The 54,825-nt window shown below is 69.1% G+C and carries 59 protein-coding genes and 1 riboswitch (2 of these 60 only partly in view); of the genes, 30 read left to right on the forward strand and 29 right to left on the reverse strand.

The features are described from left to right. A protein-coding gene (locus KZ810_RS05850) for an A24 family peptidase (protein ID WP_219768054.1) crosses the window boundary here: on the reverse strand, nt 1–337 show its 5' portion. It extends 137 nt beyond the left edge of the window; 337 of the gene's 474 nt are visible here — the first part of the coding sequence; it begins with the start codon at nt 335–337; its stop codon lies beyond the left edge, outside the window. 50 nt (nt 338–387) lie between these two features. On the opposite strand from KZ810_RS05850, the gene KZ810_RS05855 reads away from it, so the two are divergent. Both KZ810_RS05855 and KZ810_RS05860 read left to right on the forward strand, forming a co-directional pair. Further along, nucleotides 388–1,326, forward strand: coding sequence for an alpha/beta fold hydrolase (locus KZ810_RS05855; RefSeq protein WP_219768055.1), 939 nt, complete (start codon nt 388–390; stop codon nt 1,324–1,326). Then, on the forward strand, nt 1,323–2,405 hold the full coding sequence (locus KZ810_RS05860; protein WP_219768056.1) for an NAD(P)/FAD-dependent oxidoreductase: 1,083 nt from the start codon (nt 1,323–1,325) through the stop codon (nt 2,403–2,405). The genes KZ810_RS05855 and KZ810_RS05860 overlap by 4 nt, the downstream gene beginning before the upstream one ends. Here KZ810_RS05860 and KZ810_RS05865 read toward each other — a convergent pair. The 4 genes from KZ810_RS05865 to ispH all read right to left on the reverse strand — a co-directional run bounded on the left by KZ810_RS05865 (nt 2,402) and on the right by ispH (nt 5,852). Continuing rightward, the gene (locus KZ810_RS05865) at nt 2,402–3,289 is read right to left on the reverse strand and encodes a DMT family transporter (RefSeq protein WP_219768057.1); all 888 of its coding nucleotides are present in this window, start codon (nt 3,287–3,289) and stop codon (nt 2,402–2,404) included. The genes KZ810_RS05860 and KZ810_RS05865 overlap by 4 nt on opposite strands. Before the next feature lie 13 nt (nt 3,290–3,302). Next, complete coding sequence (gene rnhA / locus KZ810_RS05870) at nt 3,303–3,785, reverse strand: ribonuclease HI (protein ID WP_219768058.1); 483 nt, start codon at nt 3,783–3,785, stop codon at nt 3,303–3,305. Further along, entirely contained in the window at nt 3,782–4,753 is a 972-nt protein-coding gene (gene thrB, locus KZ810_RS05875) for a homoserine kinase (RefSeq protein ID WP_219768059.1), read from the reverse strand. The genes rnhA and thrB overlap by 4 nt, the downstream gene beginning before the upstream one ends. A 124-nt stretch (nt 4,754–4,877) precedes the next feature. Beyond that, nucleotides 4,878–5,852: a 4-hydroxy-3-methylbut-2-enyl diphosphate reductase gene (ispH, locus tag KZ810_RS05880; protein WP_219768060.1), complete on the reverse strand. Its 975-nt coding sequence runs from the start codon at nt 5,850–5,852 to the stop codon at nt 4,878–4,880. A gap of 131 nt (nt 5,853–5,983) precedes the next feature. Here ispH and KZ810_RS05885 point away from each other — a divergent pair, with 131 nt between their 5' ends. The 6 genes from KZ810_RS05885 (at nt 5,984) to gcvPB (ending at nt 11,972) form a co-directional block, all read left to right on the forward strand. Continuing rightward, on the forward strand, nt 5,984–6,646 hold the full coding sequence (locus KZ810_RS05885) for a hypothetical protein (RefSeq protein ID WP_219768061.1): 663 nt from the start codon (nt 5,984–5,986) through the stop codon (nt 6,644–6,646). A gap of 49 nt (nt 6,647–6,695) precedes the next feature. Continuing rightward, nucleotides 6,696–7,127, forward strand: coding sequence for a hypothetical protein (locus KZ810_RS05890; protein WP_258044486.1), 432 nt, complete (start codon nt 6,696–6,698; stop codon nt 7,125–7,127). Between the two features lie 77 nt (nt 7,128–7,204). Next, nucleotides 7,205–7,306: riboswitch (glycine riboswitch) on the forward strand. 160 nt (nt 7,307–7,466) lie between these two features. After that, a complete protein-coding gene (gcvT, locus tag KZ810_RS05895; RefSeq protein ID WP_219768063.1) occupies nt 7,467–8,621 on the forward strand; it encodes a glycine cleavage system aminomethyltransferase GcvT in 1,155 nt (384 codons plus the stop codon). Between the two features lie 4 nt (nt 8,622–8,625). After that, entirely contained in the window at nt 8,626–8,997 is a 372-nt protein-coding gene (gcvH, locus tag KZ810_RS05900; protein ID WP_219768064.1) for a glycine cleavage system protein GcvH, read from the forward strand. A gap of 45 nt (nt 8,998–9,042) precedes the next feature. Continuing rightward, nucleotides 9,043–10,401, forward strand: coding sequence for an aminomethyl-transferring glycine dehydrogenase subunit GcvPA (gene gcvPA / locus KZ810_RS05905; protein ID WP_219768065.1), 1,359 nt, complete (start codon nt 9,043–9,045; stop codon nt 10,399–10,401). Then, a complete protein-coding gene (gene gcvPB, locus KZ810_RS05910) occupies nt 10,398–11,972 on the forward strand; it encodes an aminomethyl-transferring glycine dehydrogenase subunit GcvPB (protein WP_219768066.1) in 1,575 nt (524 codons plus the stop codon). The genes gcvPA and gcvPB overlap by 4 nt, the downstream gene beginning before the upstream one ends. A gap of 259 nt (nt 11,973–12,231) precedes the next feature. Here gcvPB and KZ810_RS05915 read toward each other — a convergent pair whose 3' ends face one another. Then, nucleotides 12,232–12,492 carry a SemiSWEET family transporter gene (locus KZ810_RS05915; RefSeq protein ID WP_219768067.1) on the reverse strand — a complete coding sequence of 87 codons (261 nt, stop codon included), beginning with the start codon at nt 12,490–12,492 and terminating at the stop codon, nt 12,232–12,234. Between the two features lie 61 nt (nt 12,493–12,553). Here KZ810_RS05915 and KZ810_RS05920 point away from each other — a divergent pair, with 61 nt between their 5' ends. Then, on the forward strand, nt 12,554–13,054 hold the full coding sequence (locus tag KZ810_RS05920; protein ID WP_219768068.1) for a CcdC protein domain-containing protein: 501 nt from the start codon (nt 12,554–12,556) through the stop codon (nt 13,052–13,054). Here KZ810_RS05920 and KZ810_RS05925 read toward each other — a convergent pair. Continuing rightward, a complete protein-coding gene (locus KZ810_RS05925) occupies nt 13,051–13,977 on the reverse strand; it encodes a DMT family transporter (RefSeq protein WP_308461500.1) in 927 nt (308 codons plus the stop codon). The genes KZ810_RS05920 and KZ810_RS05925 overlap by 4 nt on opposite strands. Before the next feature lie 194 nt (nt 13,978–14,171). Next, entirely contained in the window at nt 14,172–15,860 is a 1,689-nt protein-coding gene (locus KZ810_RS05930; RefSeq protein WP_219768070.1) for an alkaline phosphatase family protein, read from the reverse strand. 49 nt (nt 15,861–15,909) lie between these two features. Between KZ810_RS05930 and KZ810_RS05935 the strand changes: the two genes are divergently transcribed. The 4 genes from KZ810_RS05935 (at nt 15,910) to KZ810_RS05950 (ending at nt 21,297) form a co-directional block, all read left to right on the forward strand. Next, the gene (locus KZ810_RS05935; RefSeq protein ID WP_219768384.1) at nt 15,910–17,952 is read left to right on the forward strand and encodes a protein-disulfide reductase DsbD family protein; all 2,043 of its coding nucleotides are present in this window, start codon (nt 15,910–15,912) and stop codon (nt 17,950–17,952) included. Between the two features lie 72 nt (nt 17,953–18,024). Next, complete coding sequence (locus tag KZ810_RS05940) at nt 18,025–19,557, forward strand: circularly permuted type 2 ATP-grasp protein (RefSeq protein WP_219768071.1); 1,533 nt, start codon at nt 18,025–18,027, stop codon at nt 19,555–19,557. Beyond that, nucleotides 19,557–20,492, forward strand: coding sequence for an alpha-E domain-containing protein (locus tag KZ810_RS05945; RefSeq protein WP_219768072.1), 936 nt, complete (start codon nt 19,557–19,559; stop codon nt 20,490–20,492). Before KZ810_RS05940 ends, KZ810_RS05945 begins: the two co-directional genes overlap by 1 nt. A 1-nt stretch (nt 20,493) precedes the next feature. After that, entirely contained in the window at nt 20,494–21,297 is an 804-nt protein-coding gene (locus KZ810_RS05950; protein WP_219768073.1) for a transglutaminase family protein, read from the forward strand. Nucleotides 21,298–21,315: 18 nt separating this feature from the next. Here the strand turns inward: KZ810_RS05950 and KZ810_RS05955 are convergent, their stop codons facing one another. From KZ810_RS05955 to KZ810_RS05970, 4 genes are all read right to left on the reverse strand, one after another. Continuing rightward, nucleotides 21,316–22,092: an arginyltransferase gene (locus KZ810_RS05955; protein WP_219768074.1), complete on the reverse strand. Its 777-nt coding sequence runs from the start codon at nt 22,090–22,092 to the stop codon at nt 21,316–21,318. A 114-nt stretch (nt 22,093–22,206) separates the two neighbouring features. Continuing rightward, nucleotides 22,207–23,463, reverse strand: a complete 1,257-nt coding sequence (locus tag KZ810_RS05960; protein WP_219768075.1) for a threonine ammonia-lyase — start codon at nt 23,461–23,463, stop codon at nt 22,207–22,209. 120 nt (nt 23,464–23,583) lie between these two features. After that, entirely contained in the window at nt 23,584–23,907 is a 324-nt protein-coding gene (locus KZ810_RS05965; RefSeq protein ID WP_219768076.1) for a hypothetical protein, read from the reverse strand. A 13-nt stretch (nt 23,908–23,920) separates the two neighbouring features. Continuing rightward, nucleotides 23,921–24,640, reverse strand: coding sequence for a DUF4163 domain-containing protein (locus KZ810_RS05970; RefSeq protein WP_219768077.1), 720 nt, complete (start codon nt 24,638–24,640; stop codon nt 23,921–23,923). A gap of 45 nt (nt 24,641–24,685) precedes the next feature. Between KZ810_RS05970 and KZ810_RS05975 the strand changes: the two genes are divergently transcribed. Together KZ810_RS05975 and KZ810_RS05980 are read left to right on the forward strand one after the other, a co-directional pair. Continuing rightward, nucleotides 24,686–26,380 carry an amidohydrolase gene (locus tag KZ810_RS05975; RefSeq protein ID WP_219768078.1) on the forward strand — a complete coding sequence of 565 codons (1,695 nt, stop codon included), beginning with the start codon at nt 24,686–24,688 and terminating at the stop codon, nt 26,378–26,380. Nucleotides 26,381–26,434: 54 nt separating this feature from the next. Further along, on the forward strand, nt 26,435–27,565 hold the full coding sequence (locus KZ810_RS05980) for a zinc-binding dehydrogenase (RefSeq protein WP_219768079.1): 1,131 nt from the start codon (nt 26,435–26,437) through the stop codon (nt 27,563–27,565). A 64-nt stretch (nt 27,566–27,629) separates the two neighbouring features. On the opposite strand, the gene KZ810_RS05985 is transcribed toward KZ810_RS05980, so the two are convergent. Genes KZ810_RS05985 through KZ810_RS06000 form a run of 4 tightly spaced genes read right to left on the reverse strand, consistent with a single transcriptional unit; the run spans nt 27,630 to nt 30,210 of the window. Next, entirely contained in the window at nt 27,630–27,809 is a 180-nt protein-coding gene (locus KZ810_RS05985) for a hypothetical protein (RefSeq protein ID WP_219768080.1), read from the reverse strand. 36 nt (nt 27,810–27,845) lie between these two features. Beyond that, complete coding sequence (locus KZ810_RS05990; RefSeq protein WP_373369142.1) at nt 27,846–29,015, reverse strand: MBL fold metallo-hydrolase; 1,170 nt, start codon at nt 29,013–29,015, stop codon at nt 27,846–27,848. 57 nt (nt 29,016–29,072) lie between these two features. Then, nucleotides 29,073–29,525 carry a DUF2721 domain-containing protein gene (locus KZ810_RS05995; protein ID WP_219768081.1) on the reverse strand — a complete coding sequence of 151 codons (453 nt, stop codon included), beginning with the start codon at nt 29,523–29,525 and terminating at the stop codon, nt 29,073–29,075. 4 nt (nt 29,526–29,529) lie between these two features. Then, nucleotides 29,530–30,210 carry a TetR/AcrR family transcriptional regulator gene (locus KZ810_RS06000; RefSeq protein ID WP_219768082.1) on the reverse strand — a complete coding sequence of 227 codons (681 nt, stop codon included), beginning with the start codon at nt 30,208–30,210 and terminating at the stop codon, nt 29,530–29,532. A gap of 98 nt (nt 30,211–30,308) precedes the next feature. On the opposite strand from KZ810_RS06000, the gene KZ810_RS06005 reads away from it, so the two are divergent. Then, nucleotides 30,309–30,623 (forward strand): hypothetical protein, encoded by a 315-nt coding sequence (locus KZ810_RS06005; protein WP_219768083.1) that lies wholly within the window; start codon nt 30,309–30,311, stop codon nt 30,621–30,623. On the opposite strand, the gene KZ810_RS06010 is transcribed toward KZ810_RS06005, so the two are convergent. The 4 genes from KZ810_RS06010 to KZ810_RS06025 form a co-directional block, all read right to left on the reverse strand. Further along, nucleotides 30,620–31,897: a M20/M25/M40 family metallo-hydrolase gene (locus tag KZ810_RS06010; RefSeq protein ID WP_219768084.1), complete on the reverse strand. Its 1,278-nt coding sequence runs from the start codon at nt 31,895–31,897 to the stop codon at nt 30,620–30,622. The genes KZ810_RS06005 and KZ810_RS06010 overlap by 4 nt on opposite strands. A gap of 88 nt (nt 31,898–31,985) precedes the next feature. Then, on the reverse strand, nt 31,986–32,771 hold the full coding sequence (locus tag KZ810_RS06015; protein ID WP_219768085.1) for an SDR family NAD(P)-dependent oxidoreductase: 786 nt from the start codon (nt 32,769–32,771) through the stop codon (nt 31,986–31,988). A gap of 14 nt (nt 32,772–32,785) precedes the next feature. Continuing rightward, entirely contained in the window at nt 32,786–33,967 is a 1,182-nt protein-coding gene (locus KZ810_RS06020; protein WP_219768086.1) for a zinc-dependent alcohol dehydrogenase, read from the reverse strand. Continuing rightward, the gene (locus KZ810_RS06025; protein WP_219768087.1) at nt 33,964–34,536 is read right to left on the reverse strand and encodes an SRPBCC family protein; all 573 of its coding nucleotides are present in this window, start codon (nt 34,534–34,536) and stop codon (nt 33,964–33,966) included. Before KZ810_RS06025 ends, KZ810_RS06020 begins: the two co-directional genes overlap by 4 nt. Nucleotides 34,537–34,768: 232 nt before the next feature. Between KZ810_RS06025 and KZ810_RS06030 the strand changes: the two genes are divergently transcribed. Both KZ810_RS06030 and KZ810_RS06035 read left to right on the forward strand, forming a co-directional pair. After that, complete coding sequence (locus KZ810_RS06030; protein WP_219768088.1) at nt 34,769–35,191, forward strand: hypothetical protein; 423 nt, start codon at nt 34,769–34,771, stop codon at nt 35,189–35,191. Between the two features lie 3 nt (nt 35,192–35,194). After that, complete coding sequence (locus KZ810_RS06035; RefSeq protein WP_219768089.1) at nt 35,195–35,932, forward strand: TorF family putative porin; 738 nt, start codon at nt 35,195–35,197, stop codon at nt 35,930–35,932. A gap of 206 nt (nt 35,933–36,138) precedes the next feature. Here KZ810_RS06035 and glnA read toward each other — a convergent pair whose 3' ends face one another. The 3 genes from glnA to map form a co-directional block, all read right to left on the reverse strand. Beyond that, the gene (gene glnA / locus KZ810_RS06040) at nt 36,139–37,551 is read right to left on the reverse strand and encodes a type I glutamate--ammonia ligase (RefSeq protein WP_219768090.1); all 1,413 of its coding nucleotides are present in this window, start codon (nt 37,549–37,551) and stop codon (nt 36,139–36,141) included. 115 nt (nt 37,552–37,666) lie between these two features. Further along, the gene (locus KZ810_RS06045) at nt 37,667–38,005 is read right to left on the reverse strand and encodes a P-II family nitrogen regulator (protein ID WP_219768091.1); all 339 of its coding nucleotides are present in this window, start codon (nt 38,003–38,005) and stop codon (nt 37,667–37,669) included. Nucleotides 38,006–38,176: 171 nt separating this feature from the next. After that, on the reverse strand, nt 38,177–39,004 hold the full coding sequence (gene map, locus KZ810_RS06050) for a type I methionyl aminopeptidase (protein ID WP_219768092.1): 828 nt from the start codon (nt 39,002–39,004) through the stop codon (nt 38,177–38,179). A 65-nt stretch (nt 39,005–39,069) separates the two neighbouring features. On the opposite strand from map, the gene KZ810_RS06055 reads away from it, so the two are divergent. Beyond that, nucleotides 39,070–39,825, forward strand: coding sequence for a competence/damage-inducible protein A (locus KZ810_RS06055; RefSeq protein WP_219768093.1), 756 nt, complete (start codon nt 39,070–39,072; stop codon nt 39,823–39,825). A 14-nt stretch (nt 39,826–39,839) separates the two neighbouring features. Here KZ810_RS06055 and mobA read toward each other — a convergent pair whose 3' ends face one another. Both mobA and purB read right to left on the reverse strand, forming a co-directional pair. Next, on the reverse strand, nt 39,840–40,388 hold the full coding sequence (mobA, locus tag KZ810_RS06060) for a molybdenum cofactor guanylyltransferase (RefSeq protein WP_219768094.1): 549 nt from the start codon (nt 40,386–40,388) through the stop codon (nt 39,840–39,842). Between the two features lie 290 nt (nt 40,389–40,678). Next, nucleotides 40,679–41,992: an adenylosuccinate lyase gene (purB, locus tag KZ810_RS06065; RefSeq protein WP_219768095.1), complete on the reverse strand. Its 1,314-nt coding sequence runs from the start codon at nt 41,990–41,992 to the stop codon at nt 40,679–40,681. A gap of 262 nt (nt 41,993–42,254) precedes the next feature. On the opposite strand from purB, the gene KZ810_RS06070 reads away from it, so the two are divergent. Further along, nucleotides 42,255–42,752: an EF-hand domain-containing protein gene (locus tag KZ810_RS06070; protein WP_219768096.1), complete on the forward strand. Its 498-nt coding sequence runs from the start codon at nt 42,255–42,257 to the stop codon at nt 42,750–42,752. A 117-nt stretch (nt 42,753–42,869) separates the two neighbouring features. Here KZ810_RS06070 and radC read toward each other — a convergent pair whose 3' ends face one another. After that, nucleotides 42,870–43,601 (reverse strand): RadC family protein, encoded by a 732-nt coding sequence (gene radC / locus KZ810_RS06075; RefSeq protein WP_219768097.1) that lies wholly within the window; start codon nt 43,599–43,601, stop codon nt 42,870–42,872. An 82-nt stretch (nt 43,602–43,683) separates the two neighbouring features. On the opposite strand from radC, the gene KZ810_RS06080 reads away from it, so the two are divergent. From KZ810_RS06080 to KZ810_RS06120, 9 genes are all read left to right on the forward strand, one after another. Beyond that, nucleotides 43,684–46,884: an intermembrane phospholipid transport protein YdbH family protein gene (locus KZ810_RS06080; protein ID WP_219768098.1), complete on the forward strand. Its 3,201-nt coding sequence runs from the start codon at nt 43,684–43,686 to the stop codon at nt 46,882–46,884. Between the two features lie 20 nt (nt 46,885–46,904). Further along, the gene (locus tag KZ810_RS06085; RefSeq protein ID WP_308461501.1) at nt 46,905–47,105 is read left to right on the forward strand and encodes a YnbE family lipoprotein; all 201 of its coding nucleotides are present in this window, start codon (nt 46,905–46,907) and stop codon (nt 47,103–47,105) included. Nucleotides 47,106–47,108: 3 nt separating this feature from the next. Continuing rightward, nucleotides 47,109–47,498 (forward strand): YdbL family probable chaperone protein, encoded by a 390-nt coding sequence (locus KZ810_RS06090; RefSeq protein WP_219768099.1) that lies wholly within the window; start codon nt 47,109–47,111, stop codon nt 47,496–47,498. Between the two features lie 243 nt (nt 47,499–47,741). Next, nucleotides 47,742–48,062, forward strand: a complete 321-nt coding sequence (locus KZ810_RS06095; protein ID WP_219768100.1) for an AtpZ/AtpI family protein — start codon at nt 47,742–47,744, stop codon at nt 48,060–48,062. 38 nt (nt 48,063–48,100) lie between these two features. After that, complete coding sequence (locus KZ810_RS06100) at nt 48,101–48,889, forward strand: F0F1 ATP synthase subunit A (RefSeq protein WP_093005532.1); 789 nt, start codon at nt 48,101–48,103, stop codon at nt 48,887–48,889. Nucleotides 48,890–48,972: 83 nt separating this feature from the next. Then, nucleotides 48,973–49,200, forward strand: coding sequence for a F0F1 ATP synthase subunit C (locus KZ810_RS06105; RefSeq protein WP_019515901.1), 228 nt, complete (start codon nt 48,973–48,975; stop codon nt 49,198–49,200). Between the two features lie 54 nt (nt 49,201–49,254). Further along, the gene (locus KZ810_RS06110; RefSeq protein WP_219768101.1) at nt 49,255–49,749 is read left to right on the forward strand and encodes a F0F1 ATP synthase subunit B family protein; all 495 of its coding nucleotides are present in this window, start codon (nt 49,255–49,257) and stop codon (nt 49,747–49,749) included. Next, nucleotides 49,742–50,377 carry a F0F1 ATP synthase subunit B family protein gene (locus KZ810_RS06115; protein WP_219768102.1) on the forward strand — a complete coding sequence of 212 codons (636 nt, stop codon included), beginning with the start codon at nt 49,742–49,744 and terminating at the stop codon, nt 50,375–50,377. Before KZ810_RS06110 ends, KZ810_RS06115 begins: the two co-directional genes overlap by 8 nt. A gap of 158 nt (nt 50,378–50,535) precedes the next feature. Further along, entirely contained in the window at nt 50,536–50,913 is a 378-nt protein-coding gene (locus KZ810_RS06120) for a JAB domain-containing protein (RefSeq protein ID WP_219768103.1), read from the forward strand. Here KZ810_RS06120 and KZ810_RS06125 read toward each other — a convergent pair. Next, nucleotides 50,905–51,639 carry a class I SAM-dependent methyltransferase gene (locus tag KZ810_RS06125; RefSeq protein ID WP_219768104.1) on the reverse strand — a complete coding sequence of 245 codons (735 nt, stop codon included), beginning with the start codon at nt 51,637–51,639 and terminating at the stop codon, nt 50,905–50,907. The two genes, KZ810_RS06120 and KZ810_RS06125, sit on opposite strands and share 9 nt — an antisense overlap. Then, on the reverse strand, nt 51,639–52,766 hold the full coding sequence (gene prfB, locus KZ810_RS06130) for a peptide chain release factor 2 (RefSeq protein WP_219768105.1): 1,128 nt from the start codon (nt 52,764–52,766) through the stop codon (nt 51,639–51,641). Before prfB ends, KZ810_RS06125 begins: the two co-directional genes overlap by 1 nt. 309 nt (nt 52,767–53,075) lie before the next feature. Between prfB and KZ810_RS17195 the strand changes: the two genes are divergently transcribed. Beyond that, on the forward strand, nt 53,076–53,210 hold the full coding sequence (locus tag KZ810_RS17195; protein WP_258044494.1) for a hypothetical protein: 135 nt from the start codon (nt 53,076–53,078) through the stop codon (nt 53,208–53,210). Between the two features lie 74 nt (nt 53,211–53,284). On the opposite strand, the gene KZ810_RS06135 is transcribed toward KZ810_RS17195, so the two are convergent. Further along, nucleotides 53,285–54,825: the 3' portion of a penicillin-binding protein 1A gene (locus KZ810_RS06135; protein WP_219768106.1), read on the reverse strand. It continues 976 nt past the right edge of the window; 1,541 of the gene's 2,517 nt are visible here — the last part of the coding sequence; its start codon lies off the right edge, out of view; it ends in the stop codon at nt 53,285–53,287.

Genomic DNA, 54,825 nt, shown 5'->3' on the forward strand with positions numbered 1-54,825 from the left:
CGCCCGCGATCGACATGACGATCAGCATGTTCATGACCGCGAGCGGCGCGAGCCACAGCGCCAGCGCGCCGATCAGCTTGACGTCGCCGCCGCCCATCTGGCCGAGCGCGAACGCGCCGCAGAACAGTGCGAACGCGATCAAAGCGACTCCCAATTGGATCGCCATCATCGGCCAGGGATCGAGCCCGACCGCGACCCACCACAACGGCGCCAGCAGCGCGATCGCCGCGTTCTTCCAATTGGCGATCTCGCGCCGGCGTGCGTCCTCGATGCCGGCCGATACCAGCAGCAGCGCCAGACACACGGGCAATGCCCAGACCAGAATGCTCCACCCCATGATTTGGGTGGCTAGACGATATGCCTTAGGAAACCGTAACCATGCCCGGGATGAGCCGTTATGCCGCCTTTCGCCGCACGATCCCGACCGAAGCGCGCGTCTCGACCTGGCACGCCGCCGACGGCTGGCCGATCCGCCGGTTCGACTGGCCGGCCGAGCAGCCGCGCGGCGCCATCCTGTTCCAGACCGGGCGCGGCGACGTGTTCGAAAAATATCTGGAGGCGTTCGCGCACTGGCACGACGCGGGCTGGTCGGTCAGCGCGTTCGACTGGCGCGGGCAGGGCGGGTCGGGGCGGCTGTCGGCCGACCCCAATGTCGGCCACGCCGATGATTTCGCGCCGTGGATCGCCGACTTGGGCGTCTTCTGGCGCGGCTGGGCGGCAGAGAACGAGGGGCCGCGCGTCGTCGTCGGGCACTCGATGGGCGGGTTCCTGGTGCTGCGCGCGCTCGTCGACCGGGCGATCGCGGCCGACGCGGCGGTGCTGGTCGCGCCGATGCTGGGGCTGCGTTCGCCGGTGGGGGCTAGGGCGGGCGGATGGCTCGCCGCGCTGATGCGGCGGGTCGGCGATCCGGCACGTGCGGCGTGGAAGGGGCACGAGAAGCCGGGTGTCCGCGTCAATCGTCAATCGATCCTGACGGCGGACGCCGAGCGCTATTCCGACGAGGATTGGTGGTACGCGAAGGCGCCCGAGCTACGGCTTGGGCCGCCGAGTTGGGCATGGCTGGCGGAAGCGTTCGCGGCTACCGACCGGCTGCGTCGTGATCCGGCACTGACGCGGATGGCGGTGCCGACGCTGATGCTGCTCGCCGAGCGCGACGCGCTGGTCGATTCGGCCGCGGCGGCTGCAATTGGGGCGCGATTGCCGGACGCTGAGATCCTGCGCTTCGGTGCCGAGGCCGCGCACGAGCTGCTGCGCGAGGCCGATCTGGTGCGCGACCGGGCGCTGGCGGCGATCGACGCGTTTCTGGACGCGCGGCTGCGGCGATGAAGTACGACATCGCGATCGTCGGGGCGGGCATCGCCGGGACGAGCCTTGCCGCGGCGATCGGTGACCGGGCGCGGGTCGTGCTGCTCGAGGGCGAGGATCGGCCGGGATATCACGCGACCGGACGCTCGGCGGCATTCTGGTCGGAGACATACGGCGGGCCGGCGATCCAGCCGCTGACCACCGCGTCGGGGCCGATGCTGAGGGGCGGCGGCTATCTGGAGCCGCTCGGATCGCTGCACATCGGCCGCGACGACGACGCCGCCGCGATCGAGGCGTTCATGGGCGAATTCGCCGACACGCCGGTCGCGCTGGAACGGGTCGATCCGGCAACGCTGGTTCCGGGGATCAGGCCCGAGTGGCGGCACGGCGTGATGGAGGCGACGTGCGCCTATATCGACGTTGGCCGCCTTCACGCCGACCTGCTGTCCGCTGCCCGGCGGAGCGGGGCGGTGGTCGAGACCGGTGCCCGGCTCGCTGATGCCGCGCGGAGCGGCGGGGGGTGGACAATCACGACCAGCGACGGCCGACGGTTCTGCGCCGACGTGCTGGTCGATGCCGCGGGTGCCTGGGCCGATGCGGTGGCCGACGCGGCGGGCGTGCCGCCAATCGGGATACAAGCGTATCGTCGCACGATGGTGCAAATGCTGACCGATCCGCCTGCCCCCGCCGGTCTGCCGCACGTCGCCGACATCGCCGGGCGGTTCTATTTCAAGCCGGAGGCGGGAGGGCGGCTGTGGCTGAGCCCGCACGACGAGACGCCGGTCGACCCGCACGACGTGGCGCCCGAGGAAATCGACGTCGCGGTCGCGATCGACCGGTTCGAGGGCGTGGTCGACTGGCGCGTCGAAAAGGTCGAACGCCGCTGGGCGGGATTGCGCTCGTTTGCGCCCGACCGCGTGCCGGTCTATGGCTTCGACGCGCGCGTACCGGGGTTTTTCTGGTTCGCGGGGCAGGGCGGGTTCGGCATCCAGACCGCGCCCGCGGCGGCCGCGATCGGTGCCGCGCTGTCGGTCGGCGGCGACATGCCCGCGGGCGTCGACCCGGACCGCTACGCCGCGACGCGGTTCGCGCCGACCTAGGCCTGCTCGCGCTCGGCGAGGAGCGCGGTCCTGGGCCTCGCGCGCATCGCGACGACGAGCACGCCGAGCAGCGCGAGCGCGGCGCCCGCGATCATGCGGCGATCGAGGTGATCGCCGGTCAGCGCGACCCCGAACGCGATCGTCGCGAGCGGCGTCATCAGCGTCAACGGCGCGAGCAGATTGGCCTCGTACCGGCGAATCAGCGCGTAATAGCTGGTGTGCGCGACGACCGATACGACGAGCGCGGCGAACAGCACCGCGGCGACGAACGGCCAGCCGATCGCGACCGCGCTCGCCCACTGGCCGCGCTCGAACAGTGCCGAGCCGAGCGCGAGCGGCAGGCACGATACGACACCGACCCACGCCTGGAACCGCAGGGGCGCGACGTCCTCGACCTGCTTCATCATCACCGCGCCAAGCGAGCCGGCGAACGCCGCGCCGACGATGAACCACAGCCCGGCCGACAGGGCGACGCCATTAGGGTTCCACACCACGATCACCACCCCGGCGAGCGTCAGCGCGATGCCCAGCCCACGCCGCAGGCGGATGCGCTCGCCCAGCAGCACGATCGACAGCAACGTCGTGAACGGCACGCCGATCTGGATCACGATCGCGGCGGAGGAGGGCGAGGCGGTCTGCAATCCGATGAACAAAAGCGCGAAATTACCCGCACCCATCAGCAGCCCGATCGTCGCCACCCGCAGCCGCGGGCGCGGCATCGGCAACAGCCACGGCAGCGTCGAGATCACCACGACCGCGAAGCGGACCGCGGCGAAGAACAGCGGCGGCACGTGCCACGCGCCCACGACGATCTTGCTGAGCACGTTGCTGTAGCCCCAGGCGAGGCAGACCAGCAGCAGGATCAGGAAGTCGCGCGCGCGCATGGAATCCGGCCGGTCAGGCGGCGGCGCGCGGGCGCTTGGCGATCGCGACCGCGGCGTCGCTGGCGAGCTTGTCGACGCGTTCGTTGTCGGGGTGGCCGGCGTGACCCTTGACCCATTTCCACTCGATCCGATGCGGTTTCGCGGCGGCGAGCAGCGCCTGCCACAGCTCGGCGTTCTTGACGGGCTTCTTGTCGGCGGTGCGCCAGCCGTTCTTCTGCCAGCCGTGGATCCACTTGGTCAGGCCATCCATGACGTAGCGGCTGTCGGTCGACAGCGTCACGCGGCACGGCCGCTTCAATGCCTTCAGCCCCTCGATCGCCGCGGTCAGCTCCATCCGGTTGTTGGTGGTCGGGTTTTCCGCCCCCGACAGCTCCTTCTCGGTTTCGCCCATGCGCAGCAGCGCGCCCCAGCCGCCCGGGCCGGGATTGCCCTTGCACGCGCCATCGGTGGCGATCTCGACCAGCGGGAGTTCGGTCGGCGTAGATTCGGTGGTCATCGGTCGTTCTTCATGTGAGCAGGAAGCAGGTCGGGCGCGTAATGCGCGAGCCGGCGCAGGTAAGCGAGCGGGTCCTTGCGCGTCACCAGCGCGTCGGCGGGCGTGTTGAGCCAGTCCCACGCGCGGCTGAGTGCGAAGCGCAGGCACGCGCCCGCCGCGAGCGTCGGAAAGGCATCGCGCTCGGCCGGCGAGAGCGGGAAATGGCGCTCGTAACCCGCGAACAACGCATCACCGATCGCGGCCTCGTAGCGCACGCCCGACGCATCGAAGCCCCATGCGCTGTGCGTGATCGCGAGGTCGAACACGCGGGTGTCGGTGCAGGCGAAGTAGAAATCGATCAGCCCCGACACGCGGTCGCCGCGCATCAGCACGTTGTCGGGAAACAGGTCGGCATGGATCGCGCAGGTGTCGAGCGTGTCGCGCGGCCAGCGTGCGAGGATGTGATCGAGCGCGTGGTCGAGCGCGTCGTGAAGACCGGGCGCGATCGTGTCGAGGTCGCGCCCGCAGCGTGCGAACAGCGGACGCCAGGTGTCGACCCCCATCGTGTTCGGGCGGGTGAGCGCGAAATCGCCGACCGCGCGGTGCATCTGCGCGAGCGCCTCGCCCGCGGCGAGTGCCTGCGCCGGCGTCGGATGCGACAGCGACACGCCGGGCAGGAAACGGATCAGGCAGGCGGGGCGGCCCTCCAATTGCTGGATCGACTGGCCTTCGCGATCGGGAATCGCGGGCGGCACCGGCAAGCCCTTCGCCGCGAGATGGTCGAGCAGCGCCATGAAGAAGGGCAGGTCGTCTGCCGCCACGCGGCGCTCGTAGAGCGTCAGGATGTAGCGACCGGCGGTCGTATCGACGAGATAGTTGGAATTCTCCACCCCTTCGGCGATCCCCTTTGCGGAGACGAGGTCGCCGACGTCGTAGCGCGTCAGAAATTTGCTCAATGCCTCGGCGGAGACGTGCGTGTAGACGGCCATGCTCAATCTCCCCCGCGTCGAAAGGTCACAAAGGTCACAGTCCGACGCGGGTGCGCGCGCCCGCCCGCGCGCTCGCGATCACCACTGAGGCGTGGCACAGGCCGCGCGTGTAGGACAGCCGCGTTCAGGCGGCGGCGTCGAGCCCGCGCGGCAGCTTGAACGCGATCGACTCGCGCGTCGTCTCGACCTCGCGCTCGATCACGTCGAAGCGCGTGGCGAGCCGGTCGACCAGTTCGCGCACCAGCAACTCGGGCGCGGATGCGCCCGCGGTGATGCCCAATGTGCCGACGCCGTCGAGGAACGACCAGTCGAGTTCGGCCGCACGCTGGATCAGCGCGGCGCGCACGCCCTGCCGCTCGGCAACCTCGACCAGCCGGACCGAGTTCGACGAATTGGGCGCGCCGATCACCAGCACCGCGTCGCACGAATCCGCGATCGCCTTGACCGCGGCCTGGCGGTTCGAGGTCGCGTAGCAGATGTCCTCGCCGCGCGGCGCGTCGATCGAGGGGTAGCGCGCGTGGAGCGCCGACACGATCGCGGCGGTATCGTCGACCGACAGCGTGGTCTGCGTCAGGAAGGCGACATTCTGCGCGTCGGGCAGGTCGAGCGCCGCGACGTCCTCGACCGTCTCGACCAGGGTCATCGAGCCCGCGGGCACCTGTCCAAAGGTGCCGATGACTTCCGGGTGGCCGGCATGGCCGACGAAGACGATGTGGCGGCCCGCCGCGACCAGCCGTTCGGCCTGGCGGTGGACCTTGGAGACGAGCGGGCAGGTCGCGTCGAGGTAGCTGAGGCCACGATCCTGCGCCTCGGCGGGTACCGACTTGGGCACGCCGTGCGCGGAGAAGACGACGTTGGCGTCGTCGGGCACCTCGTCCAGTTCCTCGACGAACACCGCGCCCTTCGCCTTCAGCGCGTCGACCACGAACTTGTTGTGGACGATCTCGTGCCGGACGTAGACGGGCGCGCCGTGCTTCTCGAGCGCGAGTTCGACGATGCGGATCGCGCGGTCGACGCCGGCGCAGAAGCCGCGCGGCGCCGCGATCATCAACTCCAGCGGGCGGCGCGTGGGGGCGGTGAGATCAGCGATGTCGGACATGCGCGCCCATGTACGCCAATGCTTGCTCCGGCGAAAGGCGGTTCCTATGGTGCGTGGCGAGCGGGGCCGGCCTTTCCAGATGGGGAGGCGGTCCCGTCGCGTATTCGCTTCTTGTACCAGGAACGCTGCCTGTGCCGCTTCGCTCGAACCGCCTGCCACTCACCCTGCTTCTCGCCGCGAGCGGGGCCCTGGCGGGATGCGCCAAGTCGGGCGAGATCGACGTGACGGGCGGCGCCGCCGGCATCACCTCGGTCCGCTCGGCCTGTCCGGTGGTCGGCGTGCCCGCGGGGACGGGCGACGTGACCGTGTTCAATCCGGCCAACAGCACCGACGCGAGCGCGATCGACGTGACTGCCGCGATCAGCAACGTGCGCTCGACCTGCAACGACGCGAGCGACGACATCCAGACGACCGTCACCTTCGACGTGCGCGCGCGGCGGACGCAGACCGCGGGGGCGCGCGACGTGACGTTGCCGTATTTCATCGCGATCACGCGCGGCGGCAATTCGGTCGTGTCGAAGCGGATCGGCGGCGTCGCGCTCCACTGGGACGCGGGGCAGGCGGTCGCGACCGCGAACCCGCAGGCGACCACGATCGTGTCGCGCGCGCTGGCGACCGTGCCACAGGAAATCCGCGACAAGCTGACGCGCAAGCGCAAGGCGGGCGACGAGGACGCGGCGGTCGATCCGCTGTCGCAGCCCGAGGTGCGCCAGGCGGTGCTGTCGGCGACGTTCGAGGCGCTGGTCGGCTTCCAGCTGACGCAGGACCAGTTACGCTACAACGCCACGCGCTGACCTTTCCCACACGGTTGCGGGGATAACGCGGGCGTCGGGGAGAGTGGCCATGCCGGTCGTCAGCGTCACGCGCCTGCGTATCCGATCGTGGCGGTTCATGCCGCGTTTCGTGATCCACACGCTCGGTACGACTCGCCAGGTGCGCGGCAGCGACGGGTTCCTGGGTGGGGCGCTGCTGCCCGACCGGCGGCGCGCGTTCTGGACGATGACGCTGTGGGACGATGGTGCCGCGATGAAGCGTTACATGACGAGCGGCGCGCATCTGCGGGCGATGCCGTTGCTGCTCGACTGGTGCGACGAGGCGAGCGTCGTGCGCTGGACGCAGGACACGGCGGTGCCGCCCGACTGGCGCGAGGCCGATCGGCGGATGCGCGCCGACGGTCGCGCGTCGAAGCTCCGTCACCCCGCTCCGACGCACGCGTCGATCGATTATGCCGCGCCGCGGCTGTCGCGCAGCGTCGCCCTGGTGCGGGCGCGGTGAGGATGTTCGTGGCCGATTGACACGCCCGAGGCGCGGCGGCAGAGCGGCGCGCGTCGACGCGGGGGACTTTTCCTCGCGTGGGCGGCGCGGGAGAGTGCGGCCGGCCTTTCAGGCAAGGATCGCCGCCGAAGGAGCAACCACCCCGGAATCTCTCAGGCAGCAGGGACCGCGCAGCCTTACCGACACTCTGGAAAGCGGTTGCGCCGTTCACCCGGCGCGATCCACCGAAGGGGTAATCCCGCGAAAGCGGCGAGAAAGCTCTCAGGTTCCGTGACAGAGGGGGACATGATCGTCGGACGAGCAGTTCGTGCGTCGACACCCTCGCGTCAGGAAGCCGTGATGAGCGACAAGATCCAACCCACCAATGGCGCATCGGATGACGATGGAGTCGTCATCGAAACGCTGACGCTCCCGCTCGACGCGTGGCACCGCGCGCGCGGCGGCCGCATGGTCGAGTTCGCCGGCTATCACATGCCCGTCCAGTACGAAGGAATCATGGCCGAGCACCTCTGGACGCGTGAGAGCGCCGGGCTGTTCGACGTCAGCCACATGGGGCAATTGTCGATCACGGGCGAGGGCGTCGTCGCGGCGCTCGAGGCATTGCTGCCCGCCGAGATCGAGCGCCTGCCGTTCAACAAGGCACGTTACTCGCTGCTGCTGAACGAGGAAGGCGGCGTGCTCGACGACCTGATGCTCACGCGTCAGGCAGAGGACCGCGTCTACATAGTCGTCAACGGCGCGACCAAGTACGACGACGTGGCGCACATGATCGAGCACCTGCCCGACGACGTGACGATCAATCTGATGGAAGATCACGCGCTGCTCGCGGTGCAGGGGCCGAAGGCGGTCGACGCGGTGTCGCGGCTGATCCCCGGCGTCGAAGCGCTGACCTTCATGCAGGCGGGCGCGTTCCAGTGGGAAGGCCACGACCTCTGGCTCAGCCGCTCGGGCTATACCGGTGAGGACGGTTACGAGATCTCGCTTCCGGCCGAGGCGGCGGAGGCGTTCGCCGACGCGCTGCTCGAACAGCCCGAGGTGAAGCCGATCGGCCTCGGCGCACGCGACTCGCTGCGCCTTGAGGCGGGGCTGCCGCTCTACGGCCACGACCTCGATCCCGAGACGACGCCGGTGATGGCCGACCTCGGCTTCGCCTTGTGGAAGCGCCGCCGCGAGGCAGCGGACTTTCCGGGTGCGACACGCATCCTTGCCGAGCGCGAGCACGGCCCCGCGGTCAAGCGCGTCGGTTTGCTGGTCGAGGGGCGCCAGCCGGTGCGCGAGGGCGCGAGCGTCGTCGGCGACGACGGCGCAGTGATCGGGCGCGTGACCAGCGGCGGTTTCGCGCCCAGCGTCGGCGCACCGATCGCGATGGCCTATGTCCCGACCGAGCTCGCGACCGCCGGCACGGCTATCAGCCTCGTCCAGCGCGGCAAGGTCCACGCCGCGACCGTTGCCGCAATGCCGTTCGTTCCCCATCGTTACTACCGAGGAGCCTGATCCCATGAGCCGTTATTTCACGCAGGACCACGAGTGGATCGACGTCGACGGCGAGACCGGCACCGTCGGCATCTCCGACTATGCGCAGAGCCAGCTCGGCGACATCGTGTTCGTCGAGGTGCCCGAGGAGGGCAAGTCGCTTTCGAAGGGTGACGACGCCGCCGTGGTCGAGAGCGTCAAGGCCGCGTCCGATGTCTACGCGCCCGTGTCGGGCACCGTGATCGAGGGCAATGTTGCGCTCGCCGACGATTCCTCGCTGGTGAATTCCGATCCCGAGGGCGAGGGCTGGTTCTTCAAGATCACGCTCGCCGACGCGTCCGAGCTCGACCAGTTGATGGACGAGCAGGCCTATGCGGCGTTCGTCGAGAAGCTCTAACGATTGTCCCGCCGCCCGGCGACGGGCGGCGTGCAAGGAACTGCCATGCGCTACCTACCGCTCACCGAACATGATCGCCGCGACATGCTGTCCGTCATCGGCGCCGGATCGATCGACGACCTGTTCGTCGACGTGCCCGAGGCCGCACGGCTCGACGGGCCGGTCCGCGACCTGCCGAATCACGCCAGCGAGCTGAGCGTCGAGCGGCACATGACCGCGCTCGCGCGCAAGAACACGGTGGCGGGCGAGGTGCCGTTCTTCCTCGGCGCGGGCGCGTATCGCCACCACGTCCCGGCGAGCGTCGATCACCTGATCCAGCGCGGCGAGTTCCTGACCGCCTATACGCCCTACCAGCCCGAGATCGCGCAGGGCACGCTGCAGATGCTGTTCGAGTTTCAGACGCAGGTCGCGCGTCTGCTCGGCACCGATGTCGCGAACGCCAGCATGTACGACGGCTCGACCGCGTGCTGGGAAGCGATCGGCATGGCGCGCCGCATCACCAAGCGCGGAGAGGTGGTGCTTTCGTCCGGTCTACACCCGCACTATGTTTCGGTTGCGCAAACGATGGCGAAATACACGGGCGACCAGCTCGTTTATTCGACGCCTAACTTGGATGACGCCGGCGATTTTGCATCGCTACTCGATTACGTCGACGGCGATACGTCGTGCGTCGTGGTGCAATATCCCGACATCCTCGGCCGCATCGCGGACCTGAAACCGCTCGCCGACGCGTGCCACGCCAACAAGGCGCTGCTGATCGCGGTGGTGACCGAGCCGGTCGCGCTGGGTGCGATCCGCAGCCCCGGCGAGATGGACGCCGATATCGTCGTCGGCGAGGGCCAGTCGCTCGGCGTCGGCCTGCAGTTCGGCGGGCCCTACGTCGGGTTGTTCGGCTGCAAGGAGAAATATGTCCGCCAGATGCCGGGGCGCCTGTGCGGCGAGACCGTCGATGCGGACGGCCGCCGCGGCTTCGTGCTGACGCTGTCGACGCGCGAGCAGCATATTCGACGCGAGAAGGCGACCAGCAACATCTGCACCAACTCAGGGCTGTGCGCACTCGCCTTCTCGATCCACATGACGCTGCTGGGTGAGGCGGGCTTGCGGCAGTTGGCGGCGACCAATCACGCGAACGCGGTCGCGGCGGCGGAGCGGCTGGCGCAGGTGCCGGGCGTCAACCTCGTCAACGACACCTTCTTCAACGAGTTCACGCTCGATCTGGGTCGCGAGGCGCGGCCGATCGTACGCGCGCTCGCCGAGCGCGGCGTGCTCGCGGGCGTGTCGCTCGGGCGGCTCTATCCGGGCGAGGACGAGCTCGCCAACGGGCTGATCGTCGCGGTGACCGAGACGGTGACGCGAGAGGATATCGATGCGCTGGCGACCGCGCTTGAGGAGGTGTTGGCATGAGCATCAACCAGAGCGGCTGGCGGCCCGAGATGACCGTCAAGGGCACCGATACCGCCGCCCCGACCTTCACCGGCAACAAGGCGCTGATGCTGGAAGAGGCGCTGATCTTCGAGATCGGTTCGAGCGAGACGACGGGCGTCGAGGTGGCGGAGCCCGTCGCCGCGACGTCGCGCTTCGGCGACCTCGCGCGTACCGCACCGATCGGTCTGCCCGGCCTGTCGGAGCCCGAGACGGTGCGCCACTACACCCGGCTCAGCCGGCAGAATTACGCGATCGACCTGGGACTGTTCCCGCTCGGTTCGTGCACCATGAAGCACAACCCGCGCCTGAACGAGAAGATGGCGCGGCTGTCCGGCTTCGCCGACGTCCACCCGCTCCAGCCGATCGACACGGTGCAGGGCGCGCTGGGCGTGATCCATCAACTTGCGCACTGGCTCGTCACACTGACGGGCATGCACTCGGTCGCGATGAGCCCCAAGGCGGGCGCGCACGGCGAGCTGTGCGGCATCCTCGCGATCAAGGCCGCGCTGGAAGCGAAGGGCGAGGGGCAGCGCCGCATCATCCTGGTGCCCGAGAGCGCGCACGGCACCAACCCCGCGACTGCGGCCTTCGCGGGCTTCGCGGTCGAGGACATCCCCGCCACCGCCGACGGGCGTGTCGACACCAATGCGCTGATCGCGCGGCTGGGGCCCGACGTCGCGGGCGTAATGATCACCAACCCCAACACCTGCGGGCTGTTCGAGCGTGATCTGAAGACGATCAGCGACGCGGTCCACGCGGCGGGCGGTTACGTCTACTGCGACGGCGCGAACTTCAACGCGATTGTCGGGCGCGTGCGTCCGGGCGACCTGGGCGTCGATGCGATGCACATCAACCTGCACAAGACCTTCTCGACGCCGCACGGCGGCGGCGGGCCGGGTTCGGGGCCGGTGGTTTTCTCCGAGCGGCTGACCGCGTTCGCGCCGCTCCCCTTCGTCGAGGAGCAGGACGGGCGCTTCGAGCTCGTTGAGGAAGAGAATGCGGGCGAGCACCACGCGCAGAGCTTCGGCCGCATGGTCGCGTTCCACGGCCAGATGGGCATGTTCACGCGCGCGCTGACCTACATCCTCAGCCACGGCGCCGACGGTCTGCGCCAGGTGGCGGAGGATGCGGTGCTGAACGCCAACTACGTGCTGCGCAGCCTGGAGGACGTGCTCGACGCGCCGTTCGGCAAGGCGGGACCGTGCATGCACGAGGCGCTGTTCTCGGACGCGAACCTGGCGGACGGCTTCTCGACGCTCGACGTCGCCAAGGGGCTGATCGACGAGGGGTTCCACCCGATGACGGTGTATTTCCCGCTCGTCGTCCACGGCGCGATGCTGGTCGAGCCGACCGAGACCGAATCGAAGGCGGCGCTCGACCAGTTCATCGGCGCGCTGCGCTCGGTCGCCGAGCGCGCGAAGGCGGGTGACGCGGGCTTGAAGAGTGCGCCGCACTTCGCGCCGCGTGCGCGGCTCGACGAGACGCTCGCCGCGCGCAAGCCCAAGCTGGTGTGGAAGGAGCCCGCTCCGGTCGCACAAGCTGCGGAGTAGGTTAGTCGATCTCCGCCGCCGCGCCGCCGATCAGCGGTCGCGGCGCAGGGTCGGGCGTGACCGGCGCGGCGGCGCTGCCCGGATTATCCGGGCGGCGCGGTGGGCGGCGTCGCTGTCCGCTACCCGCGCGAAGAACTGCCGCGATCCGCAGCGCGAGGCTTTTTACACGGGCCCTTCGGTCAGGAGCGGGCATCGTTATCTCCTCGGTGAGTCAGGTGACTAGTACACCGTCATCGCCCTACGCGGAAGCGGTCCTTCGTCACAGCGCGGTAGCGAAGGAGATCGCGCCGAGCAGCACGCCCGGCGCGTTGGCGAGGACGATCGGCCAGTCGCGCCGCGGCCGGCGCAAGGAACCGTAGGCAACCCACAGGCTGCAATTGACCATGGTCGCCAGCGGCTGGATCAGCGAGCCCTTCTCGCCCGCGAGGTTGAGCTGGATCTGGTCGATATAGGACAGATACATCGCGACCGCGGTGGCGGTCGCGACCCAGCCCAGGATACGCAAATGTCTGTCGTGCATTCCTTTCCAAGCGCGTGAGGCGCGGCTTTCGTTTCGCGTGCCGCACGACTAGCCTGCCGGAATGAACGACGCGTCTGCCAACTGGATCAGCTACGCCGTCACCTTCGCGGTCCTGGCGGGCGTGATCGCGTTCCGGTGGAAACGGATGAGCCGCGCGCGGCCGCTGAAGCTCGAATGGTTGTGGGTGCTGCCCGCGTTCTACGCAGCCTTGTGCATCGTGCTCTACGCGCAGCACCCGCCGCGCGGGGACGCGTGGCTGTTCTGCGCGGCTGCGGCGGGGCCGGGCGCGTTGCTCGGATGGCAGCGCGGGCGGATGATGCGGATCGCGGTCGACCCCGATACCCACGCGCTCAACCAGACCGGATCGCCCGCCGCATTGCTGTTCATCGTCGCGCTGGTCGCGGCGCGTAGCGGTGCGCGGGCGGTGGTGGAGCGCGGCGGCTGGGGGATCGATCCGTTCGTCGTCACCGACGTGCTGATGGCGATGGCGCTGGGGCTGTTCGCCGCGATGCGCGTCGAGATGTTCCTGCGCGGGCGACGGCTGCTCGTGGGCGCGCGCTAGGCGATCCCCTGCGCCACTGCCTGCCGCGTGTCGGCGCGGCGGCGGACATGTTCGCGCCAGACGATGTAGAGCCCCGAGGCGACGATCACCGGCGCGCCGACCCAGGTCGCGGGCGCGGGCAGCCGGTCGAACACCAGCCAGCCGAGCAAGGTCGCCCACAGCAGCGCGGTGTAATCCATCGGCACCACGGTCGAGACCGGGCCGAGCGTCAGCGAACGCGTCATCGCGATCTGCGCCGCGCCGCCGATCAACCCGATCCCGAGCAGGATCGCCCACACCATCGGCGCATGCGCCTGCGCCGCGAACGGGTAGGCGACGCCCAGCGGCACGAGCGACAGGCACGAGAACCAGAACACGGTGGTGAGCGGTGCCTCGGTGCGGCCGATCGTGCGCAGCAGGATCGAGACGGTCGCGGTTCCCGCCGCCGCGGCGAGCCCGGTCAGCGCCCCCGCGAGCGGGAATGCTGTTCCGCCCGGTTGCGCGACGATCAGCACCCCGACGAAGCCCGCGAACACCGCCGCCCAGCGCCGCCAGCCGGTCGGTTCGTGGAGCACCAGCGCGCCGAGCACGGTGGCGAAGATCGGCATCGAGAAGCCGATCGTCGTCGCTTCCGCCAGCGGCAGCATCGTCAGCGTCGCGAAGGTCAGCGCCATCGCCGCGAGCCCGAGCGTGGTACGCAGGACATGCGCGCCGAACCGCCGCGTCCTGAGACTAGCGATGCCCGGCCCGGCGGCGACCAGCCCGCCGACGAGCAGGGTCGCACCGAACTGCCGCCAGTACATGATCTCGGGCAGCGACGCTCCGCGCGCTTCGGCGAGCTTGATGCCGACGTTCATGAACGCGAACAGCAGGACGGACAGCAGCCGCAGCCCGATCGCGAGCAGGACGCGGTCGGTCGGGGGTGGGGGCGTAGCGGCGCGCACGTCGGCGTGCTTTGGGGAAACACGCGGCGCGTGCAATCGCTTTCGTGACGGCGTCACGCGAACGCGGCCAACGGCGCCGTTACCACCGGTGCGTCAGCGATCGCCCACCGGGGCCTGCGCGATGCGATGATCGTCACTCATCCTCCGCGGCGGCTCGGGCACCCGTCGCCCCTAGCCGCCGTCGCGCCCGGTCGTCACCGCGCGCAGGTGCTCGCCGCGCTCGAATCGAGGTCGAGGCACCGACCGTCGAGCCCGGAGACGGGCAGGTTGATCGTCGCGGCGAGCGTGGGGACGATGTCGACCGTCTCGACCGACAGCGGCTGCTCGAACCCAGCCATCCCCTTGCGCCAGAACATGATCGGCACGCGGCGGTCGTAGTCCCACGGCGAGCCGTGCGTCTCGACATAGCCCGGGCCGGGCTTGGCGATCGTGGTCACGCGCGGGCGTAGCAGGACGAGGAAGTCGCCCGAGCGGTCGGGATCGAACGACGCGCGCGCACGCTCGAGCAATGTCCACGTCTCGGGCGGCGTGGTCGGCATCGGCGTCGCGGCGATCTGCTGACGGGTCAGCGCGGCGGCGACCTGCGGCTGCGCAGCGAAGCGTTTGACGGCCTCCGCGATCACCGCGGCGCGGCGTGCGGGCGCCACGTCGTCGGCGACGTAGACGTCACCCTCGCTCGCCAGCAGCACCGGGCCTGCAATTCCCATGTCGCGCCTGATCGCGGCGCCGATCGCCTTGGCGGTCACGTCGGCGTTGACGCGTGCCTCCATCGGCATCGCGCGCTGCTGCTGCCGCTCGGTCATGTCGTGTGCGCCGTGGTCGGCGGTCAGCACGACCTCGTAGTCGAGCCCCCATTGGTCGAGCTGCGCGAGGAACCCGCCGATCGTGTGGTCGAGCTCGTTCATCTGGATGCACATCTCCGACCCCTGCGTGCCGTTGGCGTGCCCGATATAGTCGGTCGCCGACGCACCGATCGCGATGATGTCGGTCTGTGCGCCGCGGCCGAGCTTCATGTCGCCGATCAGCGCGGCGGCGAGCGCGAAGACCGCGCCGTCGCTAGCGGGCGAGGCACGGAACGCCTTGGCATCGCCCGCCTGCCGCTCGAACCGGCCGGTGCCGAGCACCTGGTCACCGACCTGTACGGGCATGGCGATCGAGCGGCAGAAGCCCGGCAGCTCGAGCCCCGCCTGCGGTTTCGCAAGCAACGCGGCCACCGCGGCGTTGGTCCGCTCGACCGCGGGGGGTGCCTTGCGGCCGGCGTAGGAGATGAAATTCTGCCCGCCCCAGAACCACAGTTCGTCGACCTTGTGCCCGCCCATCATGATCGCGGCGCGGTCCTTGCCCGCGATCGAGACGACGCGCGTGCGCGGGTCGCGCGCCTTCATCATCTCGCCCAGCGTCGGCACTTTCAGATGGACGTCGCTCGGCACGTATTTCTCGTGGTCGCTGCCCGCCGCCGTCTCGTCCTCGGCGCAATAGACCTGCTTGTCCTCGCGCCCCGCGCGCTGGTTGATCCAGGTGTTGGCGACGATCCCGGTATGCGCGGGGCGCATGCCCGTCAGGATCGTCGAATGGCCGGGGCACGTCTCGGTCGCGGCATGGCTCTGATAGCCCGAGGGAAACACCGCACCCGTCAGCAGTCGCGCGAAGCCGTCGGTGAAATGGTTGCGATATTGCGCGAACAGGTCGGCGGAGAATTGATCGACCGAGATCGCGACGATCAGCTTGGGCGGCGTGCGCGGTGCGGCAGGGGCGGCAGCCTCGTTCCTGGGCGCGACCACGGGTGCGGCGGGCGCACGCTCGCGCGCCTCGCGTGAGTTCTGCGCGGCGGCAGGAAGCGCGAGCGCGGAGGAGACGAGCAGCGCGGCGGCGAGGGCTTTCATGAGCAACCTTGATGCAAAGCGTGGACACGCGGGCTATGAGCCGGGGTCGATGGTCAGGCAAGCTGTGCGCGCGGCGCTTTTCATTCTGATGACGGTGGTGGCGCTCGGGTTGCCGGCGGCGTGGGCGCAGGCCCAAGCCCAAATACCGGGCGTGAAGCACATCCGCCTGACCCTGGTGGCCGAGAGCGACCGCCCGCGCAGTGGCACGACGATGCGCGTCGCGTTCGAGGCGGTACCGGAAGCCGGCTGGCACGGTTATTGGAAGAACCCGGGCGACGCGGGTGTCGAGACGCAGGTCGCGTGGACGCTGCCCGCGGGGGCAAGTGCGGGCGCGCTGCGCTACCCGGTGCCGGGGCGGCTGCTGATCGCTGGGTTGATGAACTACGTCTACGAGCGGCCGTTCGCACTGCTCGCCGACGTGACGCTGCCCGCGGGGCTCGCCGTGGGCACGCGCCTGCCGATCGCGGCGAAACTCACCTACCTCGTCTGTACCGAGCAGATCTGCGTGCCCGAGCAGCAGGACGTCGCGACCAGCGTGACGATCGGCGACGGCACGATCGCGCCCGAACGGCGCGCGGCGTTCGACGCCCACGCGCGCGCGATCCCGCGTCCGCTCGGCTCGCCCGCCACCTATCAGGTCGAGCAGGGCCGGTTGCGGCTGTCGGTTCCCTATCCCGCCGACGCGTCGCTCGGACAGGCGTGGTTCTACCCCGCGGCGGGCGGCGTGATCGACATGGCCGCGCCGCAGCAGGTGACGCGCGACGGCGACCGCGTCGTGATCGAGACCAAGCCCGCCGCGACCGTGCCGACGGGTCGAATCGAGGGCGTGCTGGGAACCGCCGACGGGCAGGGTTTCGCGCTGTCGGCGACGCCCGGCACCGTCGCCGCGGGCGAGGCGGGCGGCGGCGTATGGGCGGCGGCGCTGATCGCGTTCGGCGGCGCGTTGCTCGGCGGGTTGCTGCTCAACGTCATGCCGTGCGTCTTTCCGATCCTGAGTTTGAAGGCGCTGAGCCTCGCCAAGTCGGGCGAGAGCGAGACGCACGCGCGCGCCGAGGCGCTGGCGTATACCGCGGGCGTGGTGCTCGTCTGCCTCGCACTAGGCGGGATACTGCTCGCGCTGCGCGCCGGGGGGGCGAGTGCCGGCTGGGCGTTCCAGTTGCAGGACCCGCGCGTCGTCGGCGTGCTGCTGATCCTCGTCGCCGCGATCGCGCTCAACCTGGCGGGATTGTTCGAGCTGCCGACGCCGCGCTTCGCGAGCACGAGCGGGGTGGGCGGTGCGTTCATGACCGGGGCGCTCGCCGCGTTCGTCGCGACGCCGTGCACGGGGCCGTTCATGGGCGCGGCGCTCGGCGCGGCGCTGGTGCTGCCCGCGGTGGCGGCGATGGCGGTGTTCGCCGGACTGGGCCTCGGCATTGCGCTGCCGTTCCTGCTGATCGGTTTCGTGCCGGCGCTCAGGCGGCGATTGCCGCGGCCGGGCGCGTGGATGCAGCGGCTGCGCCACATCCTGTCGGTGCCGATGTTCCTGACCGCGCTCGCGCTCGCCTGGGTGCTCGGGCGGCAGGCCGGGGTCGACGGCATGACATTGGGGCTGGCGGCGGTGCTGCTCGCCAGCCTGGGGCTGTGGTGGACCGGGCGGCGGCAGCACGCCGGGCGCGAGCGCGCGGGTTGGCCCGCGGGCGTCGCGCTCTCGCTCGCGCTGGCGGGCGTGCTGCTCGTCCGCGCGGCACCCACCGTTGCGTCGAGCGTCGCCGCACTGCCGGGCGCGCAGCCCTTCAGCGAGGCGCGGCTCGCCGCCTTGCAGGCCGAGGGGCGGCCGGTGTTCGCGTATTTCACCGCCGACTGGTGCCTGACGTGCAAGGTCAACGAGAAGGCCGCGATCGAGACACAGGCGGTCGCGGACGCGTTTGCCAAGCACAAGGTCGCGGTGCTGGTCGGCGACTGGACCGACGGCGATCCAACGCTCGGCCGCTTCATCGAGCGCCACAACCGCGCGGGCGTGCCGCTGTATCTATGGTACGCCAAGGGCGCACAGAGCCCGCGCGTCCTGCCCCAAATCCTCACCAAAGCGACGCTGACCGGGCTTTCGTCCTGACGCAGGTGTTGTGAAGCGCCGCTTTGTGTCCCAGCATGCGTCGAAATCGCTGCGGGAGCGTTACGAGACGGCATGGGGACACAAGCATTCGACGAGATCATGGGGCCACCCGAGCGCGAGGGGGCCCGAAGCGAACTGGTCGACCTCTGCCACTGGCTGCAAGCAACCCCCGCCGACGAATTGCGCCGCCGTCAGGAAGCCGCCGAGACGACGTTCCGGCAATTGGGCATCACCTTCGCCGTTTACGGTGACAGCGACGCCTCCGAACGCATCATCCCGTTCGATATCGTCCCGCGCATCTTCCTCGCGCGCGAATGGGCGCGGCTGTCCGAAGGGCTGATCCAGCGCGTCGAGGCGATCAACGCGTTCCTCCACGACATCTACGGCGAGCGCCGTATTTTGAGGGAAGGCGTGCTGCCCGAGGATCTGATCCTCGGCAACGCGCAGTTCCGCCCCGAGATCGCGGGAATCCGCCCGCCGCACGACGTCTGGGCGCATATCTGCGGCATCGATCTGGTGCGCACCGGGCCCGACGATTTCTTCGTGCTGGAGGACAATGCGCGCACGCCCTCGGGGGTCAGCTACATGCTGGAGAACCGCGAGGCGATGGTGCGACTGTGCCCCGAACTGTTCTCGCAATTCCGCGTCGCCGCGGTCGACAGCTATCCCGACATGTTGCTCGAGACGATGCGCTCGGTATCCCCGCGCGGGTGCGGACAGAACCCGACCTGCGTCGTGCTGACGCCGGGCCACTATAATTCGGCCTATTACGAACATAGTTTCCTCGCCGACTCGATGGGGGTCGAACTGGTCGAGGCGGCCGACCTCGTCGTCGACGATGACGTCGTCTACATGCGGACGATCGCGGGGCGGGTGAAGGTCGACGTGATCTATCGCCGCGTCGACGACGATTTCCTCGACCCGCTCGTCTTCCGCCCCGATTCGATGCTGGGCGTGCCGGGGCTGATCGCGGCCTATGCCGCGGGCAAAGTCGCGATCATCAATGCGCCGGGCAACGGCATCGCCGACGACAAGGCGATCTACAGCTACATGCCCGAGATCGTGCGGTTCTACTCGGGCGGCGAGGCGAAGCTGCCCAATGTCGAGACGTGGCGCTGCCGCGAGCCGCAGGCGCTCAAATACGTGCTCGACCATCTGGACGAACTGGTGGTGAAGCTGGTCGACGGATCGGGCGGTTACGGAATGCTCGTCGGGCCGACCGCCAGCCGGCAGGAGATCGAGACGTTCCGTGCCGCGCTGATCGCCGAGCCGCACCGCTATATCGCGCAGCCGACGTTGGCCCTGTCGACCGTGCCGACGCTCGCCGACAGCGGCCTCTCGCCGCGCCACGTCGATTTCCGCCCCTTCGTGCTGACGGGATCGAAGGGGGTGAAGGTCGTCCCCGGCGGGCTCACGCGCGTCGCGCTGAAGGAAGGATCGCTGGTCGTCAATTCGAGCCAGGGCGGCGGCACCAAGGATTCGTTCGTGTTGATGGACGACGCCAATGCGATGACGCAATCGATGGGCGGGATGACGCAGTCGATCGGCGCGGACGGCATGGTCCAGTCGCTCGGCAATGCCGACCTGACGCGGGAGGTGCGCTGATGCTCAGCCGGACCGCGGCCTCGCTCTACTGGCTCGGGCGTTATCTCGAGCGTGCCGATTTCATCGCGCGGCTGGTCGAGGCGACCGTGCGGCTCGACGTGCTGTCGTCGCGCCCCGCGGGCGAGGCCGCGTGGCGCTCCGCGCTCGCGGTCACCGATACCGAGGCGGCGTTCGAGGCGAGCGGTGCGCCGCTGACGCGCGAGGCGGTGGTTGCGTTTCTCAGCACCGACACGTCGCATCCGGGATCGATCGTCCGCTGCCTCCACGCCGCGCGCGACAATGCACGCGCGGTGCGCACCGCGCTCAGCCGCGAGGCGTGGAGCGCGATCAACGGCGCGTGGCTGATCTTCGACCGCCGGGTGACCCCGCTCGATTCGACCGCGACACTGGGTCTGGTCGACAAGGTCAAGGCGGAGACGCGCGGGTTCGAGGGCGCGGTCCACCGCATGTTGCGCAACCAGACGACGCTGTTCATCCGCCTGGGCCAGGTGATCGAGCGCGCCGACAACACCGCCCGGCTGCTTGACGTCAAATACCATCTGCTGCTGCCCGCGGGCGAGTCGATCGGCGGCACCGTCGACCGCGACCAGTGGACGACGATCCTGCAGACGGTGTCGGCGGTGACCGCGTATCGCTGGCTCTACAACGACGGATTGCAGCCCGCCAACGTCATCGACCTGCTGCTGAGCCGCGCCGAACTGCCGCGCAGCGTCGCGGGGGCGATCGACGAGACGGTGTCGATCCTGAACTCGCTCGCCAAGTCGCTGGGCGGGCAGGGCGAGGCCGATCGGATGGCGCGCGGGCGCCACCAGCGGACGCTCCACACCCGCACCGGCGACGTCATCGCATCGGGACTCCACCAGCATCTGGAGGCGTTGATCGTCGAGAACGACCAGTTGCACGCGGCGATCGGCCGCCAGTTCAAGTTCAACTGAGATGCGGCTGTCGATCGATCACCGCACCACCTATCGCTTCACCGAGCCGCAGGCGCGCGTGGTGCAATTGCTGCGCATGACCCCGCGCAACACGCACGACCAGATCGTCGCCGACTGGCACATCGCGCTCGATTGCGACGCGCGGATCACCGAGGGGCAGGACGGGTTCGGCAACGCGACCACGATACTCTACATCGACGGTCCGGTCGATCGCATCGACCTGTCGGTGACCGGCGAGGTCGTGACCAGCCACTCGGACGGGGTGCTTCACGGCACGCTCGAGCCGCTGCCGGCGCGGTTGTTCCTGCGCGACACGCCGCTGACGCGCGCCGACGCGGCGATCACCGATTTCGCGCGCGACGTGATCGGTGACGAGGGGGGGACGGTCGCCGCGCTCCACCGGCTCAACCACGCGGTCGGCGATCGCTTCACGCTGGCACGCGGACGGCCCGAACCGGGGCTGGCGGTCGCGGACGCGTTCACGCGCGGGGCGGCGACGCCGCGCGATCTGGCGCACGTTTTCATTGCCGCCGCGCGCGCGCGCGGCGTCCCGGCGCGCTACGTCTCGGGCTATTGCGACCGGCTGGAGGACAATCGTCCCGCGCCGCACGGCTGGGCCGACGCGTGGATCGAGGGGCTTGGCTGGGTCGGGTTCGACCCGATGCTGCGACGCTCGCCCGAGGAACATCATGTCCGCGTCGCGGTCGGATTCGATGCGGTCGGCGCGTCGCCGGTCGCGGGCACGCGCATGGGTGAGGGTGACGAGCGGCTCGACGTCGCGGTATCGGTCAACGCCGAGGGCTAGGGCGGGATCGCGTGCGGATCAGGCCGGCTGGCTGACTGCCTGGGCCTGCGTCTCGGCCACGTCGTCTTCGAGCAGCGCCCAGCCGCGCGGGCCTAACACCTCGATCGGGCGATAGCGCGTCTTGTACGCCATCCGCGCCGACCCCTTCACCCAGTAACCCAGATAGACGTGATCGAGCCCGGCCTCGCACGCGCGCTGGATATGGTCGAGGATGATCAGGTTGCCGAGCCCCGGCCACGTCGCGTCGTCGGGCTCGAAGAAGCTGTAGATCATCGACAGGCCGTCGGCCTGCCGGTCAGTCAGGCACGCACCGATCAATTGCCCAGGAACGCCGTTCTCGGCCGGGGTGCGATATTCGACGATGACCGAATTGACCGGCGATTGCTCGACCATGTCGGCGTAATCCATCTCGTCCATCCCGACCATGCCGCCGGTCGGGTGTCGCGCGGCGAGATAGCGGCGGAGGAGCTGATATTGCTCGTCGGTCGCCCAGGGGCGGCAGGCGCTGATCTCGATGCCTACGTGGCGGCGCATCAGCTTGCGCTGCGTCGCATTGGCGCGGAATTCGCGCGCGAGCACGCGTACCGAGACGCAGGCGGCGCAACCCGCGCACGACGGGCGATAGGCGACCGACTGGCTGCGGCGGAAACCGATCCGGCCGAGTGCGTCGTTCAATTCGGCCGCGTGCGGGCCCGACAGCTCTGTGAACACCTTCCGCTCCTGCCGGCCGGGCAGATACGGGCACGGCTGCGGGCTGGTCACGAAGAAACGCGGGAAACGAAAAGGCGCGGTCACCGCCGACGATTCTCCTGATGGGCGCGGTTCTTTGCGCCCGTATCACGCATATGAATCGCCGGCACCGCGGTGAAAAGCCGCTTTACCACGATTATGGGTTAACGCGGGGGCCGCTCAGGCGAGCTCGACCGCGCTGACCTCGTATCCCGCCGCCCGCAACGCGGCGACCAGCTTGTCGAGATGCGCGCGGTCGCGCGCCTCGCACTCGATGTCGGTGATCAGCCCCTTCGCGGGCAGCGTCGTGAACACGCGTTGGTGATAGACCTCGATGATGTTGATGCGTTCCTGATCGAAGATGCGCGCGACGTTGAACAGCGCGCCCGGCTGATCCTGCAGGCGGATGCGCAACCGCGCGAGCCGGCCCGAGCGTGCGAGATCGCGCAGCAGCACGTTGGCGAGCAGCCGCGTGTCGATGTTGCCGCCGCACAGCACGACGCCGACCGTGCGGCCCTTGAAACGATCGGGATGCTGGAGCAGCGCCGCGAGCCCCGCCGCGCCCGCGCCCTCGACCACGGTCTTCTCGATCTGGAGCAGCAGGCTGACCGCCTCTTCTAGGCTGCGCTCGGACACCAGTACGATGTCGTCGACCAGTTCGCGCACCATCATCGAGGTGATGCCGCCCGGTTCCTTGACCGCGATCCCTTCCGCCAGCGTGTCGCCCGCGCACGGCATCTGCGTGCCGTTCACGCGGTTGTACATCGAGGGGTAGAGCTCGGCCTCGACCCCCACGACCTCGATCGCGCGATCCGCACCGCGCGCGACCGTCGCCATGCCCGAGATCAGCCCGCCACCGCCGATCGGCACCACCAATGTGTCGATCTCGGGCACGTCGGCGAGCATCTCGACCGCGACCGTCCCCGTGCCCGCGATGATGCGCGGATCGTCGAACGGGTGGACGAACGTATAGCCGTGTTCCGTTTCGAGCACGCGCGCGTGGGCGTAGGCGGCGTCAAACGTCTCGCCCTCCAGAATCACGGTCGCGCCGTGCCCTTGCGTCTGCGTCACCTTCACGATCGGCGTGTTGCGCGGCATCACGATCGTCGCGGGCACGCCAAGCCGGTTGGCGTGATAGGCAAGACCCTGCGCGTGGTTACCCGCCGATGCCGCGATCACGCCCTTGGCACGCGCCTCCTCGGACAGTTGCAGCAGCGTGTTGAGTGCGCCGCGCTCCTTGTAGGCGGCGGTGAACTGGAGGTTCTCGAACTTCAGATACACGGTCGCGCCGGTCAGCTGGCTCAGTGTGCGACTGATGAGCGTCGGCGTGCGCACCACCTGATCTTCGATCCGCCGATGCGCCGCCGCAACGTCGGCGCAGGTGACGGGAAGCGGGGCGCCCGAAGACGGCGTGGCGGATGCGAGCTGGGTGGCCATCGCAGCGCCGTAGCGGAATGCGCGGGCGAGAGGAACACCCGCGATATCCGATCGAACATGGCAGGCGCGTGGCGTACGCCCGCAGGCCACGCCGCCGCTGCCCGGCAATCGACGTGTGGATCAGTCGGTCTTGCCGGGGCCCCCTGCGTCTCGCGCCTGCTCGGCTTGCGCCAGACAGGCACGCCGCTCCCTGACCTTGCGCTTCAGGCATTTCGCGCGCTCGATCTCGATCGTCGAACGGACGTTGGAATTGACGCCGTAATCGCCAACCTGACGCGGATCGATCGCCGAGGGTCGGGCTTGCGCGCTCGTTTGGTGGTATTGGGCAATGCTGGCGCTGGTGAAAAGCGTCGCGCCGACGATGCCACACACGATGAGCGATTGCCGCATACGAAAGTCTCCGGGTTGCCGGATCAGGCTGCGCCTCGCGTCGCGTACCGTCAACGACGCAGGCGGCCTATTCCACGGCGAACGCTGGGCGATACTCCGGCTTAACCGTCGCGATGATCGCGCGCGTGACGGGCAGCGTCACCTCATATTGGCCTTCGGCGTAGGAACCGGCGACATAGGGGTCGGCGATCAGGCCGATGCGGTTCACGCGCTGTCGGTCGGTCGAACCGAGCAGCAACGTCAGGTCGGTGAGCGGCGGGCATTTGCTGAAAAGGTCGCCGGTATCCTTGTAGGGCGCGAGGCGGCGCGCGCGTTCGGCCTTCAATCGCGCGCAATAGGTCGGGGCGACGGCGCGCTGGAGCGCGGCCGTCGAGGTGAAGACGGTTTTGGGGTCGAGCCGGACCCCGCGCGCCTTGTCCCACACCAGCGCACCCGACGACGGATTGCCGTGGGCGCCGCCGGTGAAACTATACGCCGCATAGGACAGGCTGAGGAAACGCGGCGTATTCGTCACTAACTGCCACGTCTTGTCCTGGTCGTACGGGTGGAAGGGAAAGGCCATTCCCGCGGCGTCGCGGCGCGCGGCGGCGGCGTCACGCGCCGTTCGCACGCCCATCGCCTTTCTCTCCGTCTCGAGCAGCGCGCGCAGGCGCGGGATCGCGGCGGCCTCGGCCGGATAGCTGTAGTTGAACGTGTAATCGGCGGTCTTGACCGTCTCCGCCGAGGCGTTCGCTGCCCCCGCCCCCATCGCCATCACCATCGCCATTGCTGCCACCGCAACCCGCATCGTCCACCCTCGCCAAATTTGCCCGACCGTCATAGAGCAGGTCATATGTACACCCGCTGTCACGCCCGTCACCTGTCGTTCCTCGCCAGCGTCGCGGCGCTCGTCGCCGCCCCCCCGGCGCTCGCCGACGCGCTCATCGACAATGTCGCGGGCGTGACGATCGACCAATCGGGGCGCATCATCCGCTTCAAGGCGATGGTGATCGACAAGGCGGGGCGCGTCGTCCGCCTGGTCGCCCCCGACGAACAGCCGCCCAAGCGGACGAAGAAGAACCCCGGCCCGGTGTACGACTGGCGCGCCGACATGAAGGGGCGCGTGCTGGTGCCCGGCATGATCGACGCGCACGGTCACGTGATCGAACTGGGGTTGCAGGCGCTGACGCTCGACCTGTCCGACACGACCTCGCTCGAGATGGCGAAGGCGAAGATCGCCGCCTATGCGAAGGGCAACCCTGAGCGCAAATGGATCATCGGCACCGGCTGGAACCAGGAAAAATGGGGGCTCGGCCGCTTCCCGACCGCGGCCGATCTCGACGTCGTCGTCGCCGACCGCCCGGTCTACCTCTCCCGCGCCGATGGCCACGCCGCCTGGGCGAATTCGGCTGCGATCCGCGCGGCGAAGATCACCGCCGCCACCGCCGCGCCGACCGGCGGGCGGATCGAGAAGGGCGCGAACGGCGCGCCCGCGGGGGTCTTCGTCGATGCCGCGACCCAGTTGTTCGACCGCGCGATCCCGCCGGTGTCGCCCAAGGACCGCACCGCCGCGTTCCTGAAGGCGCAGCAGATCCTGCTCGGCTACGGCGTCACCGCGGTCGCCGACATGGGCAGCACGATCGACGACTGGATGACCTATCGCCGGATGGGCGACATCGGCGCGCTGCGCGTGCGGATCATGTCCTATGGTCACGGCATCGACACCACGGTGATGATCGGCGGCACCGGCCCAACCCCGTGGCTGTACGACGACCGGTTGCGGTTGAACGGGGTCAAGATCTACGCCGACGGCGCGCTCGGATCGCGCGGTGCGTGGTTGAAGGCGCCCTACGCCGATGCAGCCGGAAACCGCGGGCTCGGCTTCCTGACCGACGACCAGTTGCAAAACACGATGAGCCGCGCGGCGATGGACAATTACCAGGTCGCGGTCCACGCGATTGGTGACCGCGCCAACCAGCAGGTCCTCGACGCGATCGGCGAGCTGTCGCAGACCTACAAGGGCGATCGCCGCTGGCGGATCGAGCACGCGCAGGTGGTCGATCCCGCCGACCTGCCGCGCTTCGGCAAGAACGGCATCATCGCCTCGATGCAGCCGACGCACGCGACCGGCGACCGCGTGATGGCGCAGGCGCGGTTGGGCGAGGCGCGGCTGGCGGGCGCCTATGCGTGGCGTTCGATGCTCGCGAACGGCGCGAGGCTCGCGTTCGGTTCCGACTTCCCGGTCGAGCGGCCCGACCCCTGGGCAGGCTGGGCTGCCGCCTTCACCCGCACCGATGCCGCGGGTGAGCCCGCGGGCGGCTGGCGGCCCGAGGAAGCGGTAACGCGCGAACAGGCGTGGTGGGCCTTTACCGGCGGCGCGGCCTATGCCGGGTTCGCGGAGAACAAGTTCGGCAATCTCGCGCCCGGGCAGAGGGCCGACTTCCTGATCGTCGACCGCGATCCCGCCACCGCCGCGCCGGCCGACCTGCGCCAGACCAAGGTGCTCGAAACCTGGATCGGCGGCGAGAAGGCGTGGGAGCGCAAGTAACCCGCCGGGCCACCATCATCATCCATCGACGATAAACCCCTGAAGGAGAACACGATGTCGGACACGTTCACGGGCCTCGAACTGCGCTCCACCGCGACCGAGGACGGCACCCTGGTGCTCAGCCTGGAGGAAACGACGCTGACGCCGCCGGGCGAGGGCGAGATCGTCGTCCGCGTCGAAGCCGCGCCGATCAACCCGTCCGACCTCGGCCTGCTGCTGGGCCCGGCGGACGTGTCGACGATGAAGACCGCGAACGAGGATGGCCGCCCCAGCGTCACCTTCCAGATCCCGCGCGAGCGTCAGGGCGGGGTGCGCGCGCGGCTCGGCCAATCGCTGCCCGTCGGGAACGAGGGCGCGGGCACCGTGGTCGCGGCCGGTGCGGGGGCGGAAAGCTTGCAGGGCCGCCGCGTCGGCATGATGGGCGGCGCGATGTACGCGCAGTTCCGCAAGCTGAAGGCGCGCGACGTGGTGCCGTTGCCCGAGGGCACGAGCGCGGCGGACGGCGCGTCGATGTTCGTCAACCCGCTGACCGCGCTGGGCTTCGTCGAGACCGCTCGGATGGAGGGGCACAAGGCAATCGTCCACACCGCCGCCGCGTCGAACCTCGGGCAGATGTTGCAGAAGATCTGCCTCGCCGACGGCGTGCCGCTGGTCAACATCGTCCGCTCGGAGGAGCAGGCCGCGATCCTGCGCGACATCGGTGCGACCTACGTGCTCAACAGCCGCGACGATGATTTCCGCCGCAAGCTGCTCGATGCGATCACCGAAACGCAGGCGACGGTCGCGTTCGACGCGATCGGCGGCGGCTCGCTCGGCAGCGACATCGTGCAGGCGATGGAGCAGGCCGCGGCGCGCAACATGAAGGAGTTCAGCCGTTACGGGTCGGACAGCTTCAAGCAGCTCTACATCTACGGCGCGCTCGACCTGTCGCCGACGGTGCTCAACCGGCTCGCCTTCGGGTTCCAGTGGAGCGTGTCGGGCTGGCTGCTCACCCCGTTCATGAAGCGCGCTGGCGCCGAGGTCGTCGGGCGGATGCGCCAGCGCGTCGTCGACGAACTGACCACCACCTTCGCCAGCAAATACACGCGGACGATCGGCCTCACCGAAGCGCTCGATCCCGAGGTGATCCGTGCCTACGACCGCAAGGCGACGGGCGAGAAGTATCTGATCGACCCCAGCCGCTAAGCGCCGACGGCCGTGCCCCTCCTTCGTGGCGGGAGGGGCAGGGGCATCACGTGCCGGGCGTCGGTTACTCGTCGGCGCCCAGCGCGCGCTTGCCGGCCGCTACTTCCTCGTCGCTCGGCGGGGTCGGCAATTCCTCACCGGGCGCCAGCGCGTCGTCGGGGATGCCCGGCCCCAGGCTCGAGATGCTGTCGCCGAGCGGGCGGCCGTTCTGGCCGGTGCTGATCTTGGTGCGGTCGTCGTCCATGCCGCGATCAGCGCGCCGTGCCGGCGATCGTTCCGCTCACCGCAGCGCGCGCACCGCCGGCGTATCGAGGCAGCGCAGCATCGCCGCGCGCGTCATCGGGGTCGCTTGGCCGGGCGCGCGCGCGGGCGCGATTTCCTGCGGCCGCCCGATCGGCACGCCCGCGAAACCCGCGCCGCCGGTGCACTTCATCGCCGCGGCGAGTAGCCGCGGCGGCGTGTCATAGGCTTCGTACGACAGCCGGAACGTGCCCCAGTGGATCGGCAGCCCGCGCGTCGCGCCCAACCGCTGATAGACGAGCGCGGCCTCCGCGGGGCCGATATGGCTCCCCGACGACATCTGCCCCCTCGCGAAACGGAACGCACCGACCGGGATCAGTGCCAGCCGGATCGGGCCGAGCGCCGCTGCCTCCGCCGGCCAGCGCCCGTCGCCGAACCCGGTATCGCCCGCGAAGAACAGGTTTCCGCCGCTGAGGAAGCGGACCACGAAGCTCGACCACAAGGCGCGATTGCGGTCGGTGAACCAGCGGCTGCCCCAATGATGGTTGCGCGTCACCGCGACCTCGATGCCCGGTCGCACGGTGACGCGCCCGCCCCAATCGAGCGCGGTCGCCTTCGCGCCCGTCTGCGCGATCACGCTGTCGTTGCCCAGGCTGGTGACGATCACGGGATGGTCACGCTGCCACAATCGTTGGAGCGCTGTCTGATCGAGGTGGTCGTAGTGATTGTGGCTGACGAGCACGAGGTCGATGCGCGGCAGATCGTCGAACGCGACGCCGGGCGCCGCGACGCGTTTCGGGCCGAAGCCGAACGGGCCCGATCGATCGGCGTAGACGGGGTCGGTCAGGATATTGATCCCCTGCGTCTGCACCAGCACGGTCGCGTGTCCGATCCAGGTCGCGACCATCCGCTCGCCCATGACCCGCGCGGCGGGGCGGCTCGCCGGAACCGCGACGCGATCGGGCCAGGGCGCGCGGTCGTCGCGGCCGGTCAGCTGCCGCCACAGGAAATTGCCGCGACTGCCGCCGCCCGGCACGCGCGCGGTGTCGTCGCCGTCGGGATTGAAAAACCGCGCGCCGTCATAGTGGCCGCTCTCCGGCCCCTCGTAATAGATGCGATCGAGGAAGCGCGGCACGATCGTGACCGCGAGCCCGGCGGCGACGAGCAGCAGCACGAGCGCGCCGCCGACGATCTTCAGCAGTGACCCCACGCGCCTCACCTCAAACCATTAATCCCGATCAACGCGCGGGGGACGCGCTGAGGCCCGTCAGCGCAGCAATTCCTCGCGGATGCGGATCGCGCGCAGCGACACGCGCACCTCGATCATGAACGCGACGAGGCTGGCGATCAGCAGCAGCATCGCAAGGATGAACCCCGCAGCCACATATTGCCCGATGTGGAATTTCAGCAGCGCGGCGATGAACAGCAGCGCGACCACGACGCAGGTCATCACCGCGCTCGACACCCCCATCAGCAGCGCGGCGTTGATGATGCCGATCCGCTTGTTGAGCAGGCGGAGTTCGGCGACGTGGCGATCGTGCTCGATCCCGCTCGACCTAGGGTGCAGCACCTCGAGCGCGCGGGCGCGATCGACCACGCGCGACAATCGCCCGGCGAGCACATTGAGCAGCGCGCCGATACCCGCCAGCATGAACACGGGGCTGAGCGATACCTGGATCGTCTCGGCGATCGTCGAGACGGTGGGCGAGTAAAGCGGCACCGCGTCAGCCCGCCGTGCCCGCGTGCCCGCCCGCGCCGACTAGAATCGCCTCCACCGCGTCGAGCAACCCGGCGAGCGCGTCCGCGCGGCTCCAGAAATGATGGTCGCCGCTGCCGAGCCGGTCGAGCGACGCCTCGCGCGCCGCGATCAGCGTCTGGAGCGCCAGGCTGGCGAACAGGATACGCTGGTTGATCGTCGCCGCCGGCAGCGGGGCGAGTAGGCGATGGACGTGCGCGACGAAGCGGCGGAAGCCTTCCGAATGTTCGGGCACGGTGTCGCGGAACAGCGCGCGGCGTTCGTTCTGCACGTTGACGATGAAGCGGAAATACGTCTCGTGCTCGCCGGTCGGCCCGCGTAGCTCGATGTTGGGCAATACCATCGCGCGCACCACCTCGGTCAGCGTCGGTTGCCCGCGCGCCTCCAGTTCGTCGAACAGCGCGCGGCGTCCGGCGTCGATCAGTTCGGCGCCGTCGATCAGCAATTCGCGCAGCAGATCGTCCTTGCTGCCGAAATGATAATGAACCGCCGCGGCGTTCCTCTGCCCGGCGGTCTCGACCACCTCGCGCATCCCGACCGCGGCGATCCCGCGTTCGGCGAACAGGCGGCGTGCGGCGCGTTTCAGTTCGTTGCGCGTGGCGCTGCCGCGCGACGCGGGCGGGGCGGCAGTCGTGGGGGTGGCATCCATCGCGTAGCAGCATCCACGAAGCAGACGGGGGCCGCAAGCACCGAGGAACGCGGTGGGCTCCCGAACGCTTCGCTGCCGGAGAAGCGAGGAGAGGGCGGATGGGCTATCTGTGGATGATCCTGGCGGGGGCGTTCCTCGTCAATGGCGTGCCGCACCTGAGTGCGGGGCTGCGCGGCGAAGCGTTCCCGACGCCGTTCGCGACCCCGCCGGCGCGCGGGTTATCGAGCCCGCGCACCAACATGCTGTGGGGCAGCGGCAATCTCGCGGTCGGCATCGTGCTCGCGCGGGCCGGCTGGCCGATGCTCGCGCCCGGCGTAGCACTCGCCTGCGCCGCGATCGGCTGGCTGCTGCTCGGCTGGTATCTCGCCGGGCATTTCCGCGCGGTCAGGGCCGAGCGTGCACGGCGCGACTAACGCTTCTGCGCGGCGAGCCGGCTGATCAGGATCGCGCTGCGCGTCGCCTGGCGCGGCAGGCTGGCGAGGTCGATCCACTCGCCCTCGGCGTGCGCGCCGCCGCCCGACGCGCCCATTCCCCCCAGCGTGTCGGCGTCGGCGGCGACGAAGCTCGAATCCGCCGCGCCGCGCTTCGCCGGATCATATTCGGGCATCTCGGGCAATGACAGGTCGCGGTTGACCGCGTTCAGTTGCGCCAGCAGCGCGCGATTGCCCGCGGTCGGCGCCATCGGCGGGTAGCCGTCGGAGAAGGTGATCGTGGCATCGGTACGCGGCAGGTGCTGCGCGACGATCGCGGTCATCCGCGCCTGCACGCGCGCGTCCTGTTCGGGCGAGAGCGTGCGCAGGTCGCCGCGCGCGACCGCCTGTGCCGCGACGATATTGGTCTTGCCCGACGCGCTCGCGCGCACGCCGCTGTCGTCCAGCACCGCGGGCGTGCCCGCCGCCATGACCCCGACATTGAAGGTAACGTTTGGCTCGGGCAGCTCGCGCCGGAATGCGTCGAGGATGCGCGCAAGTTCGTAGGCCGCGCCGTAGCCGAGCGCGGGGCCGAACACCGCGCTCGAATGGCCGGTGACGCCCGTCGCCGTGATCGCCCAGTTGGTCGAGCTACGCCGCGCGGTCGTCCCCCAGTCGCGCCCGCCCTCGGTCGCGACATTCTCGTACTCGAGCGCGACATCGGCCCACTTCCCCGCCGCGATCAGATCGGCGCGCGCCTGCGCCAATGGCGCGCCGGTGCGTTCTTCGTCGCCGGTCAATACGACGGTCACGTCCGCGTTCCGAAGCGTCCCCGCCGCCTGCATCGCGCGCAGCGCGGCGACGATCACGACCAGCCCGCCCTTGTCGTCGCCGACGCCGGGGCCGTAGGCGCGCGTGCCGTCGCGGCGAAAACCGGTGAAGGGGCTGTCGGGCTCGAACACCGTGTCGAGGTGCCCGATCAGCAGCACGCGCTTGCCGCGGCCATTGCCCTTGTGCGTCGCGACGATGTGGCCGGCGCGCCCCGTCGCGCGCATGTCGATCCAGCGGACGTCGAAGCCGAGCGGGGCGAGCTCGGCGCGCATCATCGCGCCCACCTTGGTCACGCCATCGAGGTTGAGCGAGCCCGAATTCTGCTGGACCAACCGTTCGAGCAGCGCCTCGGTCCGCGGTGCCTCCGCGGCAACGCTGGCGCGCATCCGCGTCTCGGCGGGGGAGAGCGTGGCGGCGGCCGCGAGCGAGACGAGCGTAAAGATCATCGCGCGAGGCTAGCGAGCGCGGCGGACAAGCGAAAGCCCGCCTCGCCGGTCAGGCGGGGCGGGCCTGTCATGCCGCGCGGCTGCGAGCTTAGTTCTCCGCCGAACCGGGCTCCGCCATCTTGCGATGCTGCTCGGCGAGCACCGATCCCGGCACCACGTTGGCGAGCACGCCCTGGATCTTCGTCGTCCAGCCCGAGAAGATCGACGGCTTGCCGCTGTTGAGCGCCTTCCACCCGTCCGCGGCCACGTCCTCGGCCGAGCGTTTGTTCGGGTCGCTGCCGACCTGCGTATCGAGCAGGTCGCCGCGCGCGAAGAATTCGGTGTCGACCGGGCCGGGCATCAGCGTGCTGATCGTTACGCCGTCGGCGTCCTTCAACTCGTTGCGCAACGCCTCGGTGAAGCTGTCGATGAACGCCTTGGTCCCGTTGTACACCGCCTGGAACGCGCCGGGGATGTATCCCGCGACCGATCCGACGACGAGCACCTTGCCGTCGTTGTGCGCCACCATGTCGGGCAGCACGCGCTGAAGCAGATAGGCGGTGCCCGTGATGTTGGTGTCCACCACGTGCCGCCAGTCGTCGACCTTCTGGTCTAGAAAGCCGTGGCCCAGCCCGCGCCCGGCGTTGGCGCACAGCACGTCGATACGACGCCCGTTCGCGGCGGCCAGCAGCGTGTCGACGCCCTCGATCGTGGACAGATCGGCCTCGAGCGCCTGCACGCTCGTGCCAAACTGCTCGAAATCGCGCGCGGCATCGTTGATCAGCGGCTCGTCGGCGACGACGAGAATGTCGTACCCGTCCTTGGCGGCGAGCGTCGCGAGCTCGAACCCGATACCGGTCGATGCGCCGGTGATGATGGCGAATTTGTCGGCCATAAGTCTGTCTCCTGTTAGCCGTTCAGGCCGGGCTTGAGCACGATCTTGGTGTAGTCGTTCTGCTCGTCGTGGAATTTCTGGTAGCCGAGCGGCGCGTCTTCGAGGTCCATCCGGTGCGAGATCAGGAAGGTGGTGTCGATCTTCCCGTCGATGATCGCCTGCAGGAGCCCCGGCAGGTAATGCTGGACGTGGGTCTGCCCGGTCTTGAGCGTCAGCCCCTTTTCCATGAACGCGCCCAGCGGCCATTTGTCGACGAACCCGCCATAGACCGCGGGCATCGACACACGCCCGCCCTTGCGGCACGCGATGATCGCCTGGCGGTTGGCGTGCGGACGGTCGGTGCCGAGGAAGGTCGACGCCTTCACCTGATCGATCATATTATCGACGTACAGCCCGTGCGATTCGAGCCCGACCGAATCGATCACCGCGTCGGGGCCGATCCCGCCGGTCATCAGCATCAACGCGTCGTAGATGTCGGTCTGCTCGAAATTGAGCGTTTCCGCGCCGAACTTGCGCGCGAGTTCGAGCCGGCGCGGGAAATGGTCGATCGCAATCACGCGCTCGGCCCCCATCAGGAATGCCGATTGGACCGCGAACAGCCCTACGGGTCCGCAACCCCATACCGCCACCGTGTCGCCGGGCTCGATGTCGGCATTCTCCGCCGCCATCCACCCAGTCGGCAGGATATCGGACAGGAACAGCACCTTGTCGTCCTCGATGCCGTCCGGAATCACGATCGGGCCGACGTCGCTGAACGGCACGCGGACATATTCGGCCTGACCGCCCGCGTAGCCGCCGGTCATGTGGCTATAGCCGAACAGCCCCGCCATCGGGTGCCCGTACAGTTCCTGCGCGATATCCTGATTGTCCGCCGGCAATCCGTTGTCGCAGGCCGAATATTGATGCTTGCCGCAATGGTAGCACGACCCGCACGCGATCGTGAACGGCACCACGACGCGCTGGCCTTTCTTGAGGGTCGACTTCGGCCCCGTCTCGACCACCTCGCCCATGAACTCGTGGCCCAGGATGTCGCCCGCTTTCATCGTCGGGATGTAGCCGTCGTAGAGGTGGAGGTCTGACCCGCAGATCGCGGTCGACGTCACCTTGATGATGCAGTCGCGCGGGTTGACGATGCCGGGATCGTCGACGGTGTCGACGCGCACGTCATGCTTGCCGTGCCAGGTCAGCGCTCTCACAATCCCATCTCCTCGAACTGCTTCTGGTTCATCGCGGGCGTCGCGATCTCGCCCGCTTCCATCAATTGCTTGAAGCGGCGCAGGTCGCGGCGCGCCTGGATCGCGGGTTCGCGCTGGAACATCTTCGCGATCAGCTTGCCGACGACGCCGCCGGGCGGGTCGTACAGGATCGTCGCGGTCACCACCGTGCCGCGCTGCCCCGCGTCACGGAATTCGACGCGACCCGAATTGGGGACGTCGGCGCCTTCCTCGCTGGTCCAGGCAATCAGCGCACCCGGCTGATCCTCGGTCACGCGCGCGTCCCACTCGACGGTGGTGCCGCCCGGCGCCTTCACCACCCAGTGCGAACGCGTGGCGTCGGGCGTGTCGATGCTGACGACGTTCTCCATGAAATGCGGCAGGTTCGAGAAGTCGCGAAAATAGGCGTAGACCTCCGCCACCGGCCTGTTGATCGTCACCGCGCGGGCAAGCGCGCTGCTGCCGTTCGCCTGCGGGATCGTCGCCGCGGTCAGTTCGTCGGGGTTCTTCTTCGCGGTCACCACTGGACCGTCGTCGCGGCTATCGGTCATGCGAGCCTCCGTTATCAGCGCGCCCTTGGAAGCGCGCGGGTCGTGCGCGCGTTCCGTCTCGCGGGTCACTTGTTGACGTAGATCAATGCCTTACGCGTCGTTGCCGTAACGATTGCGGCTGGGGTCCGACGAATGATGTCTGTCGCACGCGCGTGCGTTGCCCCGTCGCGTTGCCGCGATCATCTCGCCCTCGTCGCGTGCCATCAGGCCCGCTCAGGATCGGGAGAGGATCATGTCCATCATCATCGCCGCCGCGCTGCTCGCCGCCCCCGCGGACGCCGCGCTCGTCCATCATGAACGCTTCGACCATGCCGGCGCACCGGTCGAGGTTACCTACCGCGGCGCCGTGTCGGCCGACGTGCGGCAGGTCGGCACCGTGTCGGCGCCCGGACGCCCGGCCACGCTGCATTGCCGCTGGCAGACGCGCGTCACCGTCGAGCGCTACGCGCGACGCGGTGACGATCACGTCGTGACGCGACGGATCGAGACATCGGTGCCGCCGGGCGGCACGCGCCCCGGCTGGTGTAGCGCGCAGCGTGCCGCTATCGAGGCCGAGGTCGCCGCCGCGGGCGAACGGCTGCGCGCGCATCTGGCCGGGATGGCGATGCGCGACCGACCCGCGCTGATCGCCGAATTCGAGCAGATACGAGGGTAGTTCATGCGTACATCCGCCATCGCCGCCTGGGCGCTCCTCGCCGCGGCCGCCGTGCCCGCGCAGGCGCAGGTCACCCCGCACGCCGGCGTCGAGGCGACGACGGACGAGCGGCGGCGCGGGATCAGCTGGAGCGACGGCGAGGGTGCGCTCGCCGCATCCGCGCGGCTCGATTTGTCGAGCGGATTCGACGTCGGCGTTCGCGCGCTGACCACCCGCGGCGACCCGCGCCACGGCGGCGCCGACGCGGTGTTCGAGCCGACGCTCGGGTACAGTCGCTCGGTCGACGGCTTCCGGCTGGACGCGTTCGCGACCGGACACGTCTTCACGAACGGCAACGGTCCGCTCGATTATTACGAGGGCGGAGCAGGGGCGAGCTACACGCTCGGCCCGGCAGAAGCGGGACTAGAGGCGCGTTACGCCCCGTCGCAGGACGCGATCGGCGGCAGCAACCTGTATCTGGCGGTGCGCGGGCGCGTCGGCGTGCCGTTGACCCCGTTCAGCTTCACCGCCAGCGCCGGGCGGTCGAGCGGTGACGTGAACGACCCCGTTCGCGCGGCACGGTTGCGGCCCGACAATCGCTATTACGACTGGTCGTTCGGCGTGCAGCACGCCACCGGACCGCTCGTGCTGACGGTGGAATATACCGGCACCGACATCGATAACACGCGCGCGCTGTCGCCGTTCGCGGCGCGGAACAACGCGGGCGACCGGATCGCGGCGCGCGCGGCGGTGAGTTTCTAGGCGCGGTCGGTCTGCTCCCGGTGTCCCGGTGTTGAGCCGGGGGGGCGGCTTACATAGCTCATGAAAGCGAAAAGGCGCCCGGATCGCTCCGGGCACCTTTTCTCATCTCGGGCAGCGCCGCGGCGAAGCCGCGTCGTCGGTCCTCGCCGATGCGAGGCCGGCCGGCCTTCGCGGTCTCGCGGGCAGCGCCGCTGCCCGCGTGCCGCTCAGGCGCTGTAATACATATCGAACTCGACCGGGCTCGGCGTCATCTCCCAGCGCGCGACTTCCGACCACTTCAGTTCGACGTACGCCTCGATCTGATCCTTGGTGAACACGTCGCCCTTCAGCAGGAAGTCGTGATCGGCCTGGAGCGACTCGAGCGCCTCGCGCAGGCTCGCGCACACCGTCGGCACTTCCGCCAGTTCGGCCGGCGGCAGGTCGTACAAATTCTTGTCCATCGCCTCGCCCGGATGGACCTTGTTCTGGATGCCGTCCAGACCCGCCATCAGCAGCGCGGCGTAGGCGAGATACGGGTTCGCCATCGCGTCGGGGAAGCGCACCTCGACGCGCTTCGACTTCGGACCGGTGCCGTACGGGATGCGGCACGACGCCGAACGGTTGCGCGCCGAGTAAGCGAGCAGCACCGGCGCTTCATAGCCCGGCACCAGCCGCTTGTAGCTGTTGGTGGTCGGGTTGGTGAACGCGTTGATCGCCTTCGCGTGCTTGATGATGCCGCCGATGAAATACAGGCAGGTGTCCGAGAGGCCCGCGTAGCCGTTGCCCGCGAACAGCGGCTCCTTGCCCTGCCAGATCGAGAAGTGCGTGTGCATCCCCGATCCGTTGTCCTCCTTGATCGGCTTCGGCATGAACGTCGCCGACTTGCCGTACGCGTGCGCGACCTGGTGCACGACGTACTTGTAGATCTGCATCCGGTCGGCGGTCTGCGTCAGCGTGCCGAAGGTCAGGCCAAGCTCGTGCTGCGCCGCCGCCACCTCGTGGTGGTGCTTGTCGCACGGCAGGCCCATCTCGATCATGGTCGAGACCATCTCGCCGCGGATGTCGACCGCCGAGTCGACCGGGGCGACCGGGAAGTAGCCGCCCTTGGCGCGCGGACGGTGCGCAAGGTTGCCGCCCTCATATTCGCGGCCCGTGTTGGTCGGCAGCTCGATATCGTCGATCTTGAAATACGACTGGTTGTACGACGTGTCGAAACGGACGTCGTCGAACATGAAGAACTCGGCTTCCGGGCCGACGTAGACGGTGTCACCGATCCCGGTCTGCGCGACATAGGCCTCGGCGCGCTTCGCGGTGGTGCGCGGGTCGCGCGCATAGCCCTCGCCGGTCGAGGGCTCCACGATGTCGCAGAACACGATCAGCATCGGCGTCGCCGAGAACGGATCGGTGTAGACCGCGTCCAGGTCGGGCTTCAGGATCATGTCCGACTCGTTGATCGCCTTCCAGCCCTCGATCGAGGAGCCGTCGAACATCAGGCCGTCGGTCCACTCGTCCTCGCCCATGACGCTCGCGACCATCGTCAGGTGCTGCCACTTGCCCTTGGGGTCGGTGAAGCGCAGATCGATCCACTCGATCTCCTCGTCCTTGATCTTGCTCAGAACGTCTGCGGCCGTGTTCGCCATGTCGCTTCTTCCTTGATCGTGCGCCGCGCCCTAGGGGCCGGCCGTGATGGAACTGGAGAAATGAAACCTAGGGGATGTCGGTCGCCGCGGCAGTGACCCGCGGATGACCGATGCGTCAGATCGCGTCGTTGTCGCGTTCGCCGGTACGGATGCGCAGCGCGGTCTCGATGGGGATGACGAAGATCTTGCCGTCGCCGATGCGACCGGTCTGCGCGGCGGCGGCGACCGCCTCGACCACGCGTTCGGCCAGACCGTCCTCGACGACGACCTCTAGCTTCACCTTGGGCAGGAAATCGACGACATATTCGGCGCCGCGATAGAGCTCGGTATGCCCTTTCTGCCGGCCGAAGCCCTTCGCTTCGGTCACGGTGATGCCGCTCACGCCGATCTCGTGGAGCGCTTCCTTCACCTCATCAAGTTTGAACGGCTTGATGATCGCTTCGATCTTCTTCACGCGTGAACGTCCCAACTCCGACAGACACCCCGGCGCGTCGTCTTGCAGCGAACGTGCCAGTCGGGACGACGGAGGGCAAGGGCAGAAAAGCGCGGATTTCCGCCATTCCCGTGCCGTCAAATTGGGCAGGCCGCCCGCGCGATGCCCGATAAACGGGCAGGTGCGCGTCCGTCAGGCGTAGGGCGGCTTGTGCAGCCCGGCGGGCGAGGTCGTGAAGATCTCGCACCCCGTCTCGGTGATGCCGATCGAATGTTCGAACTGCGCCGAGAGCGAGCGGTCGCGCGTCACCGCGGTCCAGCCGTCGTCGAGCAGCTTCACGTCGGGGCGGCCGATGTTGATCATCGGCTCGACCGTGAAGATCATGCCCGGGCGCAATTCGGGCCCGGTGCCCGGCCGCCCGACGTGGACGACCTCGGGCGCGTCGTGGAACAGCCGCCCGACGCCGTGCCCGCAGAAATCGCGCACCACCCCGTAGCGGTGCGCCTCGGCATGGCGCTGCACCGCGTTCGCAATATCGCCCATGTGGTTGCCGGGCTTCGCCTGTTCGAGCCCGAGCATCAGGCATTCGTAGGTCACGTCGACCAATCTCTTGGCCTTCAGCGGCACGTCGCCGATCAGGTACATCCGGCTCGAATCGCCGTGCCAGCCATCGACGATCGGAGTCACGTCGACGTTGACGATGTCGCCCGATTTCAGCGCCTTCTCGGCGGGGATGCCGTGGCAGACGACGTGGTTGATCGAGATGCACGACGAATGCGTGTAGCCGCGGTAGCCGAGCGTCGCGGGCACGCCGCCGCGCTCCGCGATGAAGTCGTAGATCAGCCGGTCGATCTCGGCGGTCGTCACACCCGGCACCATGTGGGGCACGATCATGTCGAGCGTCTCGGCGGCGAGCCGCCCCGCCTTGTGCATGCCCGCGAAGGCGTCGGGGCCGTGCAGCTTGATCGCGCCATCGCGCCCGAGCGGCGCGTCGCTGGTGACGGTAACGTAGTTGGTCATCGCCCGGATATAGCGTGACGCGCCCGCGTTTGCGAGGCTAAGCCCCGCCGTCATAGGAGTCAGGCATGAGCGAACGCATCTGGACCGCTGCGCTGGTGGTGATCGGCGACGAAATCCTGTCGGGCCGCACACAGGACAAGAATGTCGCGCAGATCGCCGCGTGGCTCAACGTCCAGGGCATCCGGCTCGCCGAGGTCCGCGTCGTCGCCGACCGCGAGGAAGCGATCGTCGAGGCGGTCAACACGCTTCGCGCGCGCAACGATTATCTGTTCACCACCGGCGGCATCGGCCCGACGCACGACGACATCACCGTCGACGCGATCGCCGCGGCACTCGGTGTCGGGGTCGAGCATCACCCGAAAGCGGTCGCGACGCTGGAGCGTTACTACGAGACGCGCGGCGGCGTCACCGAGGCGCGGCTGCGCATGGCGCGCGTGCCCGCGGGCGCGGACCTGATCGAGAACCGCGTCTCGGGCGCGCCGGGTATCCGCATCGACAACATCTTCATCATGGCGGGCGTGCCGCACATCACCGCGGGGATGCTCGACGCGCTGACCGGCACGCTCGAGGGCGGACGCCCGGTCGTATCCAAGTCGATCGGCGGCTGGGTCGCCGAGAGCGAGGTCGCCGACACGTTGCGCGCCGCCGAGAAAGCGCACGACGGCGTCGCGATCGGCAGCTACCCCTTCTTCCGCGAAGGTCGCGTCGGCGCGAACTTCGTCGTCCGCTCCCCCGACGAGGCGCTGGTCGACCGCTGCCTCGCCGACCTGACGCGCGCGCTGGAGGAAGCGGGTTACGCGATCACCGCGGGCGGTATCTGAGTATCGCTGGCGGCTCAGGCGTGCGGCGCGTCACCGTGTGACGCCGCGAGCGCCGCCAGGTCGCCGAGCGTGTTGACGTTCGGCACCGTCACCCCCGGCAATATCGCCGCGACGCCCGCATCCGTTGCCCAGCGCCGGATCGACCGGCTTTCACCCGACGCCAGTCGTGCGAGCAGCGGGTCGAGCAGCCGCACCGGCCAATGCCCGACCGTCGGCGCGTCCGCGGCATAGCTCGCCTCCCGCGCCAGCAGCGCCGCGACGAGCGTGTCCGGCAGGCTGGGCGTGTCGCACGCACTGGTCAGCACCGAGGCATGGCCGTGCGCCCGCGCGAAGCCAAGCGCCCCCGCGATCCCGCCGAGCGGGCCGAGATCGGCGTGCGGCAGATCAGGCGTTACCGCGATCGGCGCGTCGGCCCGCCCGACAACGACCAGCGCGTCGACGTGCGGCGCAAGGCTGGCGATCGCGTGCTGCAGCAGCGTCGGCTCGCCTAGCTGCGCGAGCGCCTTGTCGCGCCCGAAGCGCGTCGCGCGCCCGCCCGCCAGCACCGCACCCAGGATCGTCATGGGTTCGGCTTTATCAGTGGAGGGGAGAAAAGGGGAGGCGGCCCCGGCCAACCCGCCCTCGCACAAGCGAAGGCGGAGGGCCGATGGGTCAGAGCGTCGTGATGATGGCGCCGACCACCAGCGCCTGAGCCGCGAGCACCAGCACCGTGCTGGCCGCGGTTTCGAACATGCGCATATGGGGTCTCCGATACCGGGTCATCCCGGTACCGGAGATATGTAGATCGTTGCTTACGCACGCAATAAACGTGCGCAACAATCTTGCTTGCACGTGGTGCAATCGTTGCAGGCGTTCAGCCGCCGAATACGCGGTCGAAGATCGTATCGACGTGCTTGAAGTGATAGCCGAGGTCGAACTTGTCCTCGATCTCCGCGTGCGACAGCGCGGCGGTCACCTCGTCGTCGGCCTTGAGCAGATTGAGCAGCGACAGCGCGCCATCCGATTCCCACACCTTCATCGCGTTGCGCTGGACCAGGCGGTACGCGTCCTCGCGGCTCACCCCCGCCTGCGTCAGCGCGAGCAGCACGCGCTGCGAGTGGACGAGGCCACCCATGCGGTCGAGGTTCTTCTGCATCCGCTCGGGGTAGACGAGCAGCTTGTCGACCACGCCCGTCAACCGCGCGAGCGCGAAGTCGAGCGTCACGCACGCGTCCGGTCCGATGTACCGCTCGACCGAGGAATGCGAAATGTCGCGCTCGTGCCACAGCGCGACATTCTCCAATGCCGGGGTCACGTAGCCGCGCACCATCCGCGCGAGCCCGGTCAGGTTCTCGGTCAGCACCGGGTTGCGCTTGTGCGGCATCGCCGACGAGCCCTTCTGTCCGGGCGAGAAATATTCCTCCGCTTCCAGCACCTCGGTGCGCTGCAGGTGCCGCACCTCGACCGCGACGCGCTCGATCGAGCCCGCGATCACGCCCAATGTCGCGAAGAACATCGCGTGGCGATCACGCGGGATGACCTGCGTCGAGACGGGCTCCACCGTCAGCCCCATCTTCTCGGCCACGTGGCGCTCGACCGCCGGATCGATGTTGGCGAAGGTGCCGACCGCACCCGAGATCGCGCAAGTCGCGATGTCCGCGCGCGCGGCGACCAGCCGCTCGCGGTTGCGGCGGAACTCGGCATAGGCCTCGGCGAGCTTCAGCCCGAACGTCACCGGCTCGGCGTGGATGCCATGGCTGCGCCCGATCGTCGGCGTCAATTTGTGCTCGCGCGCGCGCCGTTCCAGCACGACCAGCAGCGCGTCGAGGTCGGCTATCAGGATGTCGGACGCGCGCGCCAGCTGCACCGACAGCGTCGTGTCGAGCACGTCGGACGAGGTCATCCCCTGGTGCATGAAGCGCGCTTCGTCGCCGACCTGTTCGGCGACCCAGGTCAGGAACGCGATCACGTCGTGCTTGGTCACCGCCTCGATCGCGTCGATCGCGGCGACGTCAATGACGGGGTCGGTCGCCCACCAGCGCCACAGCGCCTCCGCCGCCGATTTCGGCACCACGCCAAGCTCGGCGAGCGCGTCGGTCGCGTGCGCCTCGATCTCGAACCAGATGCGGTAGCGCGCCTCGGGCGCCCACAGCGCGGTCATCTCTGGGCGGGAGTAACGAGGGATCACGTGGCGGCTCCTTGAGCGGGGAAACGGGTGCGGTACGGCTATCAAATCCGAACCATGCGCCGCAGCAGGGAAACGGGTCATCGCACCCGAACGGCGGCGCGGCGGCCATTAGCAAAGCCCGCAAACCCTAGCAAATCCACCGGATTCAGGGCGATCGGCACCACAAAAGGTAACTTTGTTGCGGCGGCAGTCGTGATTGCGGCCGTGAAAGTAAAACCCTACATCCTGCTCAGCACACGGTTAGAACCAAAAGGAGACGGTGATGCTCAAGTATGTTCTTTTCGCCTCGGCGATGACGATGGCCGCCCCCGCAATTGCGCAGCAGGCGCAAACCGCACCGCAGACCGCACCCGCAACTGGTGCGGACGCGACCGGAACTGCGGCGACCCCGTCGCAGGGCGCGCAGGCCGACGTGACGGCGACGCCGCAGGGCGATGCCGCAACTGCCACGACCCCGCCGGCGCAGACCGCGCAGACGCCGACGAGCGACCCCGCGACGCAGGGCACGAACCAGCCCGATCAGGTCGCAGCGATCCTCGACAGCGAGTTCCCGACCTATGACAAGGACAAGTCGGGGTCGCTCAATAAGGCGGAATTCGCGAGTTGGATGGATACGCTGAAGGCGAAGGCCGATCCGAGCGCGAAGCCCGACAAGGCGTGGAACACCGCCGCGTTCAAGAAGGCCGACACCGACAAGTCGTCGAGCGTGAGCAAGACCGAGCTCGCCGCCTTCCTCAGCAGCAGCGCCAAGGCTGGCTGAGCTTGGCTGACTGAATGACCGAACGGCCGCCGGAGCGATCCGGCGGCCGTTTTCGTGTTGGGGCCAGTGGACGCCGGCGGGAGCACCCATCACGTCCCCCGCATTGCCGACCCCGCGCTAGATCACGCCCGTCGCACGCAGGCTCGTCTGTCCGTTCCGCCCGACGATGATATGGTCGTGCACCTGGATGTTGAGTGGCCGGCCCGCCTCGACGATCGCGCGGGTGATGCGGATGTCGGCCTGGCTCGGCGACGGATCGCCCGACGGGTGGTTGTGTACCAGGATCAGTGCGGCCGACCCGATGTCGAGCGCGCGCTTGATCACCTCGCGCACGTGCACCGCGGCCTCGTCGATCGTGCCGCGTGACATCACCTCGTCGCGCACGAGCACGTTGCGCGTGTTGAGGTGAAGCACGCGGAACCGCTCCACCGCGTCGTGCGCCATATCGGCGTGGAGGTAATCCTCCAGCGCCTGCCAGTTCGACAGCACGGGCAGCCCGGTCGTGCGCGCGCGGATCAGCCGGATCGCGGCGGCGTGCGCGATCTTCACCGCGGCGATCCCGGTGTCGCCCATTCCCTTCACGCGCCGGAGCTCGGCCGGATCGGCGGCGAGTGTGGCCCCGATGCCGCCGAATTCGCGCAGCAATGCCTTAGCAATCGGCTTGGTATCGACGCGCGGGATCGCGAGCGTCAGCAGATATTCGACCAGCTCGTAGTCCTGGAGCCCCTCCGCATCGCCCAGCAGGCGGGCGCGCAACCGCTCGCGGTGGCCCTTCGCGTCGGCCACGCGCTGTGCGTCGGCCGTGGGTGCCGGCGGGATCTGGTCGAAGAGCGGGGGCGCGGCTGTCATGCGCGGCAGGCTAGGTCGGCGGGCGCCCGCGGGCAATTGCGCCATTTGCACGCCACCGCCGCCGCCTTATGCTGCCGCCGCAATGAGCGGTGAGCGATCGGACGACCAGGCGAAGCGATCGCCCGCCAGCCGGCGACGCGCGCGCGTGCTGGTGGCCGTCTCGACGCTGTCGCTCGCCGCGGTCGGCGGCGTCTGGCTCAGCCGGGTACCGATCGCGACGCGGCTGATCGACCGCGAATTGGCAACAAAACACGTGCCCGCGCGCTACCATATCGAGGACCTGGGCTTCGGGCGGCAGCGATTGACCGACGTCGTCATCGGCGATCCCGCACACCCCGATCTTGTCGCCGACTGGGTCGAGACGCGCACCGATGTCGGGTTCGACGGTCCGCATCTGATCGGCGTGCGCGCGGGCCGCGTGCGGGTGCGCGCGCGGCTCGTCGACGGGCGCGTGTCGTTCGGCGCGCTCGACCGGTTGATCCCCACGGGCAGCGGCGGCGCGCCGACGCTGCCGTCGATCGACCTCTCGCTCGCCGACGGCGCGATGCGGCTGGAGACGCCGTACGGGATCGCCGGGGTCAGCCTGAGCGGCAGCGGTAGGCTCGATGGCGGCTTCACCGGGCACTATGCGCTCGCGGCCGAACGGCTGGGGCAGGGTGATTGCCGCGCCGGCGGCATGCGCGCGGCGGGCCGGGTCACATCGACCGGGCGTGCACCGCGCGGCGGTTACGGCGTGACGCTCGACGGGCCGCTTCGCGCGGCCACGGTCGTGTGCGGCGACGCGCAGGTCGCGGCGGTCACGAGCGCGCTACAGGGCCGCGTGGTCATCGGCGACTTCCGGCGCTCGACGCTGCGAGCGCGGTTCGGCACCGGCGCGGCGCGCTACGCCGCCATTCGCGCCGCGGGCGTGTCGGGCGAGGCTGCGCTCAGCCTGGGGCAGGGCGGTGCCGCGGTCGTCCCGCTCGTCCTCTCAGCGCAGCAGGTCCGCGCGACCAACGGATCGGCGCGTCGCATAACACTCGACGGCAGCGTCAGCATCGATGCGGGGCGCACCGCGTTCGCGGGGAAGGTCGCAGTGCAGCGTGCGGACGTGTCAGCGCTGGTGCCCCGCACGCTCGCGACTGGCGCCGCGACACCGATCACCCCGCTGCTCGCGCGCGCGACCGCTGCCGCAACGCGCGCCGCGCGCGACCTGTCGGGCAACGCAGACGTCGCCGCGACGATCGCCGACGGCGTGACCGAGATCGCGATCGAGCGCGCGCGCGTCTCCTCGGCGAGCGGCGCGAAGGCCGTGCTCGTCACCCGGCAACCGCTGCGCTGGCGCAGCGATGCGGCGGTGGCGGGCGCGGGGACGCTTCGGGTCGGTGGCGGCGGTTTGCCGCAACTCGTCGCCAGCGTCGCGCGCGGCGGAAACGGCGGCACCCTGACCGGGCAGGCGCAGGTGGCGCGCTACGTCGCGGGCGACGCTGCGATCGCGCTCGACCGGGTGCAATTCCGTATCGGCGCGCGTGCAGGCAACGCGACCGCGCGCGTGACCTTGTCGGGGCCGTTGCCCGACGGGCGTGTCGACGCGCTGACGCTGCCGCTCGACCTGCGCTGGACGGGGAGCGACCTTCGCGTCAATCCGGCGTGCACGCCCGTCGCGTTCGCGCGGCTGCGCGTCTCCTCGCTGCGGCTCGATCCCGCCCGGCTGACGCTCTGCCCCGTAGGCGGCGCGCTGGTCGAGCGGCGCGGGGGCGGCGTGAACGTCGCCGCGCGGCTGCCCGCAACAACGCTGTCGGGCACGATCGGCGGCACCCCGCTGCGCGTCGCCGCAGCGGGTGCGCGACTGTCGCTCGGCGCGAGCGGGTTCCAGCTCGACGATGTACGCGCTCGGATCGGTGCTGCGACGCGCGAAACGCGGATCGACGCGACGCGCCTGACCGGGATGCTCGGGCAAAGCGGCGTGGCGGGCGGCTTCGCGGGCCTGGCGGGGCAGATCGCCAACGTGCCGCTGCTGCTCGGTGACGGCACGGGGACGTGGCGGTTCGCGAACGGCGCACTCGCACTCGCGGGCGCGCTCAAGGTGCGCGACGCCGCGGCGAGCGCGCGCTTCAATCCGATGGACGCGCGCGACGTCGCGCTGACGCTGGAACGCGGCGCGATCCGCGCGACGGGCGTGCTCGTCGAGCCGACGCGCGGGGTGAAGGTCGCCGATGTCGCGATCGATCACCGCCTGAGCACCGGTGCGGGGCATGCCGGGCTCGGCGTCCCCGGCATCACCTTCGGCGACGCGTTCCAGCCCGAGCTGATCACCCCGCTGACCTTCGGCGTCATCGCCGACGTGCGCGGCAGCGTCAGCGGGCGCGGCGACATCGCGTGGAGCACGGCGGGCGTGACCAGCACGGGCACCTTCTCCACGACCAATACCGCGCTCGCCGCCGCGTTCGGACCCGTCGGGGGGCTGTCGGGTACGATCCGCTTCAACGACCTGCTGGCGCTGGAAAGCGCCCCCGGTCAGGTCGCGACCGTTCGTTCGATCAACCCTGGCGTGCCCGTGACCGACGGGCGGATCGTCTACCAGACGCTGCCCGGCACGCGGATCAGAGTCGCGTCGGGGACGTGGCCGTTCGCGGGCGGCACGCTGACGCTCGAGCCGACGCTGCTCGATTTCTCCGACGCGCGCGAGCGGCGGCTGACCTTCCGCGTCGCGGGGATGGAGGCGGGGGCGTTCCTGCAGCAGTTCGACTTCAAGAACCTGAACGCGACCGGCACGTTCGACGGCGTGCTGCCGATGATCTTCGACGCGTCGGGCGGGCGGATCGAGGGCGGGCGGCTGACCGCGCGTTCTGGGGGCAGCCTCGCTTACGTCGGCGAGCTGAGCGAGAAGAACCTCGGCTTCTGGGGCAATTACGCGTTCCAGATGCTCAAATCGCTCACCTATCGCAACCTCGACATCGGGATGAACGGGCCGCTCGCGGGGGAGATGATCACCGACGTGCGCTTCGCCGGAATCAAGCAGGGGGCGGGGGCGAAGTCGAACTTCCTGATCCGCCGGCTGACGCGGCTGCCGATCCTGTTCAACATCCGCATCCGTGCGCCCTTCCGCGGGCTGATCGATTCGGCGGCGAGCTTCTACGATCCCCAGCGGCTGGTCGCGCGCAATCTCCAGCAGTTGATCGAGGAGCAGAACCGCCGCACCGCGCCCGGCGCACTGCCCAATGCACTGCCGGGCAAGGGCGCGACGACCGATGCGCCGCTCGTTCCACCCGTTCAGCCTTCCGCAAGCGAGATCGTGCCATGAGCGTAACAGGAGCAACGAGGGTGAAACGAATCGCACGTGGACGTTTGGTGGTGCGGTGGTTGGCGGGTGCGGCGCTCTTGATCAACGCCGCCTGCGTCAACATCTCGGCACCGACCAAGCCGATCGAGATCAACCTCAACATCAACGTGACGCAGGAGGTGGTCTACCGCCTCGACAATGATGCAAAGTCGCTGATCAAGCAGAACCCGGGGATATTCTGAGCCATGACGCCCAAGACCGCCAAGACCATCACGATGCTCGCCGCCGCGGTGACGCTGGCGGGCGTGTCGGGCGCTGCCGTCGCGCAGCGCGACCCCGCCTATGCCGCCGCCCGGTCGGCGGGCGAGGTGGGTGAGCAGCCCGACGGCTATCTCGGCGTCGTGGGCGCGGGCAACGCGCAGCTGCGCGCGCTGGTCAGCAACATCAACATCCAGCGCAAGGCCGCCTATACGCAGAAGGCGCAGGCATCGGGCGCGACCGTCGAGCAACTCGCCTTCACCAGCGGATGCAACCTCATCGCGCAGACGCAGGCGGGCGAGAAGTATCGCACCCCCGCGGGCAGCTGGGAAACCCGCGGCAGCGGCGCGCCGACCCGCGATCCGCGCTGCGTCTGAACTTAAGGGCGACCGGGGCGACGAAAGCGTTCGTCCCGTGCCCGCCCGGATGAAGCTGCCGGGTCAAATTACGGCTTGATCGTCCGGCGTCATCGGCGGCGTTCGTGCGGCGTCGCCGATGACGCGATTGTCACAATGGTTGACACCCCCCGACCCCCCGGCTAACCGGACGGCGCCTTGGCGGGGGTCGCTTGCCCACCGTGCGCTCAACTCCCCGGCTCAATGGATGTGGAGAGGTGGCGCATGGCGGATAACGGTTCCGGACAGGATTTCCACGACGCGGAGGACCCGCGGCTCGCCTCGCTGGATCAGCGATTGGAACGGGCCCGCAGGGACGAAGCGAAGCGCACGGGGGTGGTGCGTGACGATGGCGAAGCGGGCTATCAGCTCGGCAACCGCGTCCTGGCCGCCCTTATCGGAAGTCTCGTCGGCTCGGCGCTGATCGGCTGGCTCATCGACCGCTGGTTCGGCACCACGCCCTGGGCGCTGATCGTCGCGCTGTTCCTCGGAATCGCGGTGGCGTTCAGGCAGATCATTCGGTTAACGACCAAGCGCCCGGAATAACGGGCGCTTGACGTATGTGGGAAGCACAAGGGGCTAACGTGGCGGCAGAAGGCGGCAAGATCGATCCGATGCACCAGTTCCTGATCGAGCCCGTGCTCGGTCTGCGCTGGAATGTGGCGGGCTATGATCTGTCCTTCACCAATTCCGCATTGTGGATGGTGATCACGCTGGTCACGTTGTGGCTGTTCATGCTCGGCGGCATGAAGCGCGAACTGGTGCCCGGTCGCTGGCAGGCGGCGGTGGAGGGCTTCACCGGGTTCGTGCAGAACATGCTGACCTCGAACATCGGGCCCGAGGGCAAGCGCTTCGTGCCCTATGTCTTCTCGCTGTTCATGTTCATTCTGTTCGCGAACATCCTCGGGCTGATGCCGGTCGGCATCGTGCCGGGCTGGCACCCCTTCACCGTGACGAGCCACCTGACCGTCACCGGCGTGCTCGCGATCATCAGCTTCTCGATCGTGCTGATCGTCGGCTTCGGTCGCCACGGCTTCCACTTCTTCAGCCTGTTCGTGCCGCACGGCACGCCGGTCATCATGATCCCGCTGATCTTCGTGGTCGAGCTGATGAGCTTCCTCGTCCGCCCGTTCAGCCTCGGTCTCCGACTGTTCGTCGCGATGACCGCGGGGCACATCCTGCTGAAGGTGCTGGCCGCGTTCGTGATCAACGGCATCAACCTCGGGCCGGGCTATGTCGCGATCGTCTCGCTGCCCAGCTTCGTGCTGATGCTCGGCATCACGCTGCTCGAGCTGCTGGTCGCCGCGATCCAGGCCTATGTCTTCGCGCTGCTCACCAGCGTCTATCTGAACGACGCGGTGAACCTGCACTGATCTCTCCCCCGCGCGCACGTGTAGGGGTGTGACTTTCGTGACTTTCCAATCCACCAATTGAACTGAACTGGGAGTATATCAAAATGGACGCAAACGCCGCCAAGCTGCTCGGTGCCGGTCTCGCTGCAATCGGCATGGGCATCGCTGCCCTGGGCGTGGGCAACGTGTTCGCCGCCTTCCTCGAGGGCGCGCTGCGCAACCCGGGCGCGGCCGACGGCCAGCAGGGCCGCCTGTTCATCGGTTTCGCGGGTGCGGAGCTTCTCGGCCTGCTCGCCTTCGTGACGATGATCATCCTGGTGTTCGTCGCCTGATTATCCACCCGCCGCGCGGTGTAACGCCGCGTGGCGGGTCCTGAACGGACCGCCATGCCTCAAATCAGTCAGATCGCCGCAACCTATGCGTCCCAGATCTTCTGGCTGCTCATCACCTTCGGTATCCTGTATTTCGGGATCGGCAAGATGATGGTGCCCAGGGTCACCGGCGTGATGGACCTGCGCGAGCGTCAGATCGCCGACGACCTCGCCGCCGCCGAGCGCACCCGCGCCGAGGCGACGACGACCGAAGCCGCGTGGCAGGCCGACATGGACGCGGCGCGCGCGACCGCGCAGGCCGAGGTCGCCGCGGCCAAGCAGCGCGCGGCGCAGTCGAGCGAAGCGCAGCTTCACGCGGTCGATGAACAATTGAATGAACGCATCGCGCATCACGATCTCGCGATTGGCAACGCCAAGGCCGCCGCGATGGTCAAGGTGCAGGACATCGCCGCGGAAACGGTGCAGGAACTCGTCGCCAAGGTGGCGGGAATGACCGTCTCGCCCGACGTCGCGCATGCCGCGGTTCGCCAGGAGCTGCACAATGTCTAACGCTTCCGCAGCACCCGCGGTCGACAATCTCGCTGAGGCGACGCACGAGCAATCGTTGCAGACCGCCGATGTGCAGAACGGCAGCGGGCTCGTCGGCAACGTGTCCGAACCCGGCGGGGCCGAGCATGTCGCGGCGCCCACCGCGCTCGGCTTCAACGACACCGGCTGGGTCGGTCTCGCCGCGCTCGTCGTCCTGATCGCCGCGGTGATCTGGAAGGTGCCGGCGACGATCGGCGCGATGCTCGACAAGCGGATCGGCGAAATTCGCCGTCAGCTCGACGAGGCAGCCCAGCTGCGCCGCGAGGCCGAAACGCTGCGCGACGAATATGCGGCGCGTGCCCGCTCGGCCGAGGCCGATGCGGCGCAGATGCGCGAGAATGCGCATCACGAAGCCGCGCAGATCGTCGCCAAGGCGAAGGCCGACACCGAGGCGCTGATGGAGCGTCGCACGCGGATGGCGGAGGACAAGATCGCCGCGGCAGAGCGCGCCGCGCTCGACGAAGTCCGCGCCACCGTCGTCGCCGCCGCGACCGCCGCCGCGGGCCGCGTCATCGCCGAGCAGCATAATGCGGAGGCCGATCGCGCGCTCGTCAACAGCGCGATCCAGCGGGTCGGTCGCTTCAACTAAGCCGACCTGCCCAAAGAGATCGAAGGGGTCGCGATGCTCATGCGTCGCGGCCCTTTCTCGTTCAGTCGCTGCTTCCGATACGCAAATCCCGCATCAAACGAAGCGGACCGGTCCAGTCTCGATAGGGCACGGTTGCTGCCTCACCATAGCATCGCGCCATGCTCGACACGCCGCGCGACGCCATCGGCCTGCCGCCGCCGTTCCACGCGCTGGGCCGATTGTCGCGTGAGGTCGCGGTGACGCTCTACCTTACCCCCATCGGGGAGCACATCGGCGCGCGCCATTTCATGTCCGATCGGCGCGAGAGCGTGGACGTGTCGGTGCGGCTGATCGTGTCGGACGTGCTCGCGCTAAACGCGCAGACGGTTCTGCTGGCGCACAATCACCCACGCGGCGTGGCAGATCCCAGTCGCGAGGATATCCGCTTCACCCGCCGCCTGTTCGGCACGCTCGACACGATCGGCGTCCGGCTGCTCGACCATTATGTCGTCACCGAAAACGACTGGGTCAGTTTCCGGGCGCGCGGGTTATTGTGACGCGATCCGACACGGCTTGATCGCCGCGGGCTCGGGCCGCGCGCCGACCGCCTCGAACGTCGCCAGATACCCGCCTGCCGAGGGCATGTCGTCGAAACTGACCTGCCGGTAACCGACCGCCTCGAACTCGCAGCGCAGCAGCGCGGGGGGCGTGCCGTGGTTGGGCGTCGTGCGATTGGCATCGACGACCACCACCAGGCCGCCCGGCCGCAGCGACGGGCGCATGCGCCACAGGAACTCGTACGGCTGCGCGATCTCGTGATACATGTGGACCATCAGCACGCGGTCGAAACTGTTGGCAGGTAACCGCGGGTCGGCCGGACGCCCCAGACGGACGCTGACATTCTCCAGTCGTTGCCGCGCGACGCGCTCGCCCAGCGCATCGCGCACCGCGGGGAAGATATCCTCGGCGAGCACGCGCCCGTCCTCCCCGACGCGGGAGGCGAGGCGGATGGTGTAATAACCCTCGCCCGCGCCGATGTCGGCGACCGTCATCCCCGGACGGATGCGCGCGCCGTCCATCACCGCGCCCGCTTCGTTCAGCCGGTCACGCTCCTCCTCGTTCGACCAGCGCGACGAGACGATGTTCGCGACCGGGCGGTCGGCGGCGGGGAAGGGGCCGGGCTGTTTCGCCGCGCGCTTGATCAGCGGCTGCGAGCCGTCGCACGCGGCGAGCATCCCCGCCGCGCCGAGCAGCAACAGCGCCGACCAGGCACGCGCAGGCATCAATCGACATCCTCCACGTCGACCTTCTCGCCCGTCACGCGCTGCGAGAGCGCGGCCGCCATGAAGTCGTCGAGCGCACCGTCGAGCACGTCGCCCGGGCTGGTCGAGGTGACCCCGGTGCGCAGGTCCTTCACCAGCTGATAGGGTTGCAGCACGTAGGAGCGGATCTGGTGACCCCAACCGATGTCGGTCTTGGTCGCGTTGACCGCGTTCGCCTCTTCCTCGCGCTTGCGCAGCTCATGCTCGTACAGCCGGGCGCGCAGCTGGTTGTACGCCTCGGCCTTGTTCTTGTGCTGGCTGCGCTGGTTCTGGCACGCGACGACGATGCCGGTCGGCAGGTGGGTGATGCGCACCGCGGAGTCGGTCGTGTTGATGTGCTGACCACCCGCGCCGGACGCACGGTAGGTGTCGATCCGCAGTTCGCTGTCGTTGATCTCGATATCGATCGATTCGTCGATCACCGGATAGACCCATACCGAGGAGAAGCTGGTGTGGCGGCGCGCCGAGCTGTCGTACGGGCTGATGCGGACGAGGCGGTGCACCCCGCTCTCGGTCTTGGCATAGCCGTAGGCGTTCTCGCCTTTCAGCAGCAGCGTCGCCGACTTGATGCCGGCCTGCTCGCCCGCGTGATAGTCGATCAGCTCGACCTTCATGCCGCGGCGCTCGGCCCAGCGCGTGTACATGCGCTGGAGCATCTCGGCCCAATCCTGGCTCTCGGTACCGCCCGCGCCCGCATTGATCTCGACATAGCTGTCGTTGCCGTCCGCCTCGCCCGCGAGCAGTGCCTTGATCTTGTCGGCCTGCGCGCGCTGCGCGAGTGCCTTGAGCGCCTGCGTCCCTTCGTCCGCCATCTCGGCGTCGCCCTCGGCGTCGGCCATCTCGATCAGTTCGGCGGTGTCGGACAGCTCGCGCTCGATGTCGCGCGTCGCGGTGATCGCCTCGTCGAGGCGGCGACGCTCGCGCATCACGTCCTGCGCGGCCTTGGGATTCTCCCACAGCGTCGGGTCCTCGACGCGCGCGTTCAGCTCGTCGAGCCGCCGCAGCGCGCGGTCCCAGTCGAGAAAGCGGCGCAGCAGCGCCAGCGCCTCGTTGATGGTGTCGACATGGGCTTGCGCTTCGGCGCGCATATTCTTTTCTCCAAACGCCTCGATGCCGGCGACGCATGTGGTGAGGAGGCGCCCGGCAGTCCGTCGAACGACGGATCAATCATCACGCGATCTAGGCCGCGCGCCCGCAAACGGCAACGGGGCACACCCGATCGATGACGATCCGCCGTCGCGCGGCGGGGAAGGGGGCAGGCGACACCGTTTCGCTGTCGCAATTAACCACCTTTCCTTCCAACACCGTAGTTTCACCTACTTCGGTGCTGGTGTGGACGTCCCGCCGTGTTAACGACGTTCATGCCTTACACCGCTGGCTTGGAAGACGCGAAGCGCATGCTTGACCAACTCGAGCAATCGCGGCAGCGCGCGGGAACGACGGGTGACAGCAGCCAGTACGAACTGGCGCGCGCGCGCCTGCTCGAAAAGATCGAAGTGTACGAACGGCTGACAGCCCACCGCCCGGCCTGACGCACCGCGTCCCGATCGCGCCCGCGACGGCGCTGCGCGGCGCGGCCACGCTCCCGTCGCGGCCGCCGATACCGTCAGTAGATACCGCCCTGCTGTTGCAGGAACTCGCTGTCGCGCGGGGTTTGCGCGGCACTCGGTTGCGCGCGCGGTGCCGCGGTCGGGGCGGCGGCGGGAGCGTAGCGGCGCGGGCGGCGCGCCTCGCTCTGCGGCTTGAACGCTTCCCAGATCACGCTTGCCTTGGGATCGTCCTCGTTCGGCCACGGGCCATAGACCGGGCGGCCCGAACCGCGATCGATCCGCACCAGCCGGATGCCCGGCGGCGCGCGGAATGCGAGAACGGGCAGGTTCTCGTACGCCTTGGTCGCGAATTGCTTGAAGATCGGCACCGCCAGCGTGCCGCCCTGCGCGTAGCCACCGAGTCCGCGCGGCGAATCATAACCGATGTACAACCCACCGACCATCTGCGGCGTGCCACCGATGAACCAGACGTCGGTCGGTCCGGTATTGGTGCCCGTCTTGCCGAAGATCGGGCGGCCAAGATCGCGCAGCGCGGTGGCGGTGCCGCGCTGGATCACGCCCTCGGTGATGTGCACCATCTGGTACGCGCTCATCGCGTCGAGCACCTGGCGTCCGCGCGTGACCGGGCGGGGCATCGCGCGCCCGTTCCAGCGGGCCATGTTGCAGCCGTCGCACGCGCGCCAGTTCGCCGGCCAGATCACCTGACCGTGGCGGTCCTGCACGAAGTCGATCAGCGACGGGTCATGCCACTGCCCCTGGTTGGCGAGCACGCCGTACGCATTGACCATCCGCTCGACCGTCGTCTCGCCCGCGCCGAGCGAATAACTGAGATAGGGCGCGTAATCGCCGATCTGCATCTTCTTCATCAGTGCGACGACGTTCTTCATGCCCGTCTGCGCCGCGGCGCGCACCGTCATCAGGTTGCGCGACTGCTCGATACCCCAGCGCATTGTGTGCGGGCCCGCGCCGCGCGAGTTGCCGAAGTTGCGGAAGCATTTCTGGCCCAGCCGCGCGCCCTGATAGACGCAGAACGGCCCGTCGACGATGATCGACGCTGGCGTCATGCCATGCTCCAGCGCGGCGGAATAGACGATCGGCTTGATCGTCGAGCCGGGCTGGCGAAACGCCTGCGTCGCGCGGTTGAACGCCTGCACGCTCGCGTCGAACCCGCCCTGCATCGCGAGGATCCGTCCGCTCGACGGCTCCTGCACGACGAACCCGCCCGAGATACGCGGCACGCTGCGCAGGCTGAACGACCCGCCCGACGGCGCGACCGCGACGATGTCGCCGACCTTGATCTGCCCGAACGCGGGCGTGCCGGTGCCGCGCGCCGGCATCTGCGCGTTCGCGCGCGGCAGCATCCCCGTGCGCCCGTCGGCGAACCCCAGCGACAGCTCGCCACCGTCGCGCGCGTAGACGATCGCGGCGCGCCAGTCCTTGTAATCGAGCTGGATGTTGGTGCCGAGCAGCGCGCCCTGCCACTGTTCGGGATCGTCCAGGTCGACATGGCGCAGCGGCCCCGACCAGCCGCGCCCGCTCTCGTAGCGCAGCAGCCCGTCGCGCAGCGCCTCCGCCGCGTAACGCTGCACCTGCGGGT

Source organism: Sphingomonas citricola (genome assembly GCF_019429535.1).
GTDB lineage: Bacteria > Pseudomonadota > Alphaproteobacteria > Sphingomonadales > Sphingomonadaceae > Sphingomonas > Sphingomonas citricola.

Excerpts from the sequence above, each read along its gene's own strand:
- KZ810_RS05855 (WP_219768055.1), top strand. The coding sequence starts at position 388 with ATGAGCCGTTATGCCGCCTTTCGCCGCACGATCCCGACCGAAGCGCGC.
- KZ810_RS05860 (WP_219768056.1), top strand. The coding sequence starts at position 1,323 with ATGAAGTACGACATCGCGATCGTCGGGGCGGGCATCGCCGGGACGAGC.
- KZ810_RS05865 (WP_219768057.1), bottom strand. The coding sequence starts at position 3,289 with ATGCGCGCGCGCGACTTCCTGATCCTGCTGCTGGTCTGCCTCGCCTGG.
- rnhA (WP_219768058.1), bottom strand. The coding sequence starts at position 3,785 with ATGACCACCGAATCTACGCCGACCGAACTCCCGCTGGTCGAGATCGCC.
- thrB (WP_219768059.1), bottom strand. The coding sequence starts at position 4,753 with ATGGCCGTCTACACGCACGTCTCCGCCGAGGCATTGAGCAAATTTCTG.
- ispH (WP_219768060.1), bottom strand. The coding sequence starts at position 5,852 with ATGTCCGACATCGCTGATCTCACCGCCCCCACGCGCCGCCCGCTGGAG.
- KZ810_RS05890 (WP_258044486.1), top strand. The coding sequence starts at position 6,696 with ATGCCGGTCGTCAGCGTCACGCGCCTGCGTATCCGATCGTGGCGGTTC.
- gcvT (WP_219768063.1), top strand. The coding sequence starts at position 7,467 with ATGAGCGACAAGATCCAACCCACCAATGGCGCATCGGATGACGATGGA.
- gcvH (WP_219768064.1), top strand. The coding sequence starts at position 8,626 with ATGAGCCGTTATTTCACGCAGGACCACGAGTGGATCGACGTCGACGGC.
- gcvPA (WP_219768065.1), top strand. The coding sequence starts at position 9,043 with ATGCGCTACCTACCGCTCACCGAACATGATCGCCGCGACATGCTGTCC.
- gcvPB (WP_219768066.1), top strand. The coding sequence starts at position 10,398 with ATGAGCATCAACCAGAGCGGCTGGCGGCCCGAGATGACCGTCAAGGGC.
- KZ810_RS05915 (WP_219768067.1), bottom strand. The coding sequence starts at position 12,492 with ATGCACGACAGACATTTGCGTATCCTGGGCTGGGTCGCGACCGCCACC.
- KZ810_RS05920 (WP_219768068.1), top strand. The coding sequence starts at position 12,554 with ATGAACGACGCGTCTGCCAACTGGATCAGCTACGCCGTCACCTTCGCG.
- KZ810_RS05930 (WP_219768070.1), bottom strand. The coding sequence starts at position 15,860 with ATGAAAGCCCTCGCCGCCGCGCTGCTCGTCTCCTCCGCGCTCGCGCTT.
- KZ810_RS05935 (WP_219768384.1), top strand. The coding sequence starts at position 15,910 with ATGGTCAGGCAAGCTGTGCGCGCGGCGCTTTTCATTCTGATGACGGTG.
- KZ810_RS05940 (WP_219768071.1), top strand. The coding sequence starts at position 18,025 with ATGGGGACACAAGCATTCGACGAGATCATGGGGCCACCCGAGCGCGAG.
- KZ810_RS05945 (WP_219768072.1), top strand. The coding sequence starts at position 19,557 with ATGCTCAGCCGGACCGCGGCCTCGCTCTACTGGCTCGGGCGTTATCTC.
- KZ810_RS05950 (WP_219768073.1), top strand. The coding sequence starts at position 20,494 with ATGCGGCTGTCGATCGATCACCGCACCACCTATCGCTTCACCGAGCCG.
- KZ810_RS05960 (WP_219768075.1), bottom strand. The coding sequence starts at position 23,463 with ATGGCCACCCAGCTCGCATCCGCCACGCCGTCTTCGGGCGCCCCGCTT.
- KZ810_RS05970 (WP_219768077.1), bottom strand. The coding sequence starts at position 24,640 with ATGCGGGTTGCGGTGGCAGCAATGGCGATGGTGATGGCGATGGGGGCG.
- KZ810_RS05975 (WP_219768078.1), top strand. The coding sequence starts at position 24,686 with ATGTACACCCGCTGTCACGCCCGTCACCTGTCGTTCCTCGCCAGCGTC.
- KZ810_RS05980 (WP_219768079.1), top strand. The coding sequence starts at position 26,435 with ATGTCGGACACGTTCACGGGCCTCGAACTGCGCTCCACCGCGACCGAG.
- KZ810_RS05985 (WP_219768080.1), bottom strand. The coding sequence starts at position 27,809 with ATGGACGACGACCGCACCAAGATCAGCACCGGCCAGAACGGCCGCCCG.
- KZ810_RS06000 (WP_219768082.1), bottom strand. The coding sequence starts at position 30,210 with ATGGATGCCACCCCCACGACTGCCGCCCCGCCCGCGTCGCGCGGCAGC.
- KZ810_RS06005 (WP_219768083.1), top strand. The coding sequence starts at position 30,309 with ATGGGCTATCTGTGGATGATCCTGGCGGGGGCGTTCCTCGTCAATGGC.
- KZ810_RS06010 (WP_219768084.1), bottom strand. The coding sequence starts at position 31,897 with ATGATCTTTACGCTCGTCTCGCTCGCGGCCGCCGCCACGCTCTCCCCC.
- KZ810_RS06015 (WP_219768085.1), bottom strand. The coding sequence starts at position 32,771 with ATGGCCGACAAATTCGCCATCATCACCGGCGCATCGACCGGTATCGGG.
- KZ810_RS06025 (WP_219768087.1), bottom strand. The coding sequence starts at position 34,536 with ATGACCGATAGCCGCGACGACGGTCCAGTGGTGACCGCGAAGAAGAAC.
- KZ810_RS06030 (WP_219768088.1), top strand. The coding sequence starts at position 34,769 with ATGTCCATCATCATCGCCGCCGCGCTGCTCGCCGCCCCCGCGGACGCC.
- KZ810_RS06035 (WP_219768089.1), top strand. The coding sequence starts at position 35,195 with ATGCGTACATCCGCCATCGCCGCCTGGGCGCTCCTCGCCGCGGCCGCC.
- glnA (WP_219768090.1), bottom strand. The coding sequence starts at position 37,551 with ATGGCGAACACGGCCGCAGACGTTCTGAGCAAGATCAAGGACGAGGAG.
- map (WP_219768092.1), bottom strand. The coding sequence starts at position 39,004 with ATGACCAACTACGTTACCGTCACCAGCGACGCGCCGCTCGGGCGCGAT.
- KZ810_RS06055 (WP_219768093.1), top strand. The coding sequence starts at position 39,070 with ATGAGCGAACGCATCTGGACCGCTGCGCTGGTGGTGATCGGCGACGAA.
- mobA (WP_219768094.1), bottom strand. The coding sequence starts at position 40,388 with ATGACGATCCTGGGTGCGGTGCTGGCGGGCGGGCGCGCGACGCGCTTC.
- KZ810_RS06070 (WP_219768096.1), top strand. The coding sequence starts at position 42,255 with ATGCTCAAGTATGTTCTTTTCGCCTCGGCGATGACGATGGCCGCCCCC.
- radC (WP_219768097.1), bottom strand. The coding sequence starts at position 43,601 with ATGACAGCCGCGCCCCCGCTCTTCGACCAGATCCCGCCGGCACCCACG.
- KZ810_RS06080 (WP_219768098.1), top strand. The coding sequence starts at position 43,684 with ATGAGCGGTGAGCGATCGGACGACCAGGCGAAGCGATCGCCCGCCAGC.
- KZ810_RS06090 (WP_219768099.1), top strand. The coding sequence starts at position 47,109 with ATGACGCCCAAGACCGCCAAGACCATCACGATGCTCGCCGCCGCGGTG.
- KZ810_RS06095 (WP_219768100.1), top strand. The coding sequence starts at position 47,742 with ATGGCGGATAACGGTTCCGGACAGGATTTCCACGACGCGGAGGACCCG.
- KZ810_RS06105 (WP_019515901.1), top strand. The coding sequence starts at position 48,973 with ATGGACGCAAACGCCGCCAAGCTGCTCGGTGCCGGTCTCGCTGCAATC.
- KZ810_RS06110 (WP_219768101.1), top strand. The coding sequence starts at position 49,255 with ATGCCTCAAATCAGTCAGATCGCCGCAACCTATGCGTCCCAGATCTTC.
- KZ810_RS06115 (WP_219768102.1), top strand. The coding sequence starts at position 49,742 with ATGTCTAACGCTTCCGCAGCACCCGCGGTCGACAATCTCGCTGAGGCG.
- KZ810_RS06120 (WP_219768103.1), top strand. The coding sequence starts at position 50,536 with ATGCTCGACACGCCGCGCGACGCCATCGGCCTGCCGCCGCCGTTCCAC.
- KZ810_RS06125 (WP_219768104.1), bottom strand. The coding sequence starts at position 51,639 with ATGCCTGCGCGTGCCTGGTCGGCGCTGTTGCTGCTCGGCGCGGCGGGG.
- prfB (WP_219768105.1), bottom strand. The coding sequence starts at position 52,766 with ATGCGCGCCGAAGCGCAAGCCCATGTCGACACCATCAACGAGGCGCTG.
- KZ810_RS17195 (WP_258044494.1), top strand. The coding sequence starts at position 53,076 with ATGCTTGACCAACTCGAGCAATCGCGGCAGCGCGCGGGAACGACGGGT.